53 protein-coding genes, 1 tRNA gene and 1 pseudogene (1 of these 55 running past the window's edge) are annotated in these 57,671 nt (G+C 63.1%); 23 read left to right on the forward strand and 32 right to left on the reverse strand.

Annotated elements, in window-relative coordinates; genetic code table 11:
- From E4P29_RS24575 to E4P29_RS24590, 4 genes are all read right to left on the reverse strand, one after another.
- Positions 1-457, reverse strand: a 457-nt coding sequence (locus tag E4P29_RS24575; protein WP_135047706.1) for an aldehyde dehydrogenase family protein, incomplete at its 3' end; no start/stop codon positions are given.
- Positions 458-560: 103 nt separating this feature from the next.
- A complete protein-coding gene (locus E4P29_RS24580; protein ID WP_167735605.1) occupies positions 561-3,491 on the reverse strand; it encodes an aminotransferase in 2,931 nt (976 codons plus the stop codon).
- Positions 3,492-3,499: 8 nt separating this feature from the next.
- Positions 3,500-4,843 carry an APC family permease gene (locus E4P29_RS24585; protein WP_135047797.1) on the reverse strand — a complete coding sequence of 448 codons (1,344 nt, stop codon included), beginning with the start codon at positions 4,841-4,843 and terminating at the stop codon, positions 3,500-3,502.
- Positions 4,844-4,883: 40 nt separating this feature from the next.
- Entirely contained in the window at positions 4,884-6,518 is a 1,635-nt protein-coding gene (locus E4P29_RS24590; RefSeq protein WP_135047710.1) for an amidohydrolase, read from the reverse strand.
- Positions 6,519-6,735: 217 nt separating this feature from the next.
- On the opposite strand from E4P29_RS24590, the gene E4P29_RS24595 reads away from it, so the two are divergent.
- A complete protein-coding gene (locus tag E4P29_RS24595) occupies positions 6,736-7,527 on the forward strand; it encodes an SDR family NAD(P)-dependent oxidoreductase (RefSeq protein WP_135047712.1) in 792 nt (263 codons plus the stop codon).
- Between the two features lie 453 nt (positions 7,528-7,980).
- Here the strand turns inward: E4P29_RS24595 and E4P29_RS24600 are convergent, their stop codons facing one another.
- The 9 genes and pseudogenes from E4P29_RS24600 to E4P29_RS24640 all read right to left on the reverse strand — a co-directional run bounded on the left by E4P29_RS24600 (position 7,981) and on the right by E4P29_RS24640 (position 18,301).
- Positions 7,981-8,724 carry a GntR family transcriptional regulator gene (locus tag E4P29_RS24600; RefSeq protein WP_245154474.1) on the reverse strand — a complete coding sequence of 248 codons (744 nt, stop codon included), beginning with the start codon at positions 8,722-8,724 and terminating at the stop codon, positions 7,981-7,983.
- Between the two features lie 631 nt (positions 8,725-9,355).
- Positions 9,356-10,717: an aspartate aminotransferase family protein gene (locus tag E4P29_RS24605; RefSeq protein WP_245154475.1), complete on the reverse strand. Its 1,362-nt coding sequence runs from the start codon at positions 10,715-10,717 to the stop codon at positions 9,356-9,358.
- Between the two features lie 16 nt (positions 10,718-10,733).
- Complete coding sequence (locus E4P29_RS24610; RefSeq protein WP_135047714.1) at positions 10,734-11,825, reverse strand: phosphotransferase; 1,092 nt, start codon at positions 11,823-11,825, stop codon at positions 10,734-10,736.
- Between the two features lie 133 nt (positions 11,826-11,958).
- A pseudogene (locus tag E4P29_RS24615) lies at positions 11,959-12,410 on the reverse strand (sigma-70 family RNA polymerase sigma factor); the annotation flags it as partial.
- 981 nt (positions 12,411-13,391) lie between these two features.
- The gene (locus E4P29_RS24620) at positions 13,392-14,144 is read right to left on the reverse strand and encodes a MerR family transcriptional regulator (RefSeq protein ID WP_135047716.1); all 753 of its coding nucleotides are present in this window, start codon (positions 14,142-14,144) and stop codon (positions 13,392-13,394) included.
- A gap of 38 nt (positions 14,145-14,182) precedes the next feature.
- Positions 14,183-15,697 (reverse strand): NAD(P)/FAD-dependent oxidoreductase, encoded by a 1,515-nt coding sequence (locus tag E4P29_RS24625; protein WP_135047718.1) that lies wholly within the window; start codon positions 15,695-15,697, stop codon positions 14,183-14,185.
- Positions 15,694-16,620 carry a ferritin-like domain-containing protein gene (locus tag E4P29_RS24630; RefSeq protein WP_135047719.1) on the reverse strand — a complete coding sequence of 309 codons (927 nt, stop codon included), beginning with the start codon at positions 16,618-16,620 and terminating at the stop codon, positions 15,694-15,696. Before E4P29_RS24630 ends, E4P29_RS24625 begins: the two co-directional genes overlap by 4 nt.
- Before the next feature lie 2 nt (positions 16,621-16,622).
- Positions 16,623-17,495 (reverse strand): SDR family NAD(P)-dependent oxidoreductase, encoded by an 873-nt coding sequence (locus E4P29_RS24635; protein WP_135047721.1) that lies wholly within the window; start codon positions 17,493-17,495, stop codon positions 16,623-16,625.
- On the reverse strand, positions 17,483-18,301 hold the full coding sequence (locus E4P29_RS24640; RefSeq protein ID WP_245154476.1) for an alpha/beta hydrolase: 819 nt from the start codon (positions 18,299-18,301) through the stop codon (positions 17,483-17,485). The genes E4P29_RS24635 and E4P29_RS24640 overlap by 13 nt, the downstream gene beginning before the upstream one ends.
- A 326-nt stretch (positions 18,302-18,627) precedes the next feature.
- On the opposite strand from E4P29_RS24640, the gene E4P29_RS24645 reads away from it, so the two are divergent.
- The 5 genes from E4P29_RS24645 (at position 18,628) to E4P29_RS26575 (ending at position 23,792) form a co-directional block, all read left to right on the forward strand.
- Entirely contained in the window at positions 18,628-19,695 is a 1,068-nt protein-coding gene (locus E4P29_RS24645; protein ID WP_245154477.1) for a ferredoxin--NADP reductase, read from the forward strand.
- A 121-nt stretch (positions 19,696-19,816) separates the two neighbouring features.
- Positions 19,817-20,569 (forward strand): TetR/AcrR family transcriptional regulator, encoded by a 753-nt coding sequence (locus tag E4P29_RS24650; RefSeq protein ID WP_167735602.1) that lies wholly within the window; start codon positions 19,817-19,819, stop codon positions 20,567-20,569.
- Positions 20,570-21,691: 1,122 nt separating this feature from the next.
- Positions 21,692-22,420, forward strand: coding sequence for a helix-turn-helix transcriptional regulator (locus E4P29_RS24655; protein WP_167735603.1), 729 nt, complete (start codon positions 21,692-21,694; stop codon positions 22,418-22,420).
- A 554-nt stretch (positions 22,421-22,974) separates the two neighbouring features.
- Entirely contained in the window at positions 22,975-23,508 is a 534-nt protein-coding gene (locus tag E4P29_RS24660; RefSeq protein WP_245154478.1) for a manganese catalase family protein, read from the forward strand.
- Positions 23,509-23,657: 149 nt separating this feature from the next.
- Positions 23,658-23,792: a hypothetical protein gene (locus tag E4P29_RS26575; protein WP_280634559.1), complete on the forward strand. Its 135-nt coding sequence runs from the start codon at positions 23,658-23,660 to the stop codon at positions 23,790-23,792.
- Between the two features lie 254 nt (positions 23,793-24,046).
- On the opposite strand, the gene E4P29_RS24665 is transcribed toward E4P29_RS26575, so the two are convergent.
- The 4 genes from E4P29_RS24665 to E4P29_RS24675 form a co-directional block, all read right to left on the reverse strand.
- Complete coding sequence (locus E4P29_RS24665; RefSeq protein ID WP_245154479.1) at positions 24,047-24,331, reverse strand: DUF6114 domain-containing protein; 285 nt, start codon at positions 24,329-24,331, stop codon at positions 24,047-24,049.
- Positions 24,332-24,416: 85 nt separating this feature from the next.
- A complete protein-coding gene (locus tag E4P29_RS24670; protein ID WP_135047727.1) occupies positions 24,417-24,641 on the reverse strand; it encodes a hypothetical protein in 225 nt (74 codons plus the stop codon).
- 124 nt (positions 24,642-24,765) lie between these two features.
- Entirely contained in the window at positions 24,766-24,924 is a 159-nt protein-coding gene (locus tag E4P29_RS26165) for a hypothetical protein (protein WP_167735604.1), read from the reverse strand.
- A gap of 873 nt (positions 24,925-25,797) precedes the next feature.
- Complete coding sequence (locus E4P29_RS24675) at positions 25,798-26,475, reverse strand: GntR family transcriptional regulator (RefSeq protein WP_135047729.1); 678 nt, start codon at positions 26,473-26,475, stop codon at positions 25,798-25,800.
- Positions 26,476-26,707: 232 nt separating this feature from the next.
- On the opposite strand from E4P29_RS24675, the gene E4P29_RS24680 reads away from it, so the two are divergent.
- The 6 genes from E4P29_RS24680 to E4P29_RS24705 all read left to right on the forward strand — a co-directional run bounded on the left by E4P29_RS24680 (position 26,708) and on the right by E4P29_RS24705 (position 32,410).
- Positions 26,708-27,319, forward strand: a complete 612-nt coding sequence (locus E4P29_RS24680) for an SLC13 family permease (RefSeq protein ID WP_135047731.1) — start codon at positions 26,708-26,710, stop codon at positions 27,317-27,319.
- A gap of 24 nt (positions 27,320-27,343) precedes the next feature.
- Positions 27,344-28,039, forward strand: coding sequence for an SLC13 family permease (locus E4P29_RS24685; protein ID WP_135047733.1), 696 nt, complete (start codon positions 27,344-27,346; stop codon positions 28,037-28,039).
- Positions 28,040-28,098: 59 nt separating this feature from the next.
- Positions 28,099-29,484 carry an acyclic terpene utilization AtuA family protein gene (locus E4P29_RS24690; protein ID WP_209205507.1) on the forward strand — a complete coding sequence of 462 codons (1,386 nt, stop codon included), beginning with the start codon at positions 28,099-28,101 and terminating at the stop codon, positions 29,482-29,484.
- Positions 29,481-29,840, forward strand: coding sequence for a DUF4387 domain-containing protein (locus E4P29_RS24695; RefSeq protein WP_135047735.1), 360 nt, complete (start codon positions 29,481-29,483; stop codon positions 29,838-29,840). The genes E4P29_RS24690 and E4P29_RS24695 overlap by 4 nt, the downstream gene beginning before the upstream one ends.
- 16 nt (positions 29,841-29,856) lie before the next feature.
- Positions 29,857-31,515 carry a long-chain-fatty-acid--CoA ligase gene (locus E4P29_RS24700; RefSeq protein WP_135047808.1) on the forward strand — a complete coding sequence of 553 codons (1,659 nt, stop codon included), beginning with the start codon at positions 29,857-29,859 and terminating at the stop codon, positions 31,513-31,515.
- A gap of 118 nt (positions 31,516-31,633) precedes the next feature.
- The gene (locus E4P29_RS24705) at positions 31,634-32,410 is read left to right on the forward strand and encodes an NAD(P)-dependent oxidoreductase (RefSeq protein WP_135047737.1); all 777 of its coding nucleotides are present in this window, start codon (positions 31,634-31,636) and stop codon (positions 32,408-32,410) included.
- 142 nt (positions 32,411-32,552) lie between these two features.
- Here the strand turns inward: E4P29_RS24705 and E4P29_RS24710 are convergent, their stop codons facing one another.
- Entirely contained in the window at positions 32,553-33,278 is a 726-nt protein-coding gene (locus tag E4P29_RS24710) for a 3-keto-5-aminohexanoate cleavage protein (RefSeq protein WP_209205508.1), read from the reverse strand.
- Positions 33,279-33,370: 92 nt separating this feature from the next.
- Complete coding sequence (locus E4P29_RS24715; protein WP_135047740.1) at positions 33,371-34,426, reverse strand: Ldh family oxidoreductase; 1,056 nt, start codon at positions 34,424-34,426, stop codon at positions 33,371-33,373.
- Between the two features lie 91 nt (positions 34,427-34,517).
- Here E4P29_RS24715 and E4P29_RS24720 point away from each other — a divergent pair, with 91 nt between their 5' ends.
- From E4P29_RS24720 to E4P29_RS24730, 3 genes are read left to right on the forward strand one after another with little or no spacing between them, the layout of a single operon-like run.
- Positions 34,518-34,832 (forward strand): putative quinol monooxygenase, encoded by a 315-nt coding sequence (locus tag E4P29_RS24720; protein ID WP_245154485.1) that lies wholly within the window; start codon positions 34,518-34,520, stop codon positions 34,830-34,832.
- Between the two features lie 42 nt (positions 34,833-34,874).
- Positions 34,875-36,290 carry an NAD-dependent succinate-semialdehyde dehydrogenase gene (locus E4P29_RS24725; protein WP_135047744.1) on the forward strand — a complete coding sequence of 472 codons (1,416 nt, stop codon included), beginning with the start codon at positions 34,875-34,877 and terminating at the stop codon, positions 36,288-36,290.
- 59 nt (positions 36,291-36,349) lie between these two features.
- Positions 36,350-36,808 (forward strand): cupin domain-containing protein, encoded by a 459-nt coding sequence (locus tag E4P29_RS24730; RefSeq protein ID WP_135047746.1) that lies wholly within the window; start codon positions 36,350-36,352, stop codon positions 36,806-36,808.
- Between the two features lie 85 nt (positions 36,809-36,893).
- Here E4P29_RS24730 and E4P29_RS24735 read toward each other — a convergent pair whose 3' ends face one another.
- Positions 36,894-37,598, reverse strand: coding sequence for a GntR family transcriptional regulator (locus E4P29_RS24735; RefSeq protein ID WP_135047748.1), 705 nt, complete (start codon positions 37,596-37,598; stop codon positions 36,894-36,896).
- An 86-nt stretch (positions 37,599-37,684) separates the two neighbouring features.
- Between E4P29_RS24735 and E4P29_RS24740 the strand changes: the two genes are divergently transcribed.
- The 3 genes from E4P29_RS24740 to E4P29_RS24750 all read left to right on the forward strand — a co-directional run bounded on the left by E4P29_RS24740 (position 37,685) and on the right by E4P29_RS24750 (position 40,882).
- Positions 37,685-39,133 carry a citrate:proton symporter gene (locus tag E4P29_RS24740; RefSeq protein ID WP_135047750.1) on the forward strand — a complete coding sequence of 483 codons (1,449 nt, stop codon included), beginning with the start codon at positions 37,685-37,687 and terminating at the stop codon, positions 39,131-39,133.
- A gap of 8 nt (positions 39,134-39,141) precedes the next feature.
- Positions 39,142-39,549: a universal stress protein gene (locus E4P29_RS24745; RefSeq protein WP_135047752.1), complete on the forward strand. Its 408-nt coding sequence runs from the start codon at positions 39,142-39,144 to the stop codon at positions 39,547-39,549.
- Between the two features lie 385 nt (positions 39,550-39,934).
- A complete protein-coding gene (locus tag E4P29_RS24750; protein WP_135047754.1) occupies positions 39,935-40,882 on the forward strand; it encodes a hypothetical protein in 948 nt (315 codons plus the stop codon).
- Between the two features lie 243 nt (positions 40,883-41,125).
- Here the strand turns inward: E4P29_RS24750 and E4P29_RS24755 are convergent.
- From E4P29_RS24755 to E4P29_RS24785, 7 genes are all read right to left on the reverse strand, one after another.
- Positions 41,126-41,202: transfer RNA gene (locus E4P29_RS24755), tRNA-Leu, on the reverse strand.
- A 44-nt stretch (positions 41,203-41,246) separates the two neighbouring features.
- Positions 41,247-42,683 carry a TIGR00366 family protein gene (locus E4P29_RS24760; protein WP_135047756.1) on the reverse strand — a complete coding sequence of 479 codons (1,437 nt, stop codon included), beginning with the start codon at positions 42,681-42,683 and terminating at the stop codon, positions 41,247-41,249.
- Between the two features lie 116 nt (positions 42,684-42,799).
- Positions 42,800-43,744 carry a Ppx/GppA phosphatase family protein gene (locus E4P29_RS24765; protein WP_135047758.1) on the reverse strand — a complete coding sequence of 315 codons (945 nt, stop codon included), beginning with the start codon at positions 43,742-43,744 and terminating at the stop codon, positions 42,800-42,802.
- Positions 43,741-44,271 carry a DUF501 domain-containing protein gene (locus tag E4P29_RS24770; RefSeq protein ID WP_032404265.1) on the reverse strand — a complete coding sequence of 177 codons (531 nt, stop codon included), beginning with the start codon at positions 44,269-44,271 and terminating at the stop codon, positions 43,741-43,743. Before E4P29_RS24770 ends, E4P29_RS24765 begins: the two co-directional genes overlap by 4 nt.
- On the reverse strand, positions 44,268-44,756 hold the full coding sequence (locus tag E4P29_RS24775) for a septum formation initiator family protein (protein ID WP_245154480.1): 489 nt from the start codon (positions 44,754-44,756) through the stop codon (positions 44,268-44,270). Before E4P29_RS24775 ends, E4P29_RS24770 begins: the two co-directional genes overlap by 4 nt.
- 259 nt (positions 44,757-45,015) lie before the next feature.
- On the reverse strand, positions 45,016-46,302 hold the full coding sequence (gene eno / locus E4P29_RS24780) for a phosphopyruvate hydratase (RefSeq protein WP_135047762.1): 1,287 nt from the start codon (positions 46,300-46,302) through the stop codon (positions 45,016-45,018).
- 121 nt (positions 46,303-46,423) lie between these two features.
- Entirely contained in the window at positions 46,424-47,146 is a 723-nt protein-coding gene (locus tag E4P29_RS24785) for a lytic murein transglycosylase (RefSeq protein ID WP_245154481.1), read from the reverse strand.
- A 177-nt stretch (positions 47,147-47,323) separates the two neighbouring features.
- Here E4P29_RS24785 and efeU point away from each other — a divergent pair, with 177 nt between their 5' ends.
- Genes efeU through efeB form a run of 3 tightly spaced genes read left to right on the forward strand, consistent with a single transcriptional unit; the run spans position 47,324 to position 50,590 of the window.
- Positions 47,324-48,205: an iron uptake transporter permease EfeU gene (gene efeU, locus E4P29_RS24790; protein ID WP_135047764.1), complete on the forward strand. Its 882-nt coding sequence runs from the start codon at positions 47,324-47,326 to the stop codon at positions 48,203-48,205.
- 14 nt (positions 48,206-48,219) lie between these two features.
- On the forward strand, positions 48,220-49,359 hold the full coding sequence (efeO, locus tag E4P29_RS24795; RefSeq protein WP_135047766.1) for an iron uptake system protein EfeO: 1,140 nt from the start codon (positions 48,220-48,222) through the stop codon (positions 49,357-49,359).
- Positions 49,340-50,590 carry an iron uptake transporter deferrochelatase/peroxidase subunit gene (gene efeB / locus E4P29_RS24800; protein ID WP_135047768.1) on the forward strand — a complete coding sequence of 417 codons (1,251 nt, stop codon included), beginning with the start codon at positions 49,340-49,342 and terminating at the stop codon, positions 50,588-50,590. Before efeO ends, efeB begins: the two co-directional genes overlap by 20 nt.
- A 138-nt stretch (positions 50,591-50,728) precedes the next feature.
- On the opposite strand, the gene E4P29_RS26480 is transcribed toward efeB, so the two are convergent.
- Both E4P29_RS26480 and E4P29_RS26485 read right to left on the reverse strand, forming a co-directional pair.
- On the reverse strand, positions 50,729-51,583 hold the full coding sequence (locus E4P29_RS26480; RefSeq protein WP_245154482.1) for an IS3 family transposase: 855 nt from the start codon (positions 51,581-51,583) through the stop codon (positions 50,729-50,731).
- On the reverse strand, positions 51,580-52,068 hold the full coding sequence (locus E4P29_RS26485) for a transposase (protein WP_245154483.1): 489 nt from the start codon (positions 52,066-52,068) through the stop codon (positions 51,580-51,582). Before E4P29_RS26485 ends, E4P29_RS26480 begins: the two co-directional genes overlap by 4 nt.
- A gap of 169 nt (positions 52,069-52,237) precedes the next feature.
- Here E4P29_RS26485 and E4P29_RS24810 point away from each other — a divergent pair, with 169 nt between their 5' ends.
- Positions 52,238-52,879, forward strand: coding sequence for a dihydrofolate reductase family protein (locus E4P29_RS24810; protein WP_135047770.1), 642 nt, complete (start codon positions 52,238-52,240; stop codon positions 52,877-52,879).
- Positions 52,880-52,995: 116 nt separating this feature from the next.
- Here E4P29_RS24810 and E4P29_RS24815 read toward each other — a convergent pair whose 3' ends face one another.
- A complete protein-coding gene (locus E4P29_RS24815; RefSeq protein ID WP_027496107.1) occupies positions 52,996-53,364 on the reverse strand; it encodes a metalloregulator ArsR/SmtB family transcription factor in 369 nt (122 codons plus the stop codon).
- A 125-nt stretch (positions 53,365-53,489) separates the two neighbouring features.
- On the opposite strand from E4P29_RS24815, the gene E4P29_RS24820 reads away from it, so the two are divergent.
- Positions 53,490-55,433: a heavy metal translocating P-type ATPase gene (locus tag E4P29_RS24820; protein WP_245154486.1), complete on the forward strand. Its 1,944-nt coding sequence runs from the start codon at positions 53,490-53,492 to the stop codon at positions 55,431-55,433.
- Here E4P29_RS24820 and E4P29_RS24825 read toward each other — a convergent pair.
- Both E4P29_RS24825 and mfd read right to left on the reverse strand, forming a co-directional pair.
- Positions 55,422-56,336, reverse strand: a complete 915-nt coding sequence (locus E4P29_RS24825; protein ID WP_135047774.1) for a MazG family protein — start codon at positions 56,334-56,336, stop codon at positions 55,422-55,424. The two genes, E4P29_RS24820 and E4P29_RS24825, sit on opposite strands and share 12 nt — an antisense overlap.
- 2 nt (positions 56,337-56,338) lie before the next feature.
- Positions 56,339-57,671: the 3' portion of a transcription-repair coupling factor gene (mfd, locus tag E4P29_RS24830; protein WP_135047812.1), read on the reverse strand. It continues 2,333 nt past the right edge of the window; only the last 1,333 of its 3,666 coding nucleotides appear in the window; its start codon lies beyond the right edge, outside the window — the gene reads right to left on this strand; it ends in the stop codon at positions 56,339-56,341.

Consider the following 57,671-nt stretch of genomic DNA (forward strand, 5'->3'; position numbering starts at 1 on the left):
TGTTGCCCAGAGCAAGGTTCGGACCGGCGAACCGCGCCACCTGGTAGTACGGGAAATTCCACGGCATGATGCCGAGAAGGATGCCGATGGGCCGTCGTTGAACGATGGCGGTACCCGGCCCACTGAAAACGTCGATCGTCTCGTCAGCGAGGAACGCCGCGGCATTATCGGCGTAGTACCGATAAATCGACACGCACACACCGATCTCACCGAGGGCATCCTCGCGTGACTTCCCCATCTCCCTCTGCGCGATCTCGGCGAGGGTGTCCTGACGGTCTTCGTGAAGTTGAGCGAGGCGTCGCAGCAGCGCCGCCCGCTCCTCGATCGTCGTACGAGCCCACGACTTGTACCCGTCATGCCCAGCGTCCAGCTTCGAATCGATCTCGGCGTCGGTATCGACGGGGAACGACCTCAGCTCCTCACCGGAACCCGGATCGGTGACGATATAGCTAGTCATTACTGTCTCCTCAATTTCTGTCATTACTGGACACTCGTCCTCTCGCTCATTCGGCTGTCGGCAGCGAGCCGGGGCGCGCTTACCCGTCGAGCGAGTGGGATGTCTACCAGCCTTCGGTCAATACAATGTCGAGCGCATCCACGAAGTAATCCGCCCCCGCCTGGTCCAAGCACAGTGGAGGCTTCACCTTGAGCACGCAGTTCCGATCGCCCGTGGGCTGGATGACCACTCCCTTGTCCAACATCCGTTCGCAGATCGCCCGTGTCTCCTCGGTCGCGGGCTCCAGAGTGTCTCGGTCCCGCACCAACTCGACTCCGAGATACAGACCGTGACCGTGGACCGTGCCGATGATCGGGTGCCGTTCCGCGAGTTCCAAAAGACGCCCCCTGAGGTGCCCGCCGACACGACGGGCGTTGCCCTGCAGGTCCTCGTCCTCGAGGACGTCCAGGACCGTGCTCCCGACCACGCACGACACGGGGCTGCCACCGGCAGAGGAGAAGAAGTAGCCCTGGGACCGATAGGCGTCGGCGATGACCTTCGTCGTCGCCACGATCCCGAGCGGAAACCCGTTGCCCACCGCCTTCGCCACCGAGACGACATCGGGCACTACGTCCTGCTGTTCGAAACCCCAGAACCACTGTCCCAGACGGCCGTATCCAACTTGAACCTCGTCGGCGATCGCCAGTCCCCCGACGTCGCGTATCGCGGCGTAGACCTCCTTCAGGTACCCGTCAGGAAGCGCCATTCCCCCGGCATTTCCGTAGACGGGTTCGGCGATGAACCCCGCGAGGTCGACACCGTCGGCAGCCAGTTTGCCGATCGCGGCAACGGCATCCTGCGCGTACTGGTGAGCCTGAGCCCCGCGGTATCTTCCGCGATAGGAGTTGGCGGATTCCACGGTGTGGACCCATTCGGGACGAGTCGTCAGGGCGTTGGGGTTGTCCGCCGTCGACGTGGAGACTGCATCGGTGAGGTAGGTCCACCCGTGGTACGCCTCCCCCATCGAGACGAGGTGCTGCCTTCCGGTTGCCCCCAGCGCCAGCCGCATAGCAAGGTCACTTGCCTCCGAGCCCGAGTTGACCAGGAAGATCTGGTCGAGCGACGGTGGCAGCCGAGCGGCGATCTTTGCGGTGAACTCGGCGATGGCCGAGTAGTTGAACCGCGAGTTCGTGTTGAGTAGTTCGTACTGGCGGGCAACGGCATCTGACAACCGAGGGTGCGAATGGCCGAGCATTGCAACGTTGTTGACCATGTCCAAATACGATCTGCCGTCGGTCGACAGCAAGTGGTGCCGCCAGCCCCGCTCGATCCGCGGCGGGTTCACGTAGTAGTGCTCCTGAACGTCGGCGAGGTACCGTCCGCGGCGTTCGAGTAATGCAGCACTCGATTCGGGTGAACCGCCATCGGGGATGCCGAGCAGCGCTGCCGGATCGGCGGTGAGAGCCAGCCAGCCCGGGCCATAGCGAGGGGTGACGAATGAGGGCACAACCGGACCGTCGGCGTGGCGAACCTGAACGCGGATTCGGTGCCCTGCCGTAACCGTCGTCAGTGGCGAACCTGCCGTCACCTCGCCGATCTGCAGTCCTCGCAGGGCTGCGTCGTCCTCGGCGTCGAGTGTGACGTCGAGGGCCACGTCTGCGCCGGACAGGGAAAAGCCGTGATCGGTTCTTCGCGTCACGCCCGCCCACGGCGCGCGCAGCGCGGTTGTCTCGAAGAACCATGCGTCGCAAAAGGTCGGCAACGTGGCGGGTTCGGTATCCCGAAGAGGTGCAGTCTGATCGAGGCGAGGTTGTGCGTATCTACTCACCACGACACTCGCTCCCGTCGCGCGCGCGGCGTCGCCCAGTGCCCTTTCGATGTCATCCGGGTGCAGCCAGGCACCGCGGTCCCACACCGGTGCGGTTGTCGAGAGGTCCAGCACCGCGGGCCGCCCGGCGGCGAGCGGAACGTAGTCGTTCGGGAGCGTCACCCCATCGGGTCGCGGCACCGACAGCGCGTCACAGATCAGGGTGGACATGACCTCGATGGGTACTGCCACCGCCGCGTCGAACATTCGCCACTCGTCGAGCAGCCCGGTCACGGCATACTCGTTGTCCGGCTCGATGCTGACCTGCATCGTGCCGTTGAGGACCAGAATCGCCGCACGGATCACGACCAACGGCCAGACGGCCTGGGCCTCGGCGGGGGACAACGGCCGCACCGCGTGGAATCCCGTGACCGTCGGGAGCGCCGACAGTGCGTCCGCACCGGGATGGTGCAGGACCGAGGTTGCCGTATTGGCGAGTTCGGCGACGGCCCACGTTCGGCAGAGGTCGCCGAAGTCGAGGATACCGTCGTAACGCCGAGCGTTATCGGGCTCGGCTATCAGGTTGGAGTCGGTCAGGTCGAGGTGGACGGCTTGACGCGGAAGTTCCCCGGCAAGCCGTTCCAGGATCTTCCACGCTTGGGCCACGACGTGGAGCAGCTGGTCATGGCGACCCTCGTCGTCCTGGTAGGAGATGAGCTTCTCCGTCACAGCCGGAACGTGTTGTGGATCCCAAGCCAGCGTGCGGTCGAGCCCGGGATGGTCGAACGAGCGCAGCGCTCTGCTGACACGACCAGAGACATCACCCATCTGCCGGGCGACGTCGGCCCCCAGGTACGTGTCGGCCTCGACGGTGGAACCGGGCAGATAGCGGAGAACACGCGCGATGAGCAACGTCCCGTCCGAGTGCCGGACGGTTCTGTGGGTCCGCCCGTCGACACCGGAAAGTGCCGTGGCCAGTCGCACCTGGGGCTCGGCTCTCTGCACGACTTCGGCGGCGTCATCTTGCGCCCTTACCTCGGCTTCGGAGAACACCGGGTTCGCAATTTTGAGGACCCCGATGCGCCGACCATTGTCGGTGGTGAGCATGAAGTTTTGGTCCTGCTGGCTGCCGAGCGATTCGGCGATCACCGGGTGGCCGAAGTGTTGCGCCCCGATACTCTCCGCCTCAGCGTCGCTGATGCGCAGGGCGGCGATCTCCGGCTGTGCGAAGAAGTCGTAGCCAGTCATCTTGTTGCTCACGGTGTTACGACCTTGTCATCGTCGTGGGGAATCAATGGTGCATGTTCGGCGTCGAACTGTATTTCCGGTGTGGCCCTGCGGAAGCCTCGGGTGAGGCCGGCGAGGTACAAGACGCCGACGACGATCCAGACGAGTCCGACGATCAAGCCGAGACGAGACAGGCTGAACCACAAATAGAAGGTGAGGAGGAAGCCAATTGCGGGGGCGAGCCCGTACCTGATCAGAAGCCACGGCGTGCGTTCGGTGGCGTCGACGAGGAAGAGTTTGATGACCGCCAGGTTGACAACCGAGAATGCCGCCAGCGCACCGAAACTCACAATCGAGGCCATGGTCGCCAGGTCGGCCACCAACGCGGCCAACGAGATGACTCCGACGATCGCGATCGCACCGACCGGGGTCTGGAACCTGCGGCTGAGACGACCGAACAATTTACGGGGCAACACCCCGTCCCGGCCCATCGCATACAGAATTCTCGTCACGCTGACCTGAGAGGCCAGAGCCGCGGCCACACACGCGGCCATATAGCTGAAGAGGAAGAATGTCTGGAGCCACTGTCCGGCGGTCATGCCCATGATCTCGATTGCCGCGGAGTCCGGATCCACGATCGCAGACGGATCGCGCTGCACCAGTGTAGCCAGGTAGGACACTGCGATGAAGATGAGCCCGGCGATGGCGACGGTCAGCATGATTGCTCGTGGCACCGTGCGGCGTGGGTCCCGCGCTTCTTCGGACATCGTCGAGATGGCGTCGAAGCCAAGGAAACTCAGCGCCAGCGTCGCGGCTCCTGTGAACAACGTCGCCGGGGAGACACCTTGGTCGTAAATGGGCTGTAGGAGCGAGACGCCCGGGTTCTCGACGATGTGCTTGACCGCAAGGATCGCAAACACCGACGCGAACACCATCTGCAGCCCCACCATGACGAGATTTGCGTTACGCACCACCGTGATTCCCACGACGCTGAGAACAGTGACGACACCGATCCCCAAGAGTGAGTACAGCCAGATGGGCACCGCCGGGTACTCGGCGTTCAAATAGATGCCGATGAGAAGGTAGTTGATCAGCGGTAGCAACAGGTAATCCAGCATCAGCGCCCAGCCGGTGACAAAGCCGACGTTTCCGCCGAAGGCCCGCCGGGAGTAGGTATACGCGCCACCGGCGACCGGGTAAGCCCTGACCAAGGCGGCGTAGCTGCCCGCCGTGAAGAGCACCGCCATCAGTGTGATCACATACGCGGTCGCCACATGGCCTGACGTCGATTCGTTCACGACGCCGTAAGTGGTGAACACTGCCAGCGGCGCTGTGTAGGCCAATCCGAAGAGGACCAGTCCGGGCACGCCCATGACCCGCCGCAGTGCAGGGGCGGACGAGGTCGGTGATGTTTCAGACACGAGTACGCTCCATCTGCGCCGGCAGGGCGCTGGACGTTGAATTCGATTGGTAGGTAGGGATTCCTGCGACCCAGGTGCCGAGAACCGATATCGAACTCAGGTCGCTCACGGGTGACTGCCGCGGGTCGGCCGACAACCACACCAGGTCCGCCTCGAAGCCGTCGCTCAACACACCGCGGCTGGTCTCCGCGCCGGCTTGATAAGCGACGCCGCGGGTGACGATATCGAGTGCATTGACGATGTCTATGCGTTCCTCCGGCATCCAGCCACCGTGTGGGGTGCCGTCTTGGCGTGCCCGGGTGACGGCCGTCTGCAGAGCCGGCAGGACGTCTGCACTGGTGACGGGCCAGTCACTGCCGAAGCTCATCGGCGCGCCGGACCTCAAGACCGAGCCGATGCGGTACTGCCGGTGGCCTCGCTCGTGTCCCAACCTCGGAAGGGTCAGTTGCTCCATGACGTCATCCGTGGTGGCCCACAACGGCTGGAAACACGCGATGACACCTAGCTCGGCAAACCTGGGCAGGTCGTCGTCGTCGACGAGTTGAGCGTGGGCGATGACCGGGCGTCGGTCTCGAGGACCATTGACGGCTTGGATGTGCTCCACGGCGTCGAGGGCAGAGCGGGCTCCGGCATCACCGATGGCGTGAAGGTGCAACTCGAAGCCGAGCTCGTCGACGAATGCCGCGGCGGCCAGGAGCTCATCGTGCTGCCATACCTTCATGCCACGGGTGCACGCATCGGCATAGTCGTGGAGCATGTCCGCGGTGTGATTTTCGATGATTCCGTCGACGAAGAACTTGATGGTGTTGCACGTGAGATGAGGTGCAGCACGGATGCGATCGCGTTGCCCGGCAAGCTCGTTGCGCTGTTCGGCCCACCGCAGCGGGTCCGCCCGCAGTGCCAGATCGGCGCGGCATCGGAGCACACCTCGCTGGGCAGCCGCCAACCAGATCTCGATGTCGTCCGGATCCACCCACGCGTCCTGGAACCAGGCGATTCCACGGGCGGCGAGGTGTCCCGTGGCGTACTCCAACGCTTCGACCCCTTGATCGAGACTGGGTGCCGGAGCGACCCTCAGCGCAAGGTCCACTGCGCCCCATTCCAGAAGGGTGCCCAGTGGTTCACCGTCCTCCCGCCGCGGGATCTTGCCGACATCGGGCTGCGGAGTGTCCTTGTCGATGCCGGCGAGTTCGAGCGCCCGCGTGTTGCACCACACCGAGTGGTAATCCCATGCCCGCAGCATCACCGGGCGATCGGGCACCACGGCGTCGAGCCAGCGAGCGTCGAACCACCCGGACGGGGTGAGGGTGGCGTCGTAACTGGCAGCCACGATCCACTCGTCGTCGGGGTGGTCCTGTGCCCACGCTTGTATCCGTTCGACGATCTCGGACACGTCGTGAGCATCCCGAATTGCCGGTCCCTGCTGTTCCAGGCCCGCGAGAATGGGGTGTGCATGACCGTCGCCGAAAGCGGGTGCCAAGAGTCCACCCTTGAGGTCGATGGAGAGGTCCGGGCTCACACTCTCGTCCCACGGCGCGATGCGACCGTCTACGACCAGGAGCCGATCCGCGTCCGGAAGACCATTGCCTCTCCATACGGTTCCGTTTCGGAAGACGACTACGCTCATCGGCCAACTCCTCAGTCATTGCAACATTGGTCACCAATTAAACAAACTGTGATCGCCACAACATATACGGCGTCGGCCGCATGCGCAACAGGAACGGCGATCGAACATCCGAGCGACCACGTCAAGGGCAGAATTGGTCACCAATTGACCGATCATCGGATCCTTGATTACGCTTCGGTTGTCCATCCAACGGTCGTCACCACCTGGAGAGGGGACCATGTCCCACGGCGAATCTGTCGACCATCACCTGGGCACCGCCATCGTCACCGGCGCCGGATCGGCAGCGGGTATCGGGTTTGCGACCGCACGCCTCCTCGGCCTGACCGGCCTGACGGTGGTCGTGACGTCGACCACGGATCGCGTCCAGCAGCGGGTGGAGGAGTTGCAGGCGGACGGCATCCACGCCGTCGGCATCGCCGGCGACCTTACCGACCCCGCTCATGCCGGTCGGGTGGCCGCGCTCGCGCTAGAACGCACCGGCCGCATCGACGTCCTGGTGAACAACGCCGGGCTGGCTGCAGTCACCAACGTCGTCTCGACGGCTACCTTGGCGCACCTCACCGACCACGACTGGGCGAACTCGATCGGGTGCAACCTGACCACCGCGTTCACCATGACTCGTGCGGTGCTCCCCACGATGGTCGAACGCGGATACGGCCGGGTGGTCAACGTGTCCTCGGTATCGGGGCCCGTGTGCGCCTTTCCCGGCGACGGGGCCTACCACGCGGCCAAGGCGGGTTTGGTGGGCCTGACCCGGTCGGTCGCCATCGACTACGCCAGGGCCGGCATCACCTGCAACGCCGTGGCACCGGGGTGGATCGAGACAGACTCGACCACAGAGGACGAGCTGGCAGCAGGTGCTTCCTGCCCGCTCGGCAGATCCGGAACGGCGGATGAGGTGGCGCACTCCATCCTGATGCTGACCGCCAGGGCGGCTTCCTACATCACGGGTCAATGCCTAGTGGTCGACGGCGGTAACTCGATCCAGGAAGATCACAGGTTGCGCTGAAGAATCGGCGTCATCCCGGCACCGTCGGCGCGAAAAGCATCCTGTCCAGTGAATTCCGATGGGTGCGGCCGCAGGAACGTACGGCTACTGCGTCCTGACGGCGGGTCGACGTCCTGCGATGACCGCCTCAGCACGAACCCGCCCGGGGTCGGCAGTGACCCTCGCACTATGGCATCGCCAACACCATTTTCTACCGTCGTCCAGACTTCGATTCGCTGGCCGCACACCTGAATTTGGCGGGCACGTCTTCGGTCGCCTTCATGGACGACAGCGACGGAAGGCCGACCGGTCTCTAAGTCGACATTCTCCCCCGGGGTGGCCCACGGCTGTCGAATCAACAAATCTCATCGTACTTCGGGATATCAGTACACGACGGCGGTGCGCAGCATAGAGGAAGGCCTGGTCCGCCTCATCCCGTGAGCGACGGTCCGAGCGGCACCGTGATCGGGACGGCTAACCCCCCAGAGCGCCAACGGCGCTCTCGTCCTGCTCGTGCACGATGCTCACCAGCCGTTGGCAGTTGGTCTCGACGTGGATGGTGATCAAATCGAGTGCACGGTCGTGGTCGCGGTCCAGCAAGGCCCGGAGAATCGCTTCGTGTTCGGCGAGCGCTTGGGCCGGACGGGTCTGCGTCTCACGCTGTGTGGCCTCGAGGATGGTGATGGCGAACGCCATCTCTCGAGCGATCGAACCGAAGAACCGGTCGGCGCGAGGACTGGCCAACAGTCCGATGACAGCGGCGTGAAACCCGAGATCGGCCTCCACCACTTGCACCGGGTCGAGTTGTTCGTATGCGGCGCGCAGCCGATCCAAGGCCTGGCCCAATCGTTCGGCGAGCACTTCGTCGGGGGCCGCCGGGTCAGCGTTGCACCACCGTTGTGCCGCGGCGGTCTCCAGCACCAGACGTGTGTTGTAGAGGTCGCGGATGTCGGCGGCGTCGAAATCGGCGACCTGGGTGCCCTTGTGGCGCTGATGTCGAACCAGTCCGAATCCCTCCAGGATTCGGAATGCATCCCGCACGGTCCGACGGGATACTTCGAACTGCGCCGCGATCGCCTCTTCGCGCAGGGGCGCGCCGCGTCCGACCGCACCCGTGATGATGGCCTGCCGAATCAGTTCGGCAACCTGCTCTCCGGTGGTCGACCTGCTGGGCAACCCATTCCGAACAGGCGAATACTCGGTGGCGACCCGGTCCATGAGCTGACCTCCTTTCAGTGCCGTGCTCCAGTGGCATCGAGGCGATGATGTCGTACCTTCACATCCGACGAGCCACAAAGACGATTGGCGACATCGACCCCGGACGGGGGGTTCGACCGCACTCTTACCGAATTCTGACAGCCCCACCACGACGCTGTAGAGCGAAGCCCGCACTCATGGGGTTGTGGAGAAGATAGAAGGACTCTAGCTGGGCAGCGAACCCGGCTGCCGTAACGACAGGCCGGGGGCCGGTCGCGCAGCGCCGTGGCCGCTGTCACGGCCCCACACACCAAATGTTGGTACCGAAAGAGTCCGGTAGAAAGCGATCGACGTAGTCGAGGGTGGCCGACCAGGGCGAGCACCCGGCCGCGGCTCACGCGCGAGGTGGCCTGTGAGTGGAAACGGGTTCGCGTGCAGCGGTCCCGCGGTGTCGCCATCGTTCTCCTCCGTGATCCGATGCCGACCAGCCTTACAGAACGTCTTCGAGCTCTGCCGGCCGGGGCGCGTCCGTCGTCCCCGTCGATCCGACCGAAATGCAAATCACGGCGGTAACCATGGCGCGTAATTCCGACGGCGTGCTCGAGATGGTGCCGTCAAACGGTACAGCCGCCACACGTCGCGCCTGCTCGAATCAGCCCGGATCGAGTTCGCTCTTCACCACCGACTCGAGCTCGGTGAGCAGCCGGTCGGCATCCGCAGCGCGGAACGCCATCGGCGGACGGATCTTGAGAACGTTTGCGTGGTAGCCGGAAGCGGAAATGAGCACGCGCCGGTCGCGCAGCCGGTTGACGATCGACGCCGCCGTCCGTGGGTCCGGACGCCCGGGGTGCTCGGCCGAGCCGACCTCCACGCCGATGAAGAGGCCAGCGCCTCGCACGTCGGTGAAACGTGGATCGGTGCCGGTGATTTGGGCGATCCCATCGCGCAGCATCGTACCCACCGCACCGGCGTTGGCAATCAGCTTCTCGTCGCGTATTACCCGGAGCACCTCGTGCGCTGCGGCAATGGACACCGAGTTGCCACCAAATGTATTGAAGTATCGAATATCGCGGCCGAACTCGGTGAGCAGGTGCGGGCGGAACACGCCGGCCGCGATCGGCAGTCCGTTACCCATCGGCTTCCCGATGGTCACAATGTCTGGTGTGATTCCGTGACGCTGGAATCCCCACCACGTGGCTCCGGTGCGTCCAAATCCTGGTTGTACCTCGTCGGCGATCCACAGCCCGCCAGCGGCGTGCACCTCTTCCATTGCAGTGGCCAGGAAGCCCGGGGGGTCCGAGAAGACGCCGTCGGAGGAGAAGATGCTGTCAGCCATCAGCGCGCTGAGGCCGAATCCGTGCCGCCGTAGATCCGCGATCGCCCGTCGCACCTCGCTTGCCAGATGAGCCGAAAGGTCACCAGCCGACAACCGCGGGTCCGGGGCCGAGATCGTCCGCACGTGTGGGCCGAGCGGAGATTTTTCACCCAGTGATGGCGAGCATGCGGCGACCGCGGCCGTCAGACCGTGGTAAGCGTTTGCCGTGACGATAATTCCCTCACTGCCGGTCACCTGTCGCGCCACCCGTAGCGCGAGGTCGTTGGCCTCCGAGCCGGTACTGGTGAAGGTGACGTTGCCGAGTTCGTCGGGGAAGGTGCTGAGAAGGTCCTCGGCGTAGTCCACGACCATGTCCTGGACGTACCTGGTGTTGGTGTTCACCAATTGCATCTGCCGGTGTACAGCGTCGACCACTCGCGGATGGGAGTGCCCGACGCACGGCACGTTGTTGTACGCATCCAAGAACTCGTTGCCGGCCGAGTCGTACAGGTAGGTTCCCTGCCCCCGGACAACTTCGACCGGTACGTCGTAGAAGAGCCGATATCCGGGTCCGAGCACCCGCTCGCGGCGCTGCACCTTCTGGCGCAGCGCAGAGGGAAGCTCGTCGAGCCGTTCACGATCGAATCCGTTGGCCATGGTCACCGGATTCGCATTCGATCCGACTGAACCTCGTGTCATCACGTCTCCTACCTACTTAGTGGACAGTCCGTAGTGCGGCCGCATCAGGCCCGTCGGTCATCCCGGTGATCGGTCGATCTGGGGCGTCTCGATGACTAAGCAGCGTCTCCACAACCTCCCGGGGGTCGAGTGCGACCAACTGCCCCAGAGTCGCCCAGGTGTGCTGGGATCGCTTCCACCCGTAGCTGCCGTGTTGGGCTGCGTTCCTCGACGCCCACAGCACTCCGTTGAGCGCGAGGCGGAGCGCGGCCATGGGGTAGAGCACCGACACTTCGAGTTCGGTCAGTTCGACCACCTCGCCGAATCCGTCGAGCACGGTTGCAAGCGCCGCCATCGGATCTGGCTTTCTGAGCATGGCGTAGCCCCCGGCAATTGCGACCTCGCTGACCCTCGCTGTCAACAGCGCGTCGGTGAAGTCGATGACTCCGGTGAGCCGTTGAACACCGGACGAATCGACCTCGGCAAGGACGTTGTGGTCGTTCAGATCCTGGTGGACGACCGAGCGTGGTAGGTCCGCAATTCGTGGTGCGACTATGTCGTCGAACCACTGCAACACGGTTTCGACACTACGACGTCCCTCGTCATCGGCGACGGCGTCGAAATGCGTTGCAATGGCCTGAGGTGCAGCCAGGAGGTCCCACTCATGGGTTGTTCTGATTTCCGGTCCGGGGGTCATTCCCTCCAAGGCGACGACCATATGCCCTGCAGCTCGACCCCACGCCGCGAGGAGATCCGCTGTGTGACTGGGCATCTCGCCCACAATTCGTCCAGGAAGCCAGGAATAGCAGGACAACAACCACGGATCGGCCCCCAGCGAAAGGGTGGCGGTGTCGGACCCCGATGGATCCCGCATCACGCTGGGCGTAGGCAAATTCGGGACCGGTCCGCATCGGTCGAGCAAGTCGTGCTGCCAACGCACCTGTGCACGTTCCACTTCGTTGTCGGGAACCGTCTTCGCGATGAAGCGCCGGCCATCCTCGGCCTTCAGATGATAGGTACGGTCGAACTCGCCACCAAGTTGGGTAACCCGCTCGATCCCACACCCCAGCAATTCAGACGCAGCAGCGGCAACGTCCGAATCAACCTGGCCCATTGACGCTTCGGACATGTAAACCCCAATTCGGTGACATCACGTTGAGTCGACTTCGCAGTCATTGCGGAAGCTTCACCGCGGTGCCGCTCCCCAGCTACCGTATCGGACAATCGATTATTGGTCAATTGATCACCAATGTTGCATAGGCGGCGCGACTCACTGCTTGGCGTATCCACCACGTTCCGTAGGTGGAGAATTTGAATCCCTCTGTGTAGTCGAACTTCTCGATCGCCCGGATAAGACCTAGATTCTCTCTGGGATCAAATCGAGGAACGGCAGTCCGTGGCCGGTATAGCGTTTGGCGATCGAGACGACGAGCCGCAGGTTCGCTTGAATCAAGTGGCTCTTGGCTTGTTCGCCGTTGCGCGCCAGCCATCGGAGGTCGCGTTGCACGTCGCGGTTCGGATTGGTTCGTTCGTCGAACGCGCGGCGTAGCTTTTCCGCTGCGTACACTCCCACTTCGATTCGTTTGGCCAGCTCGACTTCCTGGTCCGCAGCCAGGAGTGGAACCGTGCTGATCGTCCTGAGGTAGTCGCGGACGGGATCGGCGGACTTCGTCAGTTCAGCTCGTCTGATCGCGCGAGCGATCGACTTCGTTTCCGATCTGTCCCGGTCGCAGTCGCCCGAGCCTGCGCCCCGGGAAGTATGCGGATCTGGGTAGTGCTGCCCTCGACCGTGCTGTGCCGTGGATGTGATGTCGTCTCTGCTGCTCGACAACGCGATCGAAGATGGTGCCACTCTCGTCCCCTCATGACGAACGCTTTTCGGCGTCGCGACACGAGTCACGGAGAGGCCAGTCTTTCAAGATGACGGTACAGGATTTTCGCGCATTCGAAGTCGGTGGACACCCGTCGCCGGCGACTCCTGACGACCACGGCGACGTGCTCCTCGACGGACGGCCGTGCACTCGAGCGCCCCGAGAAACACGCGCAATGACCGACGACGAGGCCGGTGTCTCCGATGCCTGCCCTGCTGCCTTTCGAGCCGCCCACCCGGCGGCGCATCGTCGATCCCCCATCCCGGTGCAGCCCCGGGCATTTCCTACGCATGCCCGACGACACTAGAGGAACTGGCGTCGACTGCCGAGGGGGCATCGGCTCTGCGGAAACCACGCGAGGTTGTGAATCGAGAAACGTTGCGCTGCAACATTATGCACCGGTTCACCGCTGAACCCTGTAAACCAAGACCGGTCGTAGTCGACGATCTTCGGCGCATTCGATCATCCGGTGCGGTCCCCGTAGGTTTCGATGGGCGTGCGTGCCCGTTCGGTAGAGCGGCTCGGTCGAGCCGAACGTCTGTGAATTCATCGGACCGCCGCGAACGACGTAGCGATAGTTGGCTGTCAGTGTCGTGAACGCCAAGGCGAGGCCGAGGCCACGACGGAGCGGTATTGCGGAACTCGGGGAAGGCGAGGGCGCGCGGAGTGCCCCGGCATGCAGACGGGCTGCCATCGGCTTTCGACGATCCCGGCGCGGTCCGATGTACAACACCGCGAGTGCCGTGGAGTCAGAAAGTCGAACTGGTTCCCGCGCCGGTGTCACACCCTGGGAGTACGCAGCGGACTGTTCTTGCTGGGACGGTTCAGGCCGACGAACGGATCGAACTCGGGGTGTTCTGTACGGCTACCTCGAGGTAATTGCCTAGTTGCTCGCGCAGATTGACCTCCAGGGTGCGGCCGAGGATCGCCTGCACGGAGTCGACGCTGAGTGTGCGCATGATCTCGAGCATGTGCGTCGTCCTCCCGACGTCCTCGCCCTGGGGTATCCAACCCTCGCCGTGCTGTTCGACGATGTGGCTTTTGACGGTTGCAATCATGGTTTTCGAGATCGCGTCCACGGCGGCGTGGACACGCTCGTGCAGATCGAGGAGTGTGGTGATATCGAAGCCGTACTCGGCGAGCGAGGCAAAACCACTGAGCAGTTTCGGATCGGTGAACGTGCAGCGATCGGCCTCGACATGGGCGAGTCCCAAACCCACCAACCGCTGCAACTGAGCGGGATCGCCGATCAGTGCCTCGGCCTCGGCGACAGAGATGGTGACGGTCTCGGCGGAGGCCGTCCATGGCTCGGTGAGGGCACGTTGCAGTCCGAGGACTTCGGTGAGGTCTTTGCCGCTTTCCCAGCCGTCGATGAAGTCAGCGATGTGCGCGGTGGTGAAACCACGCTGCAGAAGTACGCCGATCAGTCGCAGACGGGTCAGGTGAGAGTCGTCGTAGACCGCCGCCCGCCCCCGCTTCTGCGGGGGCGGGAGCAGGCCTCGTTCCCGGTACACCCGAACGTTTCTCGCGGTCATACCAGCGGCACGGGCGAGATCATCGATCCGATACTGCGCCATCGGTGAAGACTCCCCTCGCTCGCCGGTCGAACACCAGCCTAACTCCGTGCGCCGACCGAATCGGGGACGAGGTCGGGTCCGGTCACCTCAGTGGCGGCGGTCACCGAGTAGTCGGGCAATTCGACAGTTTCCAACTGCTTGATGTACTGCGTCGCGAAGCCGGGGTACATGGTGGCGTTGAAGCCGTCCTCGGTGAGGTACCAGCTCGAGCAGCCCGAGTTCCACGTGGTCTTGGTGAGCCGGGACTGCAGTTCGGCGTTGTACTCTGCCTGCACTTGCGCTCGGACATCGAGTACGAAGTTCTGATTCACGGCGGTGGCGACGGCATCGACGATGTAGTCGATCTGCGCCTCCATGTAGACCAGCGCGGAGCTGTGTCCGGGGCCGGAGTTCGGACCGAAGGTGAAGTACATGTTCGGATATCCCGACACCGCCACAGATTTGTAGGCGTACGCGCCCTTGCTCCATTCCTCGGCCAGAAGGCGGCCGTCGCGGCCGGTGATCGGGATGGGAGTGCCGGCTTTCGAGACGTCGAACCCGGTCGCGAACACGATGGCGTCGAATCGGTGCTCGATTCCCTCGACCGTTCGAATTCCCTTCGGAGAGATACCGGCGATGGGCCACGTGACCAGAGTGCAGTTGTCCTTCTGCAATGCCGGGTAGTACGCACTGGTCATCAGAAGCCTCTTGCATCCGGCTCTGAACTCGGGTGTGAGCTGACGACGCAGCCACGGGTCCTTGACCTGCGCGCGCAGGTGCAGCTTCGAAACCCCTTCGACCACACGGGTCAACGGCGACTTCCACACCACGCCGAGCGCGACCGACTCGTGCCCCCAGAACCAGGCCTTTCGGGCCAGCGACTGGGTGAACGGTAGCCGCCGGTAGACCTGCTGGGTTCGGCGTCGGGTGCTGAAATTGGTTCGTGGAAGCACCCACCCCGGTGTGCGCTGGAAGACCTTCACCGAATCCGCTACTTTCACCAACTCGGGCACGATCTGCACCCCACTGGCACCGGTTCCGACAACGGCCACCTTCTTGCCTGCGAAGTCGTAATCGTGATCCCACCGAGCACTGTGAATCTTTTTGCCCTCGTAGGTCTCGATGCCGCGGATCTTCGGTAGGCTCACATTCGCGAGAGGGCCTGATGCCATCACGACGGTCCGCGCGAATATTGGGTTGCGATCGTCGATCGTGATCTCCCACAGCGATGAATCTTCGTGCCAGGTCAGATCGGCGACGTTGTGCTCGAACCGGAAGTACCGGTCCAGCTCGAACCTCGCGATCATCGAATCGATGTACCCGAGGATTTCCTCACTGCCGGAGTAGGTGTGTGACCAATCCGGATTCGGAGCGAAGCTGTAGGAGTAGAGCCGCGACGGAATGTCGCACGCTGCACCGGGATAGGTGTTGTCGCGCCAAGTTCCACCGGGCCGAGTACCTCGTTCGAGAATGACGAAATCGCGAATACTGCGCTGGGTCAGCTGCACGGCGGCACCGATCCCGGCGAACCCGCCGCCGATGACGGCTACCGAGACCACTTCACGCGTACTCATGCGACGGGCTCGTAGGTCAGTTCCTTCGACCAGGTGGGCTGGCCGCGGAGCAGACGCTTGGGGTACTTGGCAGTCAACTTGACCATCGAGTCGGCGAAACGGTGATACGGGTGCGCGCGATCGATGACGACCGAGCCGTGCCAGCTGATGAACCGGTACATGGGCAGGCGTTTGGGGAAGGGAGTGCGCTCACCCACCTTTTTGAAGCGCTTCATCGCGGTGTAGAGCCGCTCCTCGTCCACACCCATCTCGACGATGTTGTCGCGCATCTTGTTCAGCAGTGGGATGTATCGGAGGGTTCCGATGATCAACGATGGATGTGCCCAAGCGCCGACGGTTTCGACGAAGATCTTGCGCATCTTTGCGTGTCCGAGCAGCTCGATGACCTCGAAATCTACTGCGAGATGCCGTGATTCGTCGGCGTTGATGCGCTTGAACACTTCCTGACATACCGGATCGTGGATCTCGTCCATGATGAACTTGACCAACGCACCGTCGAGGGCGACCTCGAGCATGGGGATGACCGTGCCCAGCACCGCAAGCGGAGTCTGGTCGGCGTATTTGTCCAACCAATCGATCACGAGTTTGACGTTGATGTTCGGCTGCGGGATCTCGTCGTTCTCGAGCATCCCCCACCGGCGCATCAGCGCCAGCTCGGCATTGGCGTGCTTCTGCTCCTCGGCATGGAAGTGGCGGTAGATATCACGGAGCGTTTCGGTGGGAGCTTTCCGCGCCATAGCCGCGAAGCCGCGCGCACCGACGTTCTCGATCCACATCAGGTCGGACATGAACGGCTTCAGTTTCGCGTGCAGCTCGGGGCTGATCGTCTCCGTCCCCGGTGCGTCCCAATCGATGTCCGCGAGAGCCCACTGTCGGTCCTTGATCTTGGTCAACATGCCATCGAAGTCGAAGTTCTCGGTCATTGTCACTTTCCTGTCGTCGAAGAAGATGCGGGGACGGTCTGTACAGCAGGGTCGTTGGGCATCAGGCGGTTGAGCAGGCCTGCGCCACGGGCGTAGAGGGCCGGAGCCAGACGCTTCGCGAGCCAGATCGTTTTGGCGTCGAGCTGCGGGACGACGTAGAGGCGGCCCTTGTCGAAGGCATCGAGGGTGCCGACGGCGACGCGGTCGGGTGAGAATCCGGTCCACTGCATGAGTGTGGCTGCGAGCGCTGAGGATCGGTCGGTGATGCGGCCGTCGATTGCGACGTTGGTCTTGACGAAGGTCGGGCACAGGACGCTCACCCGGACACCGGTGCCCGACAGTTCGGCCGCCAGGGTTTCCGAGAGCGACATGACACCGGCCTTGCCGACGTTGTACGGACCCATGGTCGGTGCGGCTGCAAATCCTGCGGCCGAGGCGACGTTGATGATCCCGCCGCGACCAGCGGTACGTAGCTGCGGAACGAACGTCTCGCATCCGTGGATGACGCCCCACAGGTTGATCCCCAGGGCCCAGTTCCAGTCATCGAAACCGACGTCTCCGATCGGTTTGCCGCCGATGCCGACGCCTGCATTGTTGATCACCAGTGTTGGTGCACCGCCGAATTCGAGCTCGGCGAACAGTGCGAGGTCTTCCACCTCGGATCGAACTGCGACATCGCATCGCACGGCATAACCGCGACCGTCGAGGAGACGGACGGTTTCCTCGGCACGTTCGAGCGAGATATCCGCACAAACGACGCGGCCACCGCGCCGAGAGAGCTCGAGGGCGAAGGCGCGGCCGATACCGCTACCGGCACCGGTGACCACGGCATCTGCGTCGTACGATGGCGAGGGCGTGGACTTCAGTCCGAACATGGGGTCTCGATTCGTGTCGATGAAGCTGTTGATTCGGAGGGAAGGCGACCGAGTTCTGCACGGATGAACCGCGCGGCTCGCCGCAGTGCAGGATCGGCCTCGGGCGAGAGTCGCGGCAGCGCCTGAAAGACGTGCATCTGGTCGGGCCAGATTTCGAGGACGCACGTGCCCGCCTCCGATTGGACAATCTCGAGAAGGTGATCGGCGTCGGCAACCAGCATCTCTGCGCCACCGGCTTGCACCAGGAACGGTGGAAGTACCGTTCCCGACTCGATCGCCAGTCGTAGCCGCGGGATGTGTGGCTGTTGGCCGCGCGTGTACAGCGACGTCAGAGCCCGTGCAGCCGCCGCCGAGATCATCGGGTCTTTCCTGCGACGTTCTCGGCGCTCCGCCAGCGCGAATGTCAGGTCGATCAGCGGGGAGAACAGCACCACCGCGGCAGGCTGCGGGACACGTCGTCGAGCGTTGTCGATGATCAGGTCGAGTGCCAGGTGACCACCCGCGGAGTCTCCGGCGATCACGATGCGATCCGGCTCGTACCCCGTGTCGAGCAGCCATTGGTACGCCCGCTCCACATCATCGGCAGCAGACGGAAACGGCCACTCCGGGGCGAGCCGATAATCCACCACGAATACGGGCAGCCCGGTTTCGCGTGACAGTCGCGACACGAGACCGCGGTGCGTGCGGGCCGAACAGATGGCGAACGCGCTGCCGTGCAAATAGAGCACGACTGCGTCGGTCGAGCCCGATGCTGCGTCGTGCCCGGATGCGTCGACCCACTCGCCGACGACCCCGTGCTCGGTCACCGCCGTGACAGTTGTTCCCCGTGCAACACCGCCGCTCAGACGCATAGCGACTTCGACGAGGACACGCGCCACGTGCACACCCGAGCGGTCGTACGGAAGACGCGACGCGATCGGGCGAAGTGCTCGGGCGGTGACCCACGCGGCACAGCGAGATCGGCGCGAGCCTCGCCGCTGCATGCTCGTGGTCGCCATGGTCGAGGTCATCGACACAGCATCATTGCTTATTGCACCATTTGTCAATGGTCTATTGTCGAATGACACCGACAGCCCGCACCGATAGAACAACCGGGCTGTCGGCCCAAGCCAGAGCCGAGTAGGGAGACTTCGTGACTATCGATCCGGTCGCCACCAAGACCGAACCGCGCAGAGTGCAGCTACGAGTGGAAAGCGTTATCGAGGAAACCTCCGATTCGCTGACTCTGGTGTTTTCCCACCTCGGTCCGGACGGGCCCACAGCGTTCACGTACCGCCCCGGGCAATTCGTGACACTCGAAATCCCTCACCCACAGCACATCTCCGTCGCGCGGTGCTACTCGTTGTCGAGTAGCCCGGGCATCGACGACCTGCCCGCGATCTCGGTCAAGAGAACCCCATACGGTCACGCGTCGAACTGGCTGTGCGACAACGCCGTCGTCGGCCTCACTATGTCCGCGCTGCATCCCGCCGGCACCTTCGTACCGGCGCGTTGGGACAGGCCTCTCGTTCTCCTCGCGGCCGGCAGCGGTATCACACCCATCATGTCCATTCTCAAGGCTGCGTTGGTCTCTCACGATCAACAGGTGGTGTTGATCTATGCCAACCGATCTCCGAAGTCGGTGATGTTCGCCGATACCCTGAACGACCTGGTGCAGCGCTACCCGACACGTCTGACAGTGAGTCACTGGTTCGAGTCCGAGCGTGGCCTGCCCACCTTCGCCGGACTGCGCGACGCGGTACCCGTCGATCCCGGTTCCGACGCGTACCTCTGCGGCCCGGCCGGATTCATGGAGCTGGCTGTCGACGTACTCGTCGCAGCAGGTGTCGAGCGCGATGCCGTTCATCGCGAGGTCTTCACGTCGATTCACACCAACCCGTTCCTCGACGCGTCACTCCAGGAGCCTGCCGAGACCGCGGCAAACGTGGGCACACCGGTGTCCGCCGAAGTCGAAGGCACGAGCTACTCGTTTCGGTGCCCACCGGACACGGTTCTTCTCGACGCAATGCTCCAACACGGAATCGATGCTCCGTTCGTGTGCCGGGAAGGCACCTGTGGGGCGTGCGCGTTCACGCTCGCAGCAGGCGAAGTCGAGATGCGCGGCAACGACACTCTCGACGACTACGAACTCGGCAAAGGTATGCGCCTGGCGTGTCAGTCCGTGCCGGTCTCCGCAAGCATCGAGATCACTATCGACTAGCGGTACGGGATATCCGGCAGGCCGAACATCGATGGACCTCGATCGTGCGCCGTTCGGCACCTGGTCCGTTCGGCTCGGCGAACATCGAACAGCCGCGAATTCTCGATTCAGGAAAAGGGTAATGGTCGACGGACGCGAACTGAGGTGGCGTGGGCACAACACTGCGCGCCGACTGGCCTTGCTCGACGGAACCATCGCTGCTGTCCGAACATTCGGCTGCGACATCGGTATCAACGGACTTGCCTCGGCCAACGGTGTATCGGCGCCCGTCTTGTACAGACATTTCTCCAGCAAGGACGAACTACTTCAAGCGGCTGTGGCACACTACGTCGAGACCATCCTCACGCCAAGAATCCGTGCGGCCGCATCTTCGGGGCAGGACGACTTTCAGCGAACACGCGCCATCATCGCGACGTATGTCGACGCCGTACTTTCAGATGGCGAGCTCCATCGTTTCTCGTTGGCGCACAACCTATCTGGGGACGTCCCCGCAATAGCCACCGAGGCCGAACATATGATTGCCGAGTCCCTCGGTGTCGTCATCGAAGAACGACTGCGTGCGAGCGGCAAAAGTCCTAGTGGCGCACAGCCCCTTGCGTTCGCGATGGTCGGGGCAATTCGGTCGACCGTCCAGTGGTGGGTGACCAGTCGCACCATGACGGAGAATTCACTTGTCGACTACCTGTCGATGATGCTGTTCGGCGGCATCGCCGGCATCGCAGAATCCCGAGGGTTTCCCTCATGTTCCAGCCCTCGTCCAAAGCCTGACGAACAACTCGTCGAGCTGCCGATTGTCCGTCCACAGGCATCCCGCACCCTCCTCGTTGCCGCAGCTCCTGCCTTGTCGATCAGTTCCGATTCGACCACGTGGTAGCTGGATCGGGATTTGTCAACCATGTCGTAGCAGTAACAGGTCGTAATGCTCCGCACGGACCGATGAAGGTAGTCGGCGACGGACGAGTACGCCGCGGGGGTAGGCCGGAGCCGCTGTATTCGTCGGCACGGAATAGCACAGCGCACAGGGATTTGCTCCGGCTACGCTCGAAGTCTGGCTCGGACTTCGTCGAACCACTGCGTTGCGGTGTCGATGTCGGGTTGCTCGATGCGGCTTCGGAGTCGTTCGAGTGCCCTCGGTTTCGGGTCAACCGAGGGCGGCGAGCCTGGTGGTGTCGCCGCGGACCATCGCCACGGACCATCGCCACGGCGAGGGTCTCGTCAAGGGGCCCGGGCCCGGGCGCGTCCCGTTCGTTACAAGTGCGAGCGAGCCGCGCTTTGTAGAGCACGTCGGTGGCGTAGCGCAGCGTGTCGGCCGAGGCAGATCCTTCCCGTCGGAGAAGGCCCGAACTCCAAGCACCTTCCGCGCGGGATAGTTCGATAACAGGTCGTTCGCAGGACAACTCCACCTCCCTCCTTGACCACACCGAGCGGCCATCGTGCACTGCACCGCTGACCGATCGGCACAGTCCTTCAGCCTGTCGGACAGGCGTCCTGCTGCGCTGCTCAACAGTCGTTCGGCGGAGAACTGGTCCAGCGAGCGAACGCAGCACGGCACCCATCGGCCGACGCGACCGCTCGCCGTCTCTGCCCCACGGTCCGTGTGATCGGCACGCTTATTCCTGCTGCCCACACGAGCAGCACCGCGCCGACTGTCGGGGTGGAAAACCCGACGAACAGATTCAACGTTGCTGTCGCAGCACCACCCAGCGCCGCTACCCACCACAGGTTCACGATCCGTTTCCTCGCAACCCCCACATAGACGTACAACGCCCTGTCGTAACGCGCGACGTTCCAGGGGCTCGGCTCGGCGCACGCAGTCTCGTGGGCGTGCCTGCAGTCGGTCAGCGCCGCGGAAACATTCATCGAACCCTGCCTATCTCAATTACTTTTTGTACCTAAATAAATTACTGTGACAGTATGTCGCAGGCAAAACATGCTTTAACCCGTACCGGCGCGAGCACGCAACTGGGCGTGATGAGTGGTAACAGAAAGATTGACCGTGAGTGACGCGGCAGCATACCGATTCGGTGTGCTGGTGCGTCAACGCCGCATCGAACTCGGACTCACTCAACGCGAGGTCAGCCGACAAGGTGGACCTGCAGGCCCTACGATCAGCAACGTCGAACGCGCTGCCGCAGAATCGATATCCCCAGACACGCTCGCGAAACTGGACCGAGGCCTTGGATGGACCGCCGGTAGTGCAGCTCGCGCCCTCTCCGGGGGCGTCCCCACCACAGAAGGCAGCGTCGCCGAAACGCCGCACGGCCCCTCCCCGACCGGAGCTGTGGCCGTGCCGGTCGGCGTGGTGACGACCATGTTGCGCGCCACGCGCACTCTCAACTCGGTACTCGATGGCGATATCGACGTCTCGACACTCGGAGGAGCGCGGCGCGAACTCACCACGCTCGAGTCGGCGTTGAGCCCGATCTGCAGCCGCTACCTGACGTACCTCATCGAGGACTACCTGATTCGACGCGACGACGAACTCCCGGCCGATCTGGCAGCTGTCGAGCACCTCCTCGACGCCGGAATCGGCGGCACCGACCCGGCCGAGCTCGACGACCGGCGGTACCGACGATGGCTGGCCGGCGATAGCCCGGCCATCGATCCAGTGTTAGACGCGCGGTATCGGGCCCGGCGCGACGCGCATCTATTCTCTGCCGAGACGATCGACACGTCGGCTCACCGGAGTCCGCCAGCCACCGCTGACCACACGGCCAGGGAATGACTGAAGAGTCGTTCCCGTACGTCGACGATCGGTCATCGATTTCACCAGGCTCACATACGCGTTTCACAGTCGACCCCGGCCGATAGGTCAGCTTCCGCGCAGGTTCTTACAGTTCGACGGGTGGGTACAGCTGACTGGGGGGGTGGTAGCTCGTAGTGTCCTGTTGGACACACCAAGGGTCTCAGGGCCATTCGCGCACACTGCGGAGAGGTCCGAACCGCTCGGTAGAGCTACCACGGGCATACTGGATCTTGAACTATATTCAAAAAGTGCTTGACATACCCTTTTCGTCACCGACAGTTTGAATGCAATTCAAGAAATGGTTTCGAGAGACGGGTACGACGATGGGCAACAAGCGAGGGTCGGCATCTCGCGATGCGCTGCTCGCTGCTCCCTGACTGTGCGGCGTTCACACCTGTTGTCGTGCGCGAGAAACTGAGCAACTGCAAACCCGGACGGGTTCCGGTGACCTACGCGCATCACCGAACCAACGTGCGATCGCCTCCCTCGCCGGCAGGTTCCTTCACGCCGATATCACCGCCGTGTTCCAGTCGATGAACGTCCGCGGCGCATCCGCCAGACCGTACCGTGACCTCATCCTGAGCATAGGCACCGAAGAGATCAGCCACGTCGAATCTCATCGGCACCACGATTTCTCGGCTCCTCGACGGTTCCCGCAGTACCAGGGCAACTTGACGGACCCGCTCGATACACCGGGTGCGGGTGGCGCGGTTCCGCTCAATATCGCTTTGTCCAAGAGCAACATTCACCACTACCTCGTCGGTGACCAAGGTGCGTTGCCGGCGGATTCGGTAGGCAATCCGTGGAGCGGTAGTTATGTACACAACTCCGGGAATCCGCTGCTTGATCTGCTGTACAACCTGATACTTGAATCCACCGGGCGTCTGCAGAAATGCCGCATGTACGAAATGACCGAAACCAAGACCGCACGATCGACGTTCTCTTATCTCATTGTCCGAGATCAGGCCCACGAGAACGGGTTTGCGAAACACTCGAGACACTCGGCATCGACCGGAAGAAGCCACTTCCCATCCCGAAGACAAATGCCGAACAGTTTCCGGAAGTGAAGAAACTGGTGGAGATGGGTCTACAGAGTAAGCAATACACGTTCGATCTCACGGGGCGTCCATAGGCCGGACGCATCTACCAGGGGATGTCTCCGTCGAAGGACGGTACGGATCTGGGTTCGAGTCAGCAGGCACCGGCTGGAGCTCCTATGGAGATCGCACCGGAACGACTCGAAGAATTCTCGCCCGGTCTCGACCCCGATCTGCTCGAGCTCATCCAGAAAACCGCAGAGATGGAGATGACCGATATCGACGCCACCTTGGGCGAACTCCGCAAAAAATAGACCCATTCATGGGCCTGACGGTGTGCGATAAGAAAGGGATCGTCTCGCGCACCGTCGGGCATCGTCGAAAGCGTCTGTCGGTCATGGCATCGCGATTACCGACGGCGCAGTCGTGAACGGTCTGTCCTCTGCGTGACGCCACTGTGGTTCGGAGTCGAACAGGTCCGGCAGCGTGTGGCAGCACATCCTCGCCGATCACTCCGGCGAGGAGTTCGACGTTTGGCGCGCCCACGCAAGAGTCAACGCGGATCCGATCACCCCGAGCACAGTGCCCAGCACATAGCCGCCATGTTGGCTGCCGGGAGCGCCACCAATGCGAGCACCATCGCCGCTACACCGGCGGGCAGCCTGGCTGCAGCGTGCGTCAGCACCGAACACGCACACACCAACATAAGGGAACCGAGCAGCAACGTCGATACGCCTGCGATGGTGCTGATCGATACCAACAGGTCACCGACCTTCACCGTAGCGACGGCGACGGCGACGGCGACGGCGGCGGCGGCGGCGGCATGAGCATGAGCCCGGACGCCTGCAAGCACACCCCGCCCCTAAGGGGCCGCATGGGACGCCACCGGCGAAACCGCGCTCGTCGCGTCGCAACGTCGGAATCGGACGCAGAGTGAGTCAGCACGACGTGTCGCCTGCCTCGACCGAGACAGCAAGATTCTCCAACGAGGCACCGGTCGCTGTCAGCCTGATGATCTCAACGCGCGTCTGTCCAGCAGAGGACTGACTTACCGCCACAGCGGACGTCGCCGAACCGGTGACTTCGCCGAGTGCGCTGGCGTCGAGGCCGAGTCGAACATGGCCTACCGATACCGTTCCGCCTACCGATGACGCGTCGAGCACGACTCAATCGGCTGTTGCTGCGTTCGGTCCTGGAACTTTGGCGAAGAGGGCGACGTCGCCGAGAAACGGGAGTCGTGCGCCGTGGTGGACAGGCAGACGTCGGACAACTGAACATGATCGAGTTTCACTGCGACGCTGCATAACCCCCTGCCGTGGTGGCGACCGCACGCGGGTACACCGTGATGCCGCTCGCAGTCACCGCAGATACCGTCCCGATGAACGGCTGACCGGACAGGGCAATGCTGACCGGCAATCGACCGGTGGCTATACCTCCGCCGATCACGGCAATACCTACTGCGCCCACCCCTGCTATCAGGAGGAACCGCAATTTACGTTGGCGACATCCGTGAATGCTTCGTCAAGGACGCAACTCTCGTCGCGTTACCTACGTATTTGCGACACTTGTTTCATCACAACGTTTTCGACACGAGACTCTGAAAGGACGCGGGTGTCGACGAGGTCAGACAGCCCTAGTTGTGACAGCCTCGTGACACTTACCAACCCAAAGAGACGACCGTTCAGCACGAATACCGGCCCCGAGCTGCACGAATGCGAAGATGCGACGACGGGGAGATCAGACCTTGCGCGGATCTGAAATCTGCTGTCTCGGTTGTCCACTCACATCCGTGGTAGCCCGCCGAAGTCCACGCTTCCACCCGAAAGGCGCTGTCCCGGAACACAAATCTGGATCCATGTGGACTCCATTGCCTCCAGTCGGACTCGAACCGACACTGTGCGGATTTCAAGTCCCTAGAAGTGGATTCACCTGAACTATGCTGGACTCGATATTTGTTCATTTGCAACGCTTTTCGTACATCACGGTCCGGCTCGGTCCATGTCCGAACGTACCGACTTGTGACACTCTCGTGACAACGGACTGCCGTGGATCGTGCGACATCGGACAGTCCTGAACGGTATCGGACAGCCACGGTATCGGGTGGACAGAGAGCGTCCTGGCGCATGGGCGTGCACATCGTCTCCTGCAGCTGATGCACTCCCGGCCGCGGCAGCTGCGGAGACTTGCCCGCGGTTCCAGCGCAATCTCGTTTCGGCCCAGACGAATAGACCTGGGTTCGTCACTAGCACCTGGGTTGTGCACGGTCTTGTAGAGATCGGGCGCGGCGGTCGCGACTCCAGTCCGATCCGCGACCTTCGCCTAGGGCCCCAGTTCGATGAAATACCTGGTCGCGGTGAGGATGTGCTGTTTCATCAGCATTTCTGCCCGATCTGGGTCCTTGGCCCTCAGTGCGTCGAGGATGTCGCGATGATCGGACAGCCTGCTTTCGATGGCCGAGGTGTCGTGGTTGATCATCTCGGTGATGGCGCGTTGACGTCGGTTCGGTCCGAAGGCGGTGATGTTCGCGGCGAGTGATGCGACGATATCGTTTCCGCTGGCCTGCTCGACGATGACGTCGAACCGGGCGGCTGCGGGTAGGACGCCGAGCGAGTCGCCTGTTCGGTATGCAGTCTCCATCGTCTCCACAAGCGATTCGAGTTCGATGATCTCGTCGTCGGTGATCTTCGATGCCGCGAACCGTGCCGCTACACCGCGCAGCGCAGCCTCGGTGTAGGCAAGTTCTCTCAACACCTCCGGGGACGGCTGTGAGACGCGCACCATTCGTGGACTGGTGCGTTCTATCAACCGCTCCTGTTCGAGCCTTCGGATTGCTTCCCTCACCGGAGTGGGACTGACGCCGAGGTCGGCAGCGACCGCCCGCTCGGTGATCCGCTCGCCCGGCAGCAGGCGTCCCAACTCGATTCCGTCGCGCAGCGCCTGGTACGTCCTCTCGGCTACTGTGCCGCCGCTACGCGCGAGCGAGAGCTGTGACGTCATCTGCAGGATCTCCTTCCCTTTGCTCTTTCGTAGAAATTAGCACGTTAGTCGGCATATGAGCACGTCAGGAAGATTCCGAAGCTTGATTGCGGTTTATGCTATTGCATAGCAGCGGGGTTGTGTGGTGTGATCGTCACCACGGTGCGAGCAATGCTCGTGCCACATCACTCACCCACCCGTGTTCCGAACGCTTCGTGTTCGACGACGAACGGGTCTCTGAAGAGGAGTTGCGATGGCCGTAGTCGGCTTCGCCATGATCGGCGTGTTCATGGCGCTGGTGATGAGCAAGAAAGTCACCCCGTTGGTCGCGTTCATAACAGTCCCGCTCGTCTTCGCGATCGCGGCCGGTTACGGAAGCGATGTCGGCGGTTACATCGTCGAGAGCCTGCAGGATCTCGCGCCCGTGGTGGCGCTGTTGACGTTTGCGATCCTGTATTTCTCGATCATGATCGACGCAGGACTTTTCGATCCGATCATCCGAAAAGTGTTGTCCGTGACCGGGAACGATCCGATGAAGATCGTCGTCGGCACCGCAGTCCTTGCGCTGGCGGTCTCTCTCGACGGCGACGGGGCATCGACTGCCCTGATCGTTGTCGGAGCATTCCTCCCGCTCTACAAACGTCTGGGAATACGGCCCATTCATCTGGTGTGTGTCCTGACTCTGGCGATCATGTCGACCAACCTCACCCCGTGGGGAGGTCCGGTGACACGCGTCGCGGTGGCTCTCAACGTTGATCCGCAGCAGATTTTCATCAAGATGCTTCCCATCATGGCGGTCATGGTCATCTCGACGCTCGCTGTCGCGTTCTTCCTGGGAATGCGCGAGCGCCGTCGGTTGAACTAGTCGGCCGAGCGTCGTCAGAAGGCAATGAGCGGCCCGGGGACTCCGTCGAAGGCCGATCTTGTCGAGGTCGACACAGGCGAGTTGCTATGCAACGCCGACACCGCCCGTCCGGGACTGTTCTGGTTTAACGCCGCACTCACCATTGCACTTCTCACGGCACTCGTGCTCGAGGTGGCGCCTGCACCGGTGCTCTTCATGGGTGCTTTTGCCATCGGCTTCCTGGTCAACTTCCCGAAACCGTCGCAACAGAAAGAGCGTCTTGCTGCACACGCGCCGACGCTGTTGTCGGTCATCACGATGATTTTGGCAGCCGGCGTTCTCACCGGAGTCCTGACCGGTACCGGGATGATCGAAGCGATGGCCGACAGCCTCGTCAACGTCATACCCTCCGCCCTCGACGGGCACTTCGGCCCCGTCATCGCATTCATTGCCCTGCCTGCACAGTTCTTCCTGAGCTCTGACGCCTACTACTTCGGGGCCGTGCCCGTCCTCGGCGAGGTTGCATCCCAGCACGGTATGACGGCTCTGGAGACGGCGAGTGCGGCCGTTCTGGGCGGACCCATCCACGCGTTGAGTCCCCTCGTGCCGACCGTGCTGCTGATTGCAGGCCTGACCAGGGTCGATCTCGGGGAAATGCTCCGAGTCAATCTCAAATGGGCGTTGGCAGTGTCCCTGGTCGCGATCGCGGCCACCTTTGCATTCGGAATCGTTCCGATCTAGATCCGACACCCATCAACCAGCGTCACCCGACTACGACGACCGAAAGAAAGGCCCACATCGTGACCGCCACTCCCGTGACCGACCCGGTCAGAATCCTCGTCCCCGTGGGAATGCTCGGTGCCGGGTTCCCCGATGACACCATCTCGCGCGGCATCGCCTTGGGCGCAGATGTGATCGCCGTCGACGGCGGATCCACCGACTCCGGGCCCTACTACCTGGGTGCGTCCCAGCCGAAAACGGCACGTGCAGCAGTACTTCGAGATATGCGCGCCATCCTGATCGGAGCCGCGGCAGCAGACATTCCGGTCATTGTCGGGTCCTGCGGCACCTCGGGCACCGACGACGGAGTCGAGTGGCTTCACTCCATCACCCGTCAGGTGATCGACGAGGAACACCTGACAGGACGGAAGATTGCCCGCATCTACAGCGAAGTAGACAAGGCGCTGATCCGAAAGCGACTCGCCGACAAACGTATCCATAATCTGCCTCCTGCCGGGCATCTCACCGACGAGACCATCGACAGCTGCGAGCACATCGTCGGCCTGATGGGACACGAACCTATCGCCGACGCCCTCGCCCACGGTGCCAACATCGTCCTCGCCGGACGTTCCACCGACTGCGCACTCATCGCCGCCGTCCCACTGATGCGCGGCAAACCGTTCGGCCCGACGTGGCACGCCAGCAAGATCGCGGAATGCGGCAGCCTCTGCACCACCGGCAGTGGCATCGGCGGGGTCATGGTGCACATCGACGACGACGGCTTCGTCGTCGAACCCGTCGACGCCGACGACGCCTGCACCCCTCGTAGCGTCGCGGCGCACATGCTCTACGAAAACTCGGACCCGTTCCGACTCCGCGAACCAGCCGGAACACTCGACACCACCGACGCCCACTACACCGCACTGGACGATCGGCGGGTCCGCGTCACCGGTTCACGCTTCGAATATGCCGAGGCACACACCATCAAGCTCGAAGGATCAGCTGTCGCCGGTGCCCAGACGGTCTCCATCGTCGGCCTACGCGATCCCCAAGTCCTCGCCGGAATCGGCGACTGGATCGACTCGTTGGCGACGTTCCTGCACGCACGAATCCCGACTCTGTTCGACGTCGGACATGGTGACTACACCATCGAACTTCGGCCCTATGGATGGAACGCCGTCCTCGGTGACATCGATCCCGACCCGTCGACTCCCCGCGAGGTCGGCGTGGCCTGCTGCGTCACTGCCCGTGACCAAAGCACCGCGACCGCCATCGCCAAGTTCGCCAATCCCTATCTGCTGCACCATGCATTGCCCGGTACCGACTCCGTACCGAGCTGGTCGTTCATGTCCTCACCGGCCGAGATGGAACGCGGAAATCTCTACACCTTCGTTCTGCAACATTCCATGGAAGTCGACACACCCACCGAACTGTTTCCCATCGACTACTCCGAGGAACTCCGATGATCACCTCAGTCGCACTCGGCGACCTCGCCAGCAAGATCCGATCGAAGAACGCTGGACCGTTCTGGGTCACGATCGACATCTTCTTCCCCGATCGGGAGTCGTACGCTGATGCAGCGGCCGAAGGCACCATTACGCCCGACTCGCTGTCTGCGGTCTACGGCGTCCCTGAAAACAGCATCAAAATCTTCCGACTCGATCAGCTCCACGCGATCAAGATCTCCTACCCCCGCGCGATCCCGCAGGGATCGATCCACGACCGCGACATTCACGCAGCCCAGCAGTACATTCCGCTACTGACGTTCCGAATCCCGTTCAGTAACAGTGCAATCCCAGAGGCGGTGCCCCATGCCCACTGATGCCGAAGACCGCAGCATGCACTCCACGATGCAGGACGTACCACTGACACTCACCGCCGTCCTCGACGGCATCGAAGGAACGTACGGAGCCTCCGAGGTCATCACCTACCACGGGCCTCGCGACACCGCGCGTACTGTCACCTTCTCCCAGACGGCCGCACGCGCAGCGCAACTGGCGCATGCCCTGACAGACATCGGCATTCGGGCCGGGGAGCGCGTCGCCACGTTCATGTGGAACAACCAGGAACACCTCGAGGCCTACCTCGCGATCGCGTGCTCCGGCGCAATCCTGCACACCCTCAACATCCGCCTCAGTGCCGAACAGCTTCGCTTCGTCATCGCCGATGCCGGTGACAGCGCCATCATCGTCGACTCATCACTGATCGACGTCTTTCGCCCCGTGATCGCGTCCCTGGACGACACCATTGCCGTGATCGTCACAGGTCACGTCGAGGACGACCTGCTCGGCGAGCTCGGGTCGACCGGTCGGGCCCTGCTGCGGTACGAGGACCTGCTGGACGGGCACCCGACATCGTTCGAGTGGCCCGTACTGGACGAAACATCGGCAGCTGCACTGTGTTACACCAGCGGTACGACCGGCAACCCCAAAGGCGTCGTGTACAGCCATCGGTCGATCTACCTGCACGCCCTCGCTGCCTGCGCAGGGAACGTCGCTCGACTGTCCTTCCACGACATCGCTCTACCCATCGTTCCCATGTTTCACGTCAACGCCTGGGGCATCCCCTACGCAGCGATGATGGCCGGCGCGAATCTCCTTCTGCCTGATCGACACCTCAAGCCCGACACCCTCGTCGACCTCATCGAGACGCATCGCCCCACATTCGCGGCAGGCGTGCCCACCATCTTCAACGATGTCCTCCACTGGACGCGAGCACACCCGGGACACCGGATCGATACGATGAAACGAGTCATCTGCGGCGGAGCAGCTGTCCCGGCGGCCCTCATCGAGGCCTACCGGTCCGAGCTCGACGTCGACATCACCCAGGCATGGGGAATGACCGAGACCAGCCCGATCGCAGCAGTGGCCGAAGCGCATTCCGGTGCAACGCGGGGTGAGAAAAGACGGATCGAGGGCTCGGCCGGACGATTTCAGTTCGGAGTTCGCGGCCGCATCGTCGACGACACCGGAGCTACCCTCCCACGCGATGGAGTGGCCGTCGGCGAGGTCCACGTCAGCGGACCATGGATCACCGGAAGTTACGTCGCTGGAACGGGATCGGACAGTTTCACCGTCGACACCGACGGCCGGATCTGGCTCAAGACCGGGGATATCGGCCACATCGGCGCGGACGGCTACCTCACTCTCACCGACCGCTCCAAAGACGTCATCAAATCCGGCGGCGAGTGGATCAGCTCAGTCCAACTCGAAACAGTATTGGCTGGACACCCAGACGTCCTCGATGCCGCAGTCATCGGTGTTCCGGACACACGATGGGACGAGCGTCCCCTTGCGCTGGTGAACGTTCGCGAAGGATCGACAGTCAGCGCGGACGATCTCAAGGACTGGCTCGCCGGACACGTGGCGAAGTGGTGGATCCCCGAACGGTGGGCGTTCGTCGACACCGTCAACCGAACCGGCGTCGGAAAATACGACAAGAAGCTGATGCGTCGCCGATACCGTGACGGCGAGCTGAACGCCTACCTGACGAACTGACGAACCCGATCGGCCTTCCAAGCGTTGGCTCGAACGTGCACATCTGTCTCTCGTACATCACCGCGCCGCACGATGGTGCTCACCGGCGGCCGGGTCACTGTGAAACACAAGGAGAACAATGCCCGACCTCTCGGGAAAGACACTGATCATGTCCGGCGGAAGCAGAGGCATCGGTCTGGCTATCGCGCTCAGAGCGGCCCGCGACGGTGCCAACATCGCCATACTCGCGAAGACTGTCGAACCACATCCAACACTGCCGGGCACCATTCATACCGCTGCACGGGCAATCGAGGAAGCGGGAGGCCACGCACTACCACTCGTGTGCGATATTCGCGACGACGGCACGGTCATCGAAGCGGTGGCGCAGACGGCGAAACAGTTCGGTGGAATAGACGTCGTGGTGAACAACGCAAGCGCACTGGATCTTTCACCGACCACCAGCATCACCATGAAGAAGTACGACCTGATGCAAGACATCAACGCCCGCGGATCGTTCCTACTGTCCAAGACCGCGATACCCCATCTGCGGAAATCGGCGAACCCTCACATTCTGACGCTGTCGCCCCCGATCTCGCTCGATCCGAAGTGGATCGACCGAGTCAACACCGCATACACGATCTCGAAGTTCTCGATGACACTGGTGACCATCGGTCTAGCGCGGGAGCTGGCCGGTCACAACATTGCGGTCAACTCGCTGTGGCCGCGCACGACCATCGACACTGCCGCCGTTCGGAACGTTCTCGGAGCTGAACTGACAAGCCGCAGCCGCAGCACCGACATCGTCGCCGACGCCGCCCACGTCGTACTCCCCCAGCCCTCGACCCAAACGACCGGGCAGTGCCTCATCGACGATGAAGTCCTCATCGCCAACGGCGCAACAGATTTCAGCTCATAAAGAACGTGCGACGACGACAACGATCTCGAGCTGGACTTCTGGATGCATAGCCCGTCCCGGACGCCGTGAAGCCGATCGCACACATATGCCCGCACCCTCGCACCATTCGAGGTTCTGGCGACTGGAATCTGCTGGCCATTGGCTAAATCGCTCGGTGGTATGCCGTCATCATTGCAGCTGCCGCTGCTGTCAGTTCTGCGTTGGAGCGGGCCGGTGTGCCGTCAGGGAGCACGGTCGTGTCTTCGAGCCCGGTGCGTACAGCGTGTCCGCGAGTGAGAGCCCGCCGCGTGATTGCCCACGACGCGATCCCCACGCCGTGGTGCAGCTGTGGCAGATCTATCTCGGCTGTGGCGATGATGGACTCCATCTCGGCACCAAGGGTCAAGGCCGCGTCCACGTCGTCTTCGAGCGGTTCGATGACGAGGCGAACGAATCGTGACGCGTTGCCTGCACGAATGAACCGTTCTGCGTCACGGACGCTGAGCACACATGCCTCTATGCCGACACCACGCGCTGCCAGCAGTTCGGAGACGTCGTCTATGCCTTCTTCGCCTTGATTCGCCGCGATCAGATCCGGGAACTCCGTCCAGCCTTCGATGTGCTCGAGACGTCTACGAGGGTCCGGGACTATGGCTGCGAAGGTGGTGACATTGATCGGCACCGTGGGGCATTGGGCACGGACAGCGCGCAACATCCGGCCCACCGGGCCTGGCGCAAGCGACTCGACACCGTCATCGTCGAACGCGTGCAGATGTAGCGACGTTGCCCCGGCAGCAACGCATACCGCTGCATCTGCAGCGATCTCCGCTGCTGTGCGGGGCACCGCCGGATGTGCGGAATCGCCGTTGGACGCCAACTGCAAATCCACCGAACTCACGGTGTTCGTGCCGAGCGCACTGTTGACCACAAGCATCTCGATTCAGGGGTATCGGGCCGCGCCCATGCGAAGAAGCGGGGAGATCAGAAAGGAAGCGCAACGCCGGTTTGGGTCGCCAGGATTCTCATGTCTTCGATGGTCTGCTCGGCCAGCACCACTCCCCCGTCAGCGAGATTGCTTGCCGCAGCGTTGTCCTCGACCTCACCGGGGTAGAAGATGCGGTCGCTACCATCCGCCAGCGGGGTGGAATGCACCTCGTCGATCAGTCCTTGTACAGCCTCGAGATACTGCTCGGTCTTGCCTGCGCTGGCGACGTCGATGGCGATGAACATGTGGCCCGCTCCGCTGGGCTGGTCTGCGACGTACGGCCCCTTCACTGCTGTGCCGGTGCTACTGCCGGTGAGCGCGCCGGAGAGGATGTCCATCATGAAGGTGATGGCGTAACCCTTATGGCCCGCCATGGGCAAGATGACGCCGTCGATCGCCTCCGATGCGTCGGTGGTGATGCGGCCGTCGGCGTTCATCGCCCACGTGTCCGGGATCGATTCGCCTCTATTTCGCGCGAGGTAGATCTTGCCCCGGGCAACGGCGGTGTTCGCGATGTCGACAACCACTGCTCCCCCTGGAGTGGGCGCAGGTGCCCCGATCGACCACGGGTTTGTGCCGAGGCGTTTCTCGCGCCCACCCCACGGTGCCATCGCAGGGCTGGCGTTGGTGGTCAGGATGGAAGCGCAGCCGTCGAGTGCTGCCCGCCGGGTGTAGTACATCGCCGTGCCGAAGTGGTTCGAGTTGCGGACTCCGACCATTCCGATGCCGTATCGACGTGCCCGGACGATCGCCGACCTCCGGGCGGTTTCGGTCAACACCTGGCCGATACCGTCGCGGCCGTCGAGGATCTGCAGGGCACCCGCATCCGCGATGACTTCCGGTGCGGTGACCGCAGTCATCGCACCGGTACGGAGCCGCGCCACGTACCACGGCAAACGGAGCACACCGTGGGACTGATGCCCCCACAGGTCGGACTGCACGAGACTGTCCGCCACGAGTCGGGAATCGGCTTCGGGAACGTCGTGAGACCGCAGGACCGCGGCAGCGAACTCGGTGAGCGCATCGGGTTCGATGCGGGTTTCGTCGGTCATGGAATCAATCCCTCGTTTCGTTCGATACGTTTAGGTATACACTACGACATACATAACGTGGATCACATTCGAGTCGAGGAGCCTTTCCGTGATGAACCTGCTGGTGTCGGTGAGCGTCAAGCCCGACAAGCGCGAGAAATTCATCGGCGCGATCGTCGAGAACGCAGTGTCGTCGGTGCGAGATGAGCCCGGGTGCCATCAGTTCGACGTGTTCGAGGACGAGAGCACACCCAACCACTTCTTCTACTACGAGCGTTACACCGACCGCGCTGCGTTCGACGCGCACAAAGCGTCCCCACATTTCGCTGCCTGGCGGGAGATCGCCGAGGACGTCATCGTTCCCGGCTCGCAACACAACACGTTCGGCAGTTCCGTCACCACCGTGATCGCGTCCGAGTCCGTCTGACGTTTCTCGTTTTCGGGCCACCTATCCAGGAGAACTTCAACAATGTCTGCTTCCATCACAACCATCAACCCGGCGACCGGCCGCGAGCTCGCTACGTACGAAGCGATGAGCGACGCGGTCATCGACGCTGCGCTCGACACTGCTTCGGCCGCTCAGACCGATTGGGCGCGTATCGGTTTCGATGACCGCTCGAAAATCTTGCACGATGGAGCCGCCGAATTGCGATCCCGCGCGGAGTCACTGGCGTTGTTGGTGACCCGAGAGATGGGCAAGCCGCTCGCCGAGTCCCGAGCCGAGGTCGAAAAATGCGCTGTCGGTCTCGAGTACTACGCAGACAACGCTGCCGGCTTCCTCGCCGACGAGACCTACGAAACCTCCGCCGACACCTCCTGGGTGTCGTACGAACCCATCGGGATCGTATTGGCGATCATGCCGTGGAACTTCCCGCTCTGGCAGGTCTTTCGTTTCGCTGCGCCCGCGCTGATGGCCGGGAACGCCGCATTGTTGAAGCACTCTCCCAACACCACGGGCTCTGCTCTCGAAGCTCAGGCCATTCTCGAAGCCGCGGGTTTGCCCGCAGGATTGTTCACCACCCTCCTCGTCGCCGAGGTCGACGTACCGGCGGTCACCGAACGCCTCATCTCCGATCCCCGCGTCGGTGCCGTGACCATCACCGGCAGCGAGCGCGCCGGATCTGCAGTGGGCTCCGTCGCCGGACGCGAAATCAAGAAATCGGTGCTCGAGCTCGGCGGCTCGGATCCCTTCATCGTTCTCGCCGACGCCGACCTCCCCAAGGTCGCGCACCTGGCCGCCAGGGGCCGCTTCCTCAACGCCGGCCAATCGTGCATCTCCCCGAAACGGTTCATCGTCGAAGCTCCGGTCGCCGACGAGTTCACCCGACTGGTCGTCGCCGCAGTCGAATCACTGACCGTCGGCGATCCCGAAGCCGACGGCACCGATGTCGGACCCATGGCGCGAGCTGATCTACGCGACGGCGTCGCTGCACAGGTCCAGGCCTCCGTCGACGCGGGAGCGACCCTGCTCACCGGCGGCACGGTCCTCGATCGGCCCGGTAACTTCTACGCCCCCACGGTCCTGGGCAACGTCGGCACCGGCATGGCGGCGTACCACGAAGAAGCATTCGGCCCGGTCGCGTCCATCATCACCGTTGCAGACGCCGACGAAGCAGTCCACGTCGCCAACGACACCCGATTCGGGCTCGGTGCCAGCATCTGGAGCGCAGATGTGAACAGGGCCATTGCGGTCGGAAAACGCGTCACCTCCGGCGCCTGCTTCGTCAACGCCGTCGTCGCCTCCGACGCCCGAATGCCCTTCGGAGGGACCAAACGATCCGGTTACGGCCGAGAACTCGCCTCCGCCGGTATCCGCGAATTCGTCAACGTGCGTACCTGGTGGGCCATGAACACCCCTGCCTCGGTTGCACCCACCTCGGAGTGACACCCCACTGCTTAGTGCACTACCCCAACAACCCGCATCACCCGAAAGGACCATCACCGATGACAACCACCGAAGGCCGTACCGTCACCGACTCCGCCGGCGACGACGGCCGCCCCGCCGTAGTGCTTCATTCCTCCGGCATCACCCCACGCCAACGCGGCGGAGGAGCCCGCACCATTCCGCTTGTCTCACAACAGGTCGGCGCGAAGGACTTCCTCAACGGCATCACCATGTTCGCCCCCGGATCGGCGATCCCCGAACACATCCACAACTGCGACGAGTCGGTACTGGTCCTCGAAGGATCTGCCGTCGCACACATCGACGGCAAGGAGTATCCCGTCACGGTCGGCGACAACTCGTTCATCCCGGCAGGTATTCGACACTTCTTCCACAACACCTCCGACACCGACGAACTCCACATCTTCTGGACCTACGCCTCCATCGACGCCAACCGCACCGTCATCGCCACCGGCGTGACCACCCGCATCGACGAGGAACACGGCACCAACATCGCCTGACGCGTTCGACCGTCACACCCGACGGCCGCAGGATCCTGGCGGGAACGCCGAGTCCTGCGGCCCTCCCGGCGATCAGACACGAAAATCAGGCCGTGACGACGTCGATCCGAGGACCACGGCCCGCACGTGCAGGATTCATCACTGCATCGAGGATGGTTCGCTCGGTGGCCACGAGATGCTCGGCCGCCGCTGCCTTCGCAGCCGACGAGTCTCCGGCGATGATCGCCCGACACATCCGCTGATGCTCCACCAGCGAGCGCTCGAGGCGATCCGGACTGGTGTGCGCAATCGACCTCAAACGCGCACTGTGCGGCCGTAATTCGGCAATCGATCGAGACAAGTGCGCGTTACGCGTGTGCGCAATCACCGCCCGATCGAACTGCTCGGCGAGTTCGTAGAAGCGCTCCCACCGCTGACTCGACGGTTCCTCGTTCTCCATGCTGTCGAGCTCGCCGAGAATCTCGATGAACGGCCCAGCCGCAGCCGGATCGAATCGCACCGCATCGGCAACCATCCCGGTAGCCGTCGACTCGAGCAGCGAGCGAAGCTCGAAAAGATCACGCACCCCCGATATCGATATCGGTGCCACCCGAGCACCCTGCCGGTCGACCAGCGTGACGAGACCTTCGGCCTCCAGCCGCACAAACGCTTGCCGCACAGGGGTTCTGGACGCATTCAGCCGCTCACCGATGGAAATCGCGCCCAGCGACGATCCAGGCGCGATCTCACCCGACATGATCTCTGCCTTGAGCTGCGAATACACCCGGTCACTTTTGCTGTCGCCCGTCATGAATGCATCGTAGCCAACCCCTCGGCACTCGCAAAGGAATGCCATACGGTATACAGTGATGCACACCACTACTCGAAAGGGCGACGATGCTCGTCATACTCGGTTTTTCCATGATCGCTGTCTTCATGTACCTGATCATGAGCAAACGCATAACACCGGTCGCAGCACTGATCCTGGTGCCCACCGTGTTCGGCCTGTTCGCAGGTGCTGGTCGGGGCCTGAGCGACATCATCATGGAAGCTCTGCTCAAACTCGCCCCCACCGCAGCACTGCTGTTCTTCGCCATCACGTTCTTCGGAATCATGATCGACGTCGGTCTGTTCGATCCCCTGATCAGACTGATCCTCAAATTCGTCAAGAACGATCCGATGCGTCTGGTCGTCGGTACCGCACTACTGACCTCGATCGTCTCCCTCGACGGTGATGGATCGACCACCTTCATCATCGTGACGTCGGCGTTCCTGCCGATCTACCTCAAGCTCGGCATGAGCCCGGTAATACTGACCGTCGTGGCAGCCACAGCCAACGGCGTCCTGAACACCGTTCCCTGGGGTGGATCGACCGCACGTGCGTCGGCAGCGCTCGGCGTCTCACCGATCGACATCTTCGTGCCGATGATTCCCGCTATTGCAGCCGGCCTGATCGCCGTCACCGTCCTCGCCTACTTTCTCGGCCGCGCAGAACGGAAGCGAGTCGGCACCCTCACCCTCGACCCCGAATCACGCATCCTCCAGCGGGAAAGCGTCACCACCACAGCAGGAACCGGAGTCAGCGCCTCCACGGGACCGACCGGATCGGATCGACCGGCTACCGGCTCCGCAGGCACCGGCGACGACACGCCCGCGACAGCGAACGACGAGGCCAGTGACTTCGGCGACCTCCCCGAAGGCGCTGCGGCACACTTGCACCGACCCAAAGCTCGCCCGAAGCTGGTGTGGCTCAACTTCGCTCTCACCATCGCCGTGATGACACTGCTGGTCCTCGATATCGTCGAACCACCGGTTACGTTCATGATCGCCGTCGGCATTGCACTGGTACTGAACTTTCCGCGTGTCAGCGAGCAGTCCGATCAAATCAAAGCCCACGCATCGAGTGTCGTCTCCGTCGTCGCCCTCGTCTTCGCAGCATCGGTTCTCACCGGCGTACTCAACGGCACCGGCATGGTCGAAGAAATGTCCCGATGGCTCGTCGACGTCATCCCCGACGCCTTCGGACCGCACCTGGCCATCGTTGCCGGCGTACTGAGCATCCCGCTGACATTCCTGATGAGCAACGACGCCTTCTTCTTCGGAGTACTACCAGTGCTCACCGAAACCGCGTCGCACTACGGCATCACCAGCGAAGAAATGGCGCGAGCCGCCATCGTCGGTCAACCCCTGCACACGTCCAGCCCGCTGGTGGCCTCGTTCCTCCTGCTCATCGGACTCGCCAAAGTCGAACTCGGAGCGCACCTTCGAAAAGCAATCTGGCGCGCATCACTCGTCTGCGTAGTCATGCTCGCCGTCGGCGCACTCACCGCCGCCTACCCCGGATGAGGACACACATGAACATCGTCATCGCACAGAACGATCGACCCGAAAGCCGACTCGCATTCGACTGGGTTCTGGACCATGGCACCGCAATGGCCGGTAGCCCCACCGATCTACACATCCACGTCGTGCTCGTCGGCGGTGCTGACTCTCCGGCGAGCCCAAACTACAGCTCACCCACCCTCGGAGAATCGCTCGCCTCCGAACTGCACGGCCGCGAGGTAGCCCACACCGTGTACGCGGCCGACAGCGACGCAGCGACACAGATCATCGAAGTTGCCGAGTCAGTGTCGGCCGACCTCATCGTCATCGGGATGCGCCGTCGATCGGCCACGATGAAGCTGCTACTCGGGAGCCAAGTCCAACGAGTCATGCTCGACGCACCCTGCCCCGTCGTAACCATAAAATCCCCGCTCGACTGAACCCGAGTAGCGCAGAAGATGTGGCCGGTTGCGTCCCTTGATCGCCGCAACCGGGCAGATCTGCACGTGGTCAACTGACGCATAGTTCACGCTCAGAGGCGAAAACACAGAACAGGTGCAAGACACCGGGACGCAGTGCTCCCTTCTCGGTTACAGCACCGTCAACGAACCTTGACGTGAGTGACCCGTGTGCCTGCCGCATAAGTCGTCTGATGCGTGTGAGCCCAGCATCCCGAAGCTAGAGGGCAACGACCAGGAACAGCTAATATTCAAGCCGTCGTCGCGTACGACTATCTGCACTCCAGTCCAAAAGTTGCAGGCTGCACCGGGCTGTATAACCGAACCGACTCTACCGTTGCGGATTGCAACCGGAAGTATGGAACGCATGTTCAGCAATCTCGTGACGTTCGGGCCACTGCTGGTTGGATTAACAGCTTTGGTAGCACTCGGCTTGTCCAACACCAGGAGCGCGACCCTCAGACGCCGCGAAGAAACCCTGCGTGAGATCAAAGCCTCTCTCGATCCCCACGAGAGTCACGCGACGGCGATCGTTCGGCTACACCGCGCGACTGTCGCCGCTATAGTTGCTCGTCAAACGCACGGCGCATGGCCGTTCGTATGGCCCTGGCTGATATGGATTATTACCGCCGCCCTGTTTGGTCAGAGTGGGTTCTACCTGGGCAAGTACGTGGAGAGCGGGCAACCTTTTGAGCTGAACACGTTCGCATACGAAGTGTTCGGAGGTGATGTCCCCGCGTTCTTCATGGTAATCGCGGGATGGTTGTTTATCTCGCAGGTGTTTCGAAACTACGAACACTCGCTCTATCAAAGAGCGCGCACTGCTCGTGCGTTCTATAACCGGGGTGAGATCAACCATTGTCAACGACTTTTGGGTTTTCACGATTTCTACCGAGAGCGTCGGCCCGGTCCATCCTGGCGTTGGTTCGTACGAGACCTCGTGCCGGGCACTACCGCATTGTCGGTTGGGTTGGCTGCAGGAGTCGCCGTGTACGTGAGGGCCGAATCGCAGCAGACGGATGGCGTGACACCTTTGGTGATGACAGCATTTTGGACTGGCATTCCGGCGCTGACCTCGGTCATCGCAGCATCATTCGTGGCCATCGGAGTACACGAGCGGCGAAACGACATCGAGCTGCTCCCGCGTCCCCGAGTGTCCTCGCGTTTGCGGCTGCGTCGCGCGCTCGCTAGTACCGACAACGCAAGTATCGGAGGCAGCGCACACAGCAACAGATCTAAACCATCGCGGCTCACCAAACTGCGGAGGTCCCGTGCCGTAGGTCAAATGGTAACGACTACGGAACCGGACAAGTGAATCAAACCGATCGAGTTGTGACAGCCTCGTGACAGCGAGCCACCCGCAGAGACGACCGTCCAACCCGAAAACCGGCCCTGAGCTGCACGAACGCGCAGACGCGACGACGAAGGACGTACCGCCCGCGCGGATCTGAAATCCGCTGCCTCAGTTGTCCACTCAAATCCGTGGTAGGCCGCCGAAGTCCACGCTACCACCCGAAAAGCACTGTCCTGGTCCCGAAATCTGGATCCATATGGACTCTGGTGCCCCCAGTCGGACTCGAACCGACACTGTGCGAATTTTAAGTCCGCTGCCTCTGCCAATTGGGCTATAGGGGCCACCGCCGGAGGTTCGCTCCAGCGGTGACGATCATATCGGGCTGCTATTGCGCCGGGATGACCGGCGGCACGAAGTCGAAGGTCATGCCGAGGAGCCAGACGAGCAGCAGGACCACCGGGAAGTGGAAGATGAACTGCAGGAACGTGAATCCGATCAAGTCCCGCGCTCGCAGGCCGAGCACCGCCAGCAAGGGCAGCATGAAAAACGGGTTGATCAGGTTCGGCAGCGCCTCGGCGACGTTGTAGATCTGGACGGTCCAGCCGAGGTTCATCTGCACATCGGTGGCCGACTGCATGACGTACGGCGCTTCGACGAGCCACTTGCCGCCGCCGGACGGAACGAACAGACCGAGCACGACGGTGTACACCGCGATGACCACGGCGAATCCGCCGCCGCTGCCGATATCGGTGAAGAAATTCGCGAGGTGCTCGGAGACCGTGACACCTCCCCTACCCTCTGCCTTGGTCAGCATGGCCGCCATCGCGGCGTACAGCGGAAACTGCACCAGGATGCCTGCGGTAGCCGGAACTGCCTTGCTGACCGAATCGAGGAAACGGCGCGGCGTGCCGTGCAGCACGAGCCCGAGCATCAGGAACACCAAGAGATAGCCGTTCAGACTGCTGACCACCGACAGCACCGGCAGCGTCAACAACTGCGAGACAAGCCATCCCAGCGTCATAGCGCCCGCGAACAGTGGGAGGATGCGGCTGTACTCGAGCCACTCACCCGGCCTGGTGCGCGGCACCGGTTCGGCTACGGTGTCGTCGAGATCGACGTCCATATCAGCGGCAGTCTTGATCGCTGCACCCTTGGGAGCGGACACGTGTGCGATGACGACCGTCAACACGATGATGATCGCGCACATCAGCAACGACTGCCACGTGAAAATTGTGGTTCCGAAATCGAGCACTCCGGTGACCGAAAGCAGTGTCGCCGGTAGCGATTTCGCTGTCGCCTGCAACTGCGCAGCCGAGGACGACATTCCGAGGGCCCACACCGCTCCGAGTCCCATGAATGCCGCAGCCCCGAGTGCCCGGTAGTCCGTGCGCAGATCGTCACGGCGCGCGATGGCTCGGGCCAGCAGCCCGGCGAACACCAGACTCAGGCCCCAGTTGAGGAACGACACCGAACAGGACAGCAGCGCAACGAAACTGACGGCGCTACTGGAGCTCTTCGGCACCCGCGCCAGCCGGGTGATCAATCTGGCGACCGGTGGAGAGGTGGCCACGACGTACCCCGTGAGCACGACCATCGCCATCTGCAGCGTGAAGGCCGTCAGATCCCAGAATCCGTTACCGAACGCGTCGACCACATTCTGCGGCGACGAACCGTTCGCGAATGCAGCGACGGCAACGACCACCACGCCGACAAGGGCGAAGATGTACGCGTCGGGGAACCACTTCTCGGTTCCCTTGGCGAGTGCTTGCGCTACGCGCGCCAGACCTTTCTCGGCCGGCGCCTGCTGGGCGGGTGTCGTCATCGGTGGTCCTAGCCTCGTCGGGAGCAGTGACGTAAGCCACAGCGCCTATCAGGCTTCACCGAAACACGAAGCGATGCAACCTACATCGCCGCAGACCAGGTCTGCAGAATTGCAGATCAGATCTTGATCGACATCGCGATGCCGTCGAGGATGTCGTGCTCACTGACCGTCAACGAGCTGACGGCCCCGCGTCGCTCGAACTCTTCGGCCAGCACGCTGCACACGATCGCTCCGCCGCCGATGACGTCGACCCGTCCGGGGTGCATGGGCCCCAACGCACTTCGCTGCGTGTGGGTCATGCCGATGAGTCGCTCGCACACCTCGAAGAGCTGATCGAACGGCACGCGCGACAGATGCACCGCCTCCGCGTCGTACTCGGGTAGTTCTTTGGCGATGGCCGCGATGGTCGTCATCGTGCCGGCCACACCGACCCAGCTCGACGCGTCGCCGATCGAGACTTCCTCGAATGCCTCCGCCAACTTCTCGCGGGCGTACTCACGCGCACCGTTGATCTCGTCTTCGGTGGGAGGGTCCGAATGCAGGAATCGTTCGGTCAGACGGACGCAGCCGATGTTCGCCGAGAACGCCGCTTTCACGCCTTTGGCGTCGCCCAGTACGAGCTCGGTGGAACCGCCACCCAGATCGACGACCAGGAAAGGCCCTGCGGCAGAATCGAGTTCACCGACCGCACCGGCGAAGGACAGCCGTGCTTCTTCGTCTCCGGTGATCACCTCGGCCTCGGCACCGGGAATGACCTTGCCGAGCACCTCGCGCACCATCGAGAAGAAGTCCTCGCGGTTCGACGCATCCCGGGTGGCAGAGGTGGCAACCATCCGCACTGCGGTAGCACCCGTCTTACGAATGATCTCCGCGTACTCGACCAATGCCACGCGGGTGCGTTCGATGGCCTCGGGCACGAACGCTCCCGTTGCGTCGACTCCCTGACCGAGTCGCACTATCCGCATCTCGCGGGCGACATCGGCGAGGGACTTCCCGTTGTTGTCGGCGACGAGCAGGCGGATCGAGTTGGTGCCGCAATCTATTGCTGCAACCCTGGTCATGATTTCTCCGCACGTAGTTCTTCGATGGTCGGCCAATCGGCCGGAATGGCCTTGCCACGCAACGAGTTCTCGGCGGCAAGGGCCACCGACTCGTCACCCAGCGGGTTGACGCCCGGGCCCTTGGCCAACGAATGGGCGATCAGCACGTGCAAGCATTTGACCCGATCGGGCATGCCACCACCGGTGAAATCCGTTCCGAGAGATTCAATCTCGTCACGTTCGGCCAGATACGACTGATGCGCGCGCAGGTAGGCGGCAGCCAATTCGGGATCGGTGCCGAGACGTTCGGTCATCTCACGCATCACACCGGCCGATTCCTGCCGACTGGCCTCTGCCGTCAGCCGGGGGTCGGTCAAATAGAACAGGGTGGGAAAAGGCGTACCGTCGGGCAGCTTGGGGGCAGTTTTCACCACACCCGGCCTGCCGTCCGGAGATCGATATGCGATCTCCAGTACGCCACGCGGTTCACGTCCGAGCTGCGATGCGACCGCATCGAGATCTTCCTGCGAGACTGCCGAGGAATTCACCCGACGGGTCCCCCTTCTGGTTCTGGCACCGGCGGGGCCGGAGCGGGTTCTGGCTGTACGACGGGCATGGGCGCGGACGTGGGCTCCGACGGCTCGTTCGATCCCTGCGGCTGTACCGCGGTGTTCCACAGGTCGGTGTACCACGGCCCGGTCGGGGTGTTGTCCACCTCGAGATCCTTGGAGCTCGGCGAGTAGTCGCCGGGGAGCTGCACCTGATAGGGCGTCTCCCCCGGCATCACGAAACGCAGCCGCTCGCGAGCATCGGCGGCGATGCGGGACGGTTCGTTGAGCTGAGATTTCTGGGTCTGGAGCGCGTCGACCTCGTCCTGCAGGGTCTGACGCTCGGCCAACACGGACTCGAGCTCACCGCGCTGGGAGAAATAGGTCCTGAGCGGCACGGCCAACGTCAGTGCCAACGCGCACACCACGACACCGAGAATGACCGCGCGTCCGGTGGACAGTCCGAAGAACGTGCGCTCGGGCATCTTGGGCCTACGAACCCCGACGCGCCTCGGAGCAGCTTTGCCACCCACCACGGCGTCACGCGCCTGGTCCGACGGCTCCGGTGGAGTGGCAGGCCGGCCGGAGGCGGTCTCGTCGCGAGACGCACCCCCGGTCGGCTTCGAGCGACCAGAAGAAGAAGGACGGCCGCGGGGTCGGGGATCACGTCCACCTGGACTGGTCCCGGACCTCCCGCGTCGTGCCATCATTCACTCTCCACTTCGTGCATACGTATCGGTTGACTCAGCCCTCGTAATTGAACCGGGGGAAAGCCAGCTCGCCCGCGTAACGCGCCGCGTCACCCAGAGCTTCTTCGATTCGCAGCAACTGGTTGTACTTGGCGACGCGCTCGCTTCGGGCGGGAGCACCGGTCTTGATCTGCCCGCTGCCGACGGCAACTGCCAGGTCAGCGATGGTGGTGTCCTCGGTTTCGCCGGAACGGTGGCTCATCATCGTCTTGTAGCCGTTGCGGTGCGCCAGATCCACTGCATCGAGGGTCTCGGTCAGCGTGCCGATCTGGTTGACCTTGACCAGCAGCGCGTTGGCCGCACCCTTGACGATGCCGTCTTCGAGACGCTCGGGGTTGGTGACGAACAGGTCGTCGCCGACGAGCTGAACCTTGTCGCCGATCGATTCGGTGAGTGCGACCCAGCCGTCCCAGTCGTTCTCGTCGAGCGGATCCTCGATGGAGACCAGCGGGTAGGCGTCGACGAGCTCGCCGTAGAAGGCCGACATCTGCTCGGCGGACTTGGTCTCACGCTCGAAGGCGTAGCCGGTGCCGGCGGTGTAGAACTCGGTGGCTGCCACGTCGAGGGCGAGCGCGACATCCTGGCCGGGCTTGAGGCCGGTCTTGCCGATGGCCTCGAGGATCAGGTCGAGAGCTGCCTTGGTGCCGGCGAGATCGGGAGCGAAGCCGCCCTCGTCGCCGAGTCCGGTGGACAGGCCCTTGGCCTTGAGCACGGACTTGAGTGCGTGGTAAACCTCGGCACCCCAGCGCAGCGACTCCTTGAACGTGGGGGCACCGATCGGCGCGATCATGAATTCCTGCACGTCGACGCCGCTGTCTGCGTGTGCGCCACCGTTGATGATGTTCATCATCGGGACCGGCAGGATGTGGGCGTTCGGGCCGCCCAGGTAGCGGAAGAGCTCGAGTCCGGTGGACTCAGCAGCAGCCTTGGCGACGGCGAGCGAGACACCCAGCAGGGAGTTCGCGCCGAGGCGGGACTTGTCGGGAGTGCCGTCGAGGTCGAGGAGAGCCTGATCGACGGTGCGCTGCTCGATGGCGTCGAGACCGATGACCGCCGGTGCGATCTCGTCGAGCACCGCGTTGACAGCCTTCTCGACGCCCTTGCCGCCGTAGCGGTCTCCGCCGTCACGAAGCTCGACGGCCTCGTGCTCACCGGTGGATGCGCCGGAGGGGACGGCTGCGCGGGTCAACGTCCCGTCGTCCAATGCGACCTCGACCTCAACCGTGGGGTTGCCACGGGAATCGAGGATCTCGCGAGCTCCGACCTGCTCAATGATGGCCACGAATGCTTCTCCTAGTAACGGGGACCGGCGGACTGTGCCGGGTGCAAGACTAGCCGCTCTCCCCTAGTCGGGTCGTTCCGCAGGCTCCACTCCCGCGACCCAGCCCGCGATGCACGGACTTCTACGGCCTGGTGCCCACCGAGTACGCAGCCGCTCGATCTCGCACGTCGCGCAAATACTGGCCCGAGAGGTTGTACGCCATCAACGCCGTCTCCCAGCCCTGTGCCGTCCGCAGATCACCGCCGCGAGCGCAGAGATAACGCGCGGCCGTCAGTGCGGCGTCGTCGATGTTGTCCGGATCCGCGATGCCGTCGCCGTTGGCGTCGACACCCCATTTCTTCCACGTCTCGGGGATGAACTGCATGGGTCCCATCGCACGATCGAACTCGGCATCGCCGTCCATCGATCCGCCGTCGGTGTCCGGGATCTCGGCGACGCCCGGGCCGCCGTCGAGTGGGATTCCGCGAATCGGCGGTGCGACGAGTCCGTCGGGTTGCACGGAAGATCCCTGGTAGGTGCCGTGCCGACTCTCGATGTAACCGATCCCGGCCAGTGTCGTCCAGGCGATGCCGCAGTCCGCGTCGGTCTCGGCCATGATCGCGGCAGCGTGCCCGTACGACGCGAGTGCGGTCACCGAGATACCGAGCGCATCGGTCTGCGGCTCTGCCCAGGCAATTAGCAGATCGGCCGTTCGGCCGGGCGCATTGAAGTCGATGATCGGCACCTCGGTTCCTGGGCCGGGCGGGATTCCCGCCGGGATCTCGCGCTCGGGCTCCCCCGCACTGCACGCCGTGACGGCGAGAAGGACCGAGGCGGTGGCGAGCACGCACATTCGTGAGATCACCTCACCATCCTGCACACGAAAGGTAATAGAAAGCTAAAGGCCGATAAAACCCCTGCTCTCCAGGTATTCCGCCCGGGATGCAGGGTGTATGTTTCTGTCAACCTTCACGCATGAGGGTCGCCTACCCTTCGCGAGGCAAGGCGTACCAATGTTCGATGCACAACAGGAGCACCATCCGTGTCCGTACTGGCTGCCGCAGGATCTGCGCCGTCGATCGCCACCCAGATGTTCGGCAGCGGTCTGATCGGTGTTCGTGAGGGTCTCGAGACCGGCATCGTGGTGATGATCCTCGTCGCGTTTCTCGTCAAGGCCGACCGACGCGACGCACTGAAATGGGTGTGGCTGGGTGTGGGCCTCGCCGTCGCCATGGTTGCGGCGATCTTCTTCGTGATCCATTACGGCACGTCGACCGTCACCGGACTGACGGCCGAGATCATCGCCGGAGCGGCCTCGCTGGTCGCCGTCGTCATCGTCACGGCCATGGTCCTGTGGATGCGCACCGCCGCCAAGAACATCTCCGGCGAGCTGCGGACGAACATGGAGAAAGCACTCACCGTCGGGCCGGCTGCAGTGCTGACGCTGTCCTTCTTCGCCGTCGGCCGTGAGGGCGTCGAGACGGCCCTGCTCATGGTCGGGTACGCCGAGAACACCAACGGCAGCCTGTGGCCACTGCTCGGACTGCTCATCGGAATCCTCGTCGCTGCGGTACTGACGGTTTTCCTCTACTTCGGCGCGGTGCGTATCAACTTCGCCGTGTTCTTCAAGTACACGGGAATCTTCCTCATCGTCGTCGCTGCGGGCATTCTCGCGTACGGCATTCGCGCCCTGCAGATCGGCGGAGTTCTCCCGGGTGGCAGCGCAGTCGCCTTCGACATCACCGCACACTTCGATTCCTCGAGCTGGTACGGCACCGTGCTCGCCGGCATCTTCAACTTCCGCCCCGAACCCACTGTCTTCCAAGCGATCGCGTGGGTGCTGTACATCGTCGTCGTGTTGTTCCTCTTCCTCCGCCCGGTCCGCGTTCCCGCGGCTCCCGAGCCTGTACTTCAGAACTCCTGAAAGGCATCACCACCATGCGTCGTACCACCTACGCTCTGGCCGCTGTCGCGGTTCTACCGATAGCCCTGGCCGGGTGCACCGAGAAGTCCTCCACCGAGGCCGCATCGGGCGATATCGCCGTCACCGCGACCGACTCGTCCTGCGACGTCGGTGCAACCGAGGGCACCACCGGAAACTCCACGTTCCAGATCACCAACAACGGCAGCAAGGTCACCGAGTTCTACGTCTACGGCGAGGGTGACCGCGTCATGGGCGAGGTCGAGAACATCGGACCGGGCCTGACGCGTCAGCTCATCGTCGCGCTGCCCGATCCCGGCACGTACCAAACCGCGTGCAAGGCAGGCATGGTGGGCGACGGCATCCGAGCCGACTACGTCGTGACCGGCGATTCGGTCCGGAACACGGACGAGGACGGCTTGCTCACCGAGGCAGCCGACGGCTACAAGCGCTACGTCGTCAGCCAGATCGACGCGTTGCAGGAGACCACGACGTCGTTCGTCACCGCGGTCAAGAGCGGCGACGTCGCCGCAGCCAAGGCCCAGTTCCCCATCGCGCGTAGCTATTACGAGCGTATCGAGCCGGTCGCCGAGAGCTTCCCGGACGATCTCGATCCGCGCATCGACCTGCGCGAGCCCGACGTCGAGCCCGGCGCGGAGTGGACCGGCTTCCACCGCATCGAGAAAGATCTGTGGACGCAGGGGCTGCAGCCCGACACCAATGCGATGGCCGATCAGCTCGAGGCCGACATCACCGAACTCGCAGACAAGATCAAGGCCGACGACTTCACCATCGACCCCGTCCAGGTCGCCGGTGGCGCACAGGGATTGCTCGACGAGGTCGCCAAGACCAAGATCAGCGGTGAAGAGGACTTCTTCTCGCACACCGACCTGTGGGACTTCCAGGCCAACGTCGACGGCTCGCAGGCGGCCATCGCGGCAGTGCGCCCCATCCTCGACGAGCGCAACGCCGCACTCGGCACCGCGATCGACGCCCGATTCGCAGAACTCGACGCCGAACTCGCCAAGTACCGCAGCGGCGACGGCTTCGTCTTCTACGACACCGTGACCGAACCGCAGCGACAGGAACTGTCGAACAAGATCGACGCACTGTCCGCCGAAGTGAGCCAGGTGCAGGGTGTCGTTGCCGGACAATAAGACTGGACAATTCTCCCGGCGGCGCCTGTTCGGTGCCGTCGGGACCGGGGCTGCACTCGTCGGAGTCGGGGCCATCGCAGGACACGCGACGGCCTCGGGAGCCGAGGTGCCGACATCGGACGTCGTCGACTTCCGCGGCGACCATCAGGCCGGCATCGTCACCCCGGCGCAGGACCGTATGCACTTCGTCGCGTTCGACGTCACGACCGACTCCCGCGACGAGTTCGTTGCGCTGCTGAAGAAGTGGACCCTGATGGCCGAGCGCCTCACCAAGGGTGAGGAAACGTTCGACGGCGGAGCAGTCGACGGCGGCGAATACAACCCGCCCACAGACACCGGAGAGGCTCTGGGTCTGACGGCATCGTCGCTGACATTGACGATCGGATTCGGTCCGGCACTGTTCGACCGATTCGATCTGGCATCGAAAAGGCCTGCGTCGCTTGCCGATCTGCAACACTTTCCGGCCGACAACCTCGACCCGCGCCGCTCGGGTGGCGACCTCTGCATCCAGGCCTGTGCAAACGACCCTCAGGTTGCCGTGCACGCCATTCGCAACCTCGCCCGCGTCGGCTTCGGCACCGTGTCGGTCAAGTGGTCCCAACTCGGCTTCGGGCGCACCTCGTCCACGTCGACGACCCAGGCAACGCCGCGAAACCTGTTCGGGTTCAAGGACGGAACGGCGAACCTCAAGGCCGAGGACCCGTCGTTGCTGGACGAGAACGTCTGGGTTGCATCCGACGACGATCAGGAATGGATGGCAGGCGGCTCCTACCTCGTGGCGCGTCGGATCCGCATGCTCATCGAATCGTGGGACCGCACCACGCTGAAGGAACAAGAGCGAGTGATCGGGCGCAGCAAGGGAACCGGCGCACCGCTCGGCCAGAAAGACGAATTCGACGCGCTCGATTTCGAGTCACAGGGCCCCGAGGGCACCTTCATCGACAAGACCGCGCACGTGCGTCTGGCGTCGAAGGAAAACCTCGGCGGCATCCAGATCCTGCGGCGGGGCTACAACTTCACCGACGGATCCGACGGCTTCGGACACCTCGACGCCGGACTGTTCTTCATCGCCTACTGCCGCGATCCCCTGACCCAATTCGTCCCGATGCAACTCGCGCTCTCCCGCAAGGACGCACTCAACGAATACATCCAACACGTGGGGTCTGCGCTATTCGCATGCCCACCAGGCGTCGGAGATTCCGACTACTGGGGTTCGACCCTGTTCGAGTAGGTCGGTTCCCACGGTGCGTCAATGGACCCTTGCATACGTCTGACCGCTGCAATGGTTCATTCACACAGCAACCTGGTCTGCGTCGATGGCGCACTGCATTGCACTGGACCCCGTGGGTTGGACCGGTTAATGGAAATCCTAGGCCGCGAGGGCCTGAGCTCGGTATCGCACCGGGCTCAGGCCGTCGAGGCGTAGCGAGATTCGGTCGTTGTTGAACCAGTCGATGTAGTCCTCGATCGCGGCCTGCAAGGCGCCGAGGTCGAGGTATCGGGTGTGATGAAACATCTCTTCTTTGAGGTGACCGAAGAAGTTCTCGATGATCGCGTTGTCGTAGCAGTTGGCCTTGCGGGACATCGATTGGATCGCTCCCGCATCGTCCAGCAGCCGCCGCCACGAGTGATGCTGGTAGTGAAATCCCTGATCCGAGTGCACAATTGGACACTCCTGTTCACCGAGGGTGCCCAACGCGGCCCGCAGGGAACGGTTGGTGAACTCCGTCGTCGGGGACCGCCCGATCGAATACGAGATGATCTGACGATCGAACGAGTCCATCACCGGAGACAGATACAACTTCGCCTCCCCGACCCGGAACTCGGTGACATCGGTGACCCACTTCTGATTCGGGGCCGCCGCCGTGAACTGGCGGTCGAGGATGTTCGCAGCGACCGCCCCGACCTGCCCCTGATACGAGACATACCGTCGACGGCGCCGCACACGGCACGCCAACCCGAGCTCGCGCATCACCGCTAACACCGTCTTCTTCGCCACCCGCCACCCCGCATCGACGAGTACTCGGTGCACACGGCGATGGCCGTAACGTCGATGGTTCTTCTCGAACGCGCTGGTCACCGCAGCTTTCAACGCGGCCTTCGGGTCGGGCCGACGCAACTGAGCTTGACGATAGAAGAACGTCGACCGGGCCAAGCCGGCGACATCGAGCAGCATATCGAGACGGTACTGCGCCTTGAGGGCGATGACAGCGAGAACCTTCACCGTCGTCCCTGTTCCCTCAAGGCCCGCAATCTTCCCAGGTACGCCACCTGAGTGCGCAACCGCTCGTTCTCCTCACGGAGGCGGTCGAGCTCGCTGGCCCCATCCGGATCTGCCGTCGACGGTTTCGGCGGTCGACCCGCACTCTTGGGACGCAATCCCTCATCGCCGTCGCGGCGGTACGCACGCACCCACGGTTCGATGATCTTCGCCGACGACAGACCGTACTCACGCGCCAACTCGACCTTGCTCTCACCCGCAAGAAAGCGTTGCACCACAGCAAGTTTGAACTCGAACGAGAACTTCTTCCGGTCCGGTTTCTCCACCAACGCGCTCCTGCCTCGAACCCGCCACCGGTCGTGAAGACTCCTCACCGCCCACGACCCGATACCCAACTGCGCGGCGACCGAGCGCGACCCCCGGCCCTCCTCGAACAACGCTACCGCCGCGACCCGCTGATCCTCGGTAAGTGAACTTCGTACACGCATACACACGCTCCCCAGTAGTCGGAACTGAATTACTCAGTCCAACTTCTGGGGAGCGGTGCACATACGTCTGCGCGGTGCAAGGGTCCATTGACGCGGAGCGGGCGGTGAGTTCGTGCACGCGGTTCGGTCTACACCGTCGTACGTTTCGTCATCGACATCGGGAGCGAATATGGGTCAGCTGGTTCGGGTACAGAACTTCACCGTCTCGAGCGACGGTATCGCTGCGGGAGAGGACCAGAGCTTCGAGAGCCCGTTCGGTCTCGACCATCTGGCACTGATGAGGTGGTACTTCGCCACCGCCAGCTTTCCTGGAAACGCCGGCTCGCGCGGTAGCCGCGGACTCGACGACTACTTCGCCCGCGACTTCGCCCACAACATCGGTGCCGAGATCATGGGCCGACACAAGTTCGGACCACAACGCGGACCGTGGGCCGATCACGAGTGGCAGGGCTGGTGGGGTGACGAGCCGCCGTTCCACACGCCCGTCTTCGTGCTCACCCACCACGAACGGCCGTCGATCACGCTCTCCGACACCACGTTTCACTTCGTTGACGGTGAGCCCGCCGAGGTGCTGAAACAGGCGAAGGAGGCAGCCGGCGGGAAGGACGTGCGACTCGGCGGTGGCGTCACAAGTATCCGCGAATTCCTCGACGCCGATCTGGTCGACACCATGCACATCGCCGTCGCACCCATCGAATTCGGCTCGGGCCTGAAGCTGTGGGTTTCACCCGACGAGTTGAACGACAGATTCGAGCACGAGGTTATCCCCAGTAGCAGTGGTATGACCCATCACTTGTTCTGGCGCAGGTAGCCGGACCGGATCAATGCGACTCTGTTGCACTCTGACCGACTGAAACCCACATTGATCCCAATCCGAGGGATGAGGAATGCCCCCCAGCGCGAGAATTTGGGGCGAGTGACAACAACTCAGGCGGAGTCGGCGTCGGAGGGGAAATCCGATGCCGACATTCCGAGGTGCTCGATGTGATAGACGGCCTCGTCGAGCAACATCGCGACGTGGTTGTCGTACAGGCGATAGATGACGCTTCGGCCCGAGCGAGTTCCGGTGACCAGTCCCATGGCGCGTAACAACCGGAGCTGATGCGATACCGCCGACTGTTCCATTTCGACGGCGTCGGCCAAATCGTTGACCCCGCTCGGCCCCTGCCGAAGCTGCGTCAGAATGCGCAGTCGGCTCGGTGTGGCCAGAGCCTGGAGGGTCGCGGCCACCGTGGCGGCCGATTCTGCATCGAGCTGCGCAGGTGGCGTGCTGCGTCCCTCGACTCCATGTCCCATGCGACAACTATAGTTTATGTACACATGTAAAGGTCTTCATGTAATCCTGTACGGTGAGGTTCGCCCTGTCCGACAGAACGAAGGCCCGCATGACCTCCACCAGCACCGCCCCGGCACCGGCCGACATGCGACGCCCAGCCGGCGCGAGCCGCACCCGTCTCGTCGACATCGCCGAAGTCAGATGGGCCCTGGCCGCGACGACACTGTTCGCCCTCGGACTTGTCGCGCAGTTGGTCGCCGCGCCGGCATGGACGTACTGGGCGCTCTACCTCGCCTGCTACGCCACGGGTGGGTGGGAGCCTGCGCTGGAAGGACTCCGGGCGCTGCGGGACCGAACTCTCGACGTCGACCTGCTGATGATCGTCGCCGCACTCGGTGCCGCCGCAATCGGGCAGAATTTCGACGGCGCACTGCTGATCGTCATATTCGCCACCTCCGGTGCCCTCGAAGCAGTGCTCACCAGACGCACCGCCGACTCGATTCGGAGTTTGCTCGATCTGGCACCCGAGACCGCGACCGTCCTCGACACCTCCGGCCACGAACGAACGATCGACGCATCCGACCTACGCCCGGGCGACATCGTGACAGTGCGTCCCGGCGAACGCATTTCGGGTGAAGGCACCATTGTCGACGGTGCATCCGACATCGATCAGGCCTCGATCACAGGAGAATCGGTACCCGTCTTCAAATCCGTTGGCGACGAGGTGTTCGCCGGGACCATCAACGGCACCGGCGCACTACGGATCAGGATCGACGTCGACCCGTCCGACACGATCATCGCGCGCATCGTCACCATGGTCGAGCATGCGTCCGAGACCAAGGCCGAGAAGCAACTGTTCATCGAAAAAGTCGAGCAGTACTACTCGAAGACCGTCGTGCTCTGTACCGCAGCGATATTCGCGCTGCCGATGCTGCTCGGCAACGACCTCGAATCGTCGTTGCTGCGGGCGATGACGTTCATGATCGTCGCGTCGCCGTGCGCGGTGGTCCTGGCGACAATGCCACCTCTACTCGCCGCGATGGCAACCGCGGGCAGGAACGGCGTACTGGTCAAGTCTGCCGTAGCCATGGAACAACTGCGCTCCATCGACACGGTTGCGTTCGACAAGACGGGAACGCTCACCGAGGGAACACCCCGAGTGGAGTGCATCGATACTCTGGGAACCCTGGGCGAGCAGGAAGTGCTCCGGCTCGCAGCGGCGGCCGAGAACGGAAGCGAGCACCCGATAGGACTCGCTGTCGTCGACTACGCCACGAGCCGGGGCGTCGCGATCACCACGGCAACGCACTTCGATTCCACACCCGGCATGGGAATCAGAGCAACGGTCGACGGCCACACCGTCACGGTCACCAAACCCGAAGCTGCACAGCACAACACGAACGCTCCGGCCGAGCGCACAGCCGCCCTTCGAGAAGCCGAGGGCATGACGGCGGTGATCGTGCACCTCGACGGAGAAGCGATCGCAGTGATCGGGCTCGTCGACATCGTTCGCGCCGACGCCGACGCCACGGTCGCAGATCTCGAAGAGCTGGTCGGCACCCGAGCGGTGCTCCTCACCGGCGACAACGACCGCGTCGCTCGAGCAGTGGCAGCGCGCGCCGGAATCGCCGACGTACGCGCGGGGCTGCTGCCCCAGGACAAGGCCGAGGCCGTCACACAACTGCAGAACGAACGTCCCGGCAGCGGCGTCCCACAGCGAGTGCTGTTGGTCGGCGACGGCGTCAACGACGCGCCGTCGATGGCCACGGCCGATATCGGTGTCGCCATGGGACGTCGAGGATCCGATCTCGCGCTCGACACTGCCGATGCCGTCCTGATCCGCGACGACCTCGGTGCCCTGGCTTCCGTCATCGCGCTCTCGCGGCGAGCTCACCGCATCGTGGTCGCGAACCTGGCGATTGCGGCGACGTTCATCGTGGTGTTGGTGGCCTGGGATCTGATCGGCACCCTACCGCTACCGATCGGCGTGGCCGGTCACGAAAGCTCCACGGTCATCGTCGCTCTGAACGGGATGCGACTGCTGTCCTCGCGCGCCTGGAAGCAGAACGCGACTCGGTCAGCCCCGTAGACCCCAGTGCTCGATCCAGTCCAACGCAGTCATCTCGCCCGGCGCGACACCCGCATTGCAGGCCGATGCCTCGGCATTACGGATCAGAGCCGCGAAATCGAGCACACGACGTCGCAATGCGTCCTCGGCACTGTCGCCGCCGTTCGAGTGATCGACGCCGATATGCACGACGCGTAGACCGTCCGGAACGAGCTCATCGGGCAGTCCCGCCTTGCTCGCGCGTCCGATCACTTTCTGCGCCAATGCAAGTGACGGCTGAGACATCGCGATGCCGTCCAGGCAGGAGCCCCTGGCCTTTTCCGACGCCTTCTTCTCCTCCCACATCCGTTCCTGCTCGACGATGTCGATCGGTCCGGTGTCGGTTCGGCTCAGATGCGGGCTGCGATGTGTCAGCTTCCGCACCAGACCTGCGGCAACGTCATCGACGTCGAAGGGGTCCTCCGCGGCATCCTGCGCGATCCGGGAGTGAAAGAGCACCTGTAACAACAGGTCTCCCAGCTCTTCACGGAGGTCGACCAGGTTGCCGGCGGCGATGGCATCGAGCAGCTCGTACGTCTCTTCCAGAAGATAACCGCGCAGCGACTCATGAGTCTGCTGCGCTTCCCAGCCGCCGACGCTACGCAACCGGTCCATCAGCTGGACCGCCGCGATGACGTCGTCGCCAGGAAGCTTTTCGGCCGCGACGACACGTTCGCCGCGGGCGATCCGGTCCTGTACATCGGGATTGGTCCGGTCGGTGCTCACCAATACGGCATCGACGTCGTCGGGCGCGGCGGTGCCGGAGAACAACCAGCGCACCTTCACCGGAACCTCTTCGGTGAACTGCACTGCGCCACCCAGAAATTCGACGGCGTCCACCGGTACCTGAGTAGGACGAACAGGGTCGAGCAGAACGATCGTCACCGCTACACCCCCACAGTTTGCTCCAACAGGACGGACCGAGATGGCTTCCCGTCCAAGGATAGGATGAGATCGGCGATGAACTGCACCAATTCGACATCGCGGACGCGCGCCGCTCCGACACCGCCGCCTTCGACACGAGGCAACGGCAGCTGCACCACTCCGGTGGTCGCACGGTACGTCGCGCTGGGGTAAAGACGCTTGAGCCTGATCTGCTTGGAATCGGGCAAGTCCATCGGAGCCAATTTCACCTGTGTCCCGGCCACATTGACGTCGGTCAGGCCGTATTCCTTGGCGATCAGGCGAAGCTTCGCGATGGAGACCAGGCGTCCGACCTCCTCGGGTAGCGGGCCGTAGCGGTCGACGAGTTCGTCGATGACGGCGTCGATGCCCTCGGAATCGGCCGCAGCAGCGAGCTTCCGATAGCCCTCGAGCCGAAGCCGGTCGCTGGTGACGTAATCCGGTGGGATGTTCGCGTCGACGGGGAGGTCGATACGCACTTCCTTGGGTGCCTCGTCCGTTGTGATCGGCTTGCCGTCGGCGGCCGCGCGGTAGGCCTCGACCGCCTCGCCGACGAGCCGCACGTACAGATCGAATCCGACGCCGGCGACGTGGCCGGACTGCTCGGCTCCCAGAACGTTTCCGGCACCACGAATTTCGAGGTCCTTCATCGCCACGGCCATACCGGCTCCGAGGTCGGAGTTCTGCGAGATGGTCGCCAGTCGGTCGTAGGCGGTTTCGGTGAGCGGCTTCTCCGGCGGGTACAGGAAGTACGCGTATCCGCGTTCGCGGCTACGGCCCACTCGACCGCGCAGCTGATGCAGCTGGGAGAGGCCGAGCGAATCGGAGCGTTCGACGATCAGCGTGTTGGCGTTGGAGATGTCGAGACCGGTCTCGATGATGGTGGTACACACCAGCACATCGGTCTCGCGTTGCCAGAAACCCTGCACGGTGCGTTCGAGAGTTTCCTCGTTCATCTGACCGTGTGCGGTCGCCACCCGCGCCTCGGGAACGAGATCGCGAATCTTCTTGGCGGCCTTGTCGATCGAGCTGACTCGGTTGTGGACGAAGAACACCTGGCCGTCACGCAGCAGCTCACGCCTGATGGCGGCCGCAACCTGCTTGTCGTTGTACGCGCCGACGTAGGTCAGCACCGGATGTCGCTCCTCGGGCGGGGTGAGAATGGTCGACATCTCGCGAATGCCCGCCAGGCTCATCTCCAGCGTTCGCGGAATCGGGGTGGCCGACATCGTCAGGACGTCGACGTGAGTACGGAGCGACTTGATGTGCTCCTTGTGCTCGACGCCGAAACGCTGCTCCTCGTCGACGATGACCAGG

This window comes from Rhodococcus sp. 1R11, assembly GCF_004563845.1.
Lineage (GTDB): Bacteria > Actinomycetota > Actinomycetes > Mycobacteriales > Mycobacteriaceae > Rhodococcoides.

Coding starts and splice junctions, on each gene's coding strand:
- E4P29_RS24580 (WP_167735605.1), bottom strand. CDS start 3,491: ATGACTGGCTACGACTTCTTCGCACAGCCGGAGATCGCCGCCCTGCGC.
- E4P29_RS24585 (WP_135047797.1), bottom strand. CDS start 4,843: ATGGGCGTGCCCGGACTGGTCCTCTTCGGATTGGCCTACACAGCGCCG.
- E4P29_RS24590 (WP_135047710.1), bottom strand. CDS start 6,518: ATGAGCGTAGTCGTCTTCCGAAACGGAACCGTATGGAGAGGCAATGGT.
- E4P29_RS24595 (WP_135047712.1), top strand. CDS start 6,736: ATGTCCCACGGCGAATCTGTCGACCATCACCTGGGCACCGCCATCGTC.
- E4P29_RS24600 (WP_245154474.1), bottom strand. CDS start 8,724: ATGGACCGGGTCGCCACCGAGTATTCGCCTGTTCGGAATGGGTTGCCC.
- E4P29_RS24605 (WP_245154475.1), bottom strand. CDS start 10,717: ATGACACGAGGTTCAGTCGGATCGAATGCGAATCCGGTGACCATGGCC.
- E4P29_RS24610 (WP_135047714.1), bottom strand. CDS start 11,825: ATGTCCGAAGCGTCAATGGGCCAGGTTGATTCGGACGTTGCCGCTGCT.
- E4P29_RS24620 (WP_135047716.1), bottom strand. CDS start 14,144: ATGGCGCAGTATCGGATCGATGATCTCGCCCGTGCCGCTGGTATGACC.
- E4P29_RS24625 (WP_135047718.1), bottom strand. CDS start 15,697: ATGAGTACGCGTGAAGTGGTCTCGGTAGCCGTCATCGGCGGCGGGTTC.
- E4P29_RS24630 (WP_135047719.1), bottom strand. CDS start 16,620: ATGACCGAGAACTTCGACTTCGATGGCATGTTGACCAAGATCAAGGAC.
- E4P29_RS24635 (WP_135047721.1), bottom strand. CDS start 17,495: ATGTTCGGACTGAAGTCCACGCCCTCGCCATCGTACGACGCAGATGCC.
- E4P29_RS24650 (WP_167735602.1), top strand. CDS start 19,817: ATGGTCGACGGACGCGAACTGAGGTGGCGTGGGCACAACACTGCGCGC.
- E4P29_RS24660 (WP_245154478.1), top strand. CDS start 22,975: ATGAACGTCCGCGGCGCATCCGCCAGACCGTACCGTGACCTCATCCTG.
- E4P29_RS26575 (WP_280634559.1), top strand. CDS start 23,658: ATGGAGATCGCACCGGAACGACTCGAAGAATTCTCGCCCGGTCTCGAC.
- E4P29_RS24675 (WP_135047729.1), bottom strand. CDS start 26,475: ATGACGTCACAGCTCTCGCTCGCGCGTAGCGGCGGCACAGTAGCCGAG.
- E4P29_RS24680 (WP_135047731.1), top strand. CDS start 26,708: ATGGCCGTAGTCGGCTTCGCCATGATCGGCGTGTTCATGGCGCTGGTG.
- E4P29_RS24685 (WP_135047733.1), top strand. CDS start 27,344: ATGAGCGGCCCGGGGACTCCGTCGAAGGCCGATCTTGTCGAGGTCGAC.
- E4P29_RS24695 (WP_135047735.1), top strand. CDS start 29,481: ATGATCACCTCAGTCGCACTCGGCGACCTCGCCAGCAAGATCCGATCG.
- E4P29_RS24700 (WP_135047808.1), top strand. CDS start 29,857: ATGCACTCCACGATGCAGGACGTACCACTGACACTCACCGCCGTCCTC.
- E4P29_RS24705 (WP_135047737.1), top strand. CDS start 31,634: ATGCCCGACCTCTCGGGAAAGACACTGATCATGTCCGGCGGAAGCAGA.
- E4P29_RS24715 (WP_135047740.1), bottom strand. CDS start 34,426: ATGACCGACGAAACCCGCATCGAACCCGATGCGCTCACCGAGTTCGCT.
- E4P29_RS24720 (WP_245154485.1), top strand. CDS start 34,518: ATGAACCTGCTGGTGTCGGTGAGCGTCAAGCCCGACAAGCGCGAGAAA.
- E4P29_RS24725 (WP_135047744.1), top strand. CDS start 34,875: ATGTCTGCTTCCATCACAACCATCAACCCGGCGACCGGCCGCGAGCTC.
- E4P29_RS24730 (WP_135047746.1), top strand. CDS start 36,350: ATGACAACCACCGAAGGCCGTACCGTCACCGACTCCGCCGGCGACGAC.
- E4P29_RS24735 (WP_135047748.1), bottom strand. CDS start 37,598: ATGACGGGCGACAGCAAAAGTGACCGGGTGTATTCGCAGCTCAAGGCA.
- E4P29_RS24740 (WP_135047750.1), top strand. CDS start 37,685: ATGCTCGTCATACTCGGTTTTTCCATGATCGCTGTCTTCATGTACCTG.
- E4P29_RS24745 (WP_135047752.1), top strand. CDS start 39,142: ATGAACATCGTCATCGCACAGAACGATCGACCCGAAAGCCGACTCGCA.
- E4P29_RS24750 (WP_135047754.1), top strand. CDS start 39,935: ATGTTCAGCAATCTCGTGACGTTCGGGCCACTGCTGGTTGGATTAACA.
- E4P29_RS24760 (WP_135047756.1), bottom strand. CDS start 42,683: ATGACGACACCCGCCCAGCAGGCGCCGGCCGAGAAAGGTCTGGCGCGC.
- E4P29_RS24765 (WP_135047758.1), bottom strand. CDS start 43,744: ATGACCAGGGTTGCAGCAATAGATTGCGGCACCAACTCGATCCGCCTG.
- E4P29_RS24775 (WP_245154480.1), bottom strand. CDS start 44,756: ATGCCCGAGCGCACGTTCTTCGGACTGTCCACCGGACGCGCGGTCATT.
- efeO (WP_135047766.1), top strand. CDS start 48,220: ATGCGTCGTACCACCTACGCTCTGGCCGCTGTCGCGGTTCTACCGATA.
- E4P29_RS26485 (WP_245154483.1), bottom strand. CDS start 52,068: ATGCGTGTACGAAGTTCACTTACCGAGGATCAGCGGGTCGCGGCGGTA.
- E4P29_RS24810 (WP_135047770.1), top strand. CDS start 52,238: ATGGGTCAGCTGGTTCGGGTACAGAACTTCACCGTCTCGAGCGACGGT.
- E4P29_RS24815 (WP_027496107.1), bottom strand. CDS start 53,364: ATGGGACATGGAGTCGAGGGACGCAGCACGCCACCTGCGCAGCTCGAT.
- E4P29_RS24820 (WP_245154486.1), top strand. CDS start 53,490: ATGCGACGCCCAGCCGGCGCGAGCCGCACCCGTCTCGTCGACATCGCC.